Raw genomic sequence first — 56,227 nt, forward strand, 5'->3', positions numbered from 1 at the left:
AAATATACGCACCTTGCACAGGTGCGTCAACAGCTAAAACCGGGAAAAACGGCTAAAACCGGCCTGAAAAACATCAAGTATTTGTTTTTAAAGAAAACAAAATTCACTATCACACGCATAAACAAGCAGAGGGATAATAGAACCATCAGAACTGGAGACTATTTTGCCTGCACCCACCTGGATTTTTGACCTGGATAACACACTACACAATGCCGATTACGGCATCTTTCCGCAGATCAACCTGCTGATGACCCGCTATATCATGGAGCATCTAGCCGTGGATGAAGCGGAAGCCCACCGCTTACGCCAGCGCTACTGGCTGCAATACGGAGCCACGCTAAAAGGCCTGGTTCAACACCACGGCATCGATCCGCACCATTTCCTGCAACAGACCCACCCCTGCGAGCACTTTGCCAGCATGCTGCGGCATGAACCCTATCTTGAGTCCGTCCTAGCCAAACTACCCGGCCGCAAGATCCTGCTGTCAAACGGGCCGCAACACTATGTAGAAGACCTGCTATTACGCCTGGGCATCTCGCATCACTTTAGTGCGCACTATGGCGTGGAGCGACTGGACTTCACCCCCAAGCCCGACCCGGCGGCTTTTCGCAAGGTATTGACCAAGGAAGGCCTGAAAGCAACGCGCTGCATTATGGTGGAAGACAGCCTAGCCAATCTGAAAACGGCACGGGCGCTGGGCATGAAAACCGTCTGGCTGACTCGCGAGCCTCGCCGACCCTGCTATGTCGACGCCCGCATCACGTCACTACGCGCGCTATTGCGGCTCAAGCTTTTCCCGGCAAACCGGTTGCCATAACAAACCCAGCAACACCAGACAGGCGGCGTAAGGCCACAACTGCGCCAGAAAAGCGATCAGCGCATTCATATTGGCCAGATGGCCGTAATGCCAGCGGAACAGTGACAGCATATCGGCGTCGCTCCGCGCCAATGGCCAGAGAAAGACCATGACCTGCGTCCCCAATAATGCCAGCAGCGCCACAACCGCCTGAACCCGCTGACCAAAACGCGTCACCAGCCATACCAGCAAGAAGCCGGCAGACAAACCGGTCATCACGTACTGGTTGATCCACTCGAAAAAGGCCATGGGCTTAAGCAAGGTGCCGGCAGCCAGCACCTTGAGAAACCACGCCAGCACCAAGGCAAGCGTGATGGCACGGGCGACGTAACGGCGGGCAGCCAGAAATGTAGTAATAAACAGCAAGAAAGCGACCAGATTGAGCATGACCCCGCCGGCTTCGACCAGCAGCAGGAACAGCATCGGATTTTCCATCGGCGAAACAAAAGGCTGCGGCAAACCGATTGGCCGTACCACCACGCCAAATAGCGGCACCGATGGGTCAAGCTGGGTCACAAACCAGACCACGATCAGCACCACCGCGTAATCTGTCACATTTTCATGGCGGAAATAGCGCTGGCGCTTAAGCCATACCCGATGCCACAGACGGCGAAATAACGGACTGACCGCCAGCGTAGCACCGACGAAAGCACCAGCCATGTTGTACAGCATGTCCAGATTGGACGACACGCGCATGGGCAGGAATTGCTGGCCGAACTCCACACTGAAACTCACCAGCAATGAGAGTGCTAAAGCAAGCAGCCAGGACAGTATGCGGCTACGCGAACTAAGCGCCAGAGCAAAGCCTAGTGGCAGGTAGACGAGGAAATTAACCGCGTTGTCGAACAGGCGGAAATAATAGGGCAGCGGATAACCGAGGAATTCGAGCAGCGGACGGCCACTATAGGCCCAACCGGTAAACGGGTAGAAACTGGAAAAGACAATCACCACAAAGGTGATCAGGGCCGTGTACTGAGCCACATGGGAACGCTGGGCATTGGCCACGTCATGCAAAGCCTGATTGAGTTAATCAGGCAAGCATACCTAGGGCGGCATACTCACTTCAAGTCTGCGGCAGTAAAAAATCCTGCCGCAGACTCTCGCCATCGAATCAAATACCGATACGCCGATTATTTAAGCTTGATCTCGGCCCACAAACGGTTCAGTTCGCGACGCTGACGGCTATTGAGGTCCTGCAATTGCTGCAGACGCGGCATATCGGCCTTGGTCGGGAAAACTGCCGTCGACTTGGCAATTTCCTTGTTAACGAAAGCCATCGATGCCGCATTCGGGCTGCCGGTACCCATGCTATTGGTCAGCTCGGCACCATTCTTGCCATCCAGCATGAAGTTGATGAACTGATAGGCCAGATCCTTGCGCGGCGCATCCTTCAGTACGACGAAGTTATCGACCGACATGGTATTGCCCTCTTTCTGCAAACCAAAGCTGACTACAAACGGACGCTTGGCTTTTTTGGCATCTTCACGCGCCTGCACCATATCGTTGGAGTAACCCATCGCCACCAGCATATTGCCGACGGTCAGCTCCTTGATATAGCTCTGGTTGTTAAAGGTGGCCCAGTAAGGCTTGGCTTTCAGGATCACATCACGCGCAGCCTTCCAGTCTGCCGGATTGGTCGAGTTGGCCGGCTTGCCCAGATACATCAGCGCTGCAGCCACCAGCTCGCGCTGCGAATCAAGCACGATGACCTTGCCCTTGATCTTGGCCAGCACTGCCGGATCAAAAATCAGCGCCCAGCTATTGGCCTTATCGGCGATGCCGAGCTTTTTCAGTGCCGTCTCGTTGTACCCCAGGACGGTGGTGGTCAGCGCATACGGCAGCGAGTACTGGTTGCCCTTGTCGAAGAAGGCATTCAGATAAGCCGGATTCAGGTTTTTGGCATTGGCAATCTTGCTCTTGTCCAGCTTCTCCGCCTTGCCCTGCCCCATCAGCGCCTGCACGGCATAGCCGGTTGGCACCACAATATCGTAGCCCTTGGCACCGGCGGCCATCTTGGCCAGCATCTCTTCATTGTCGCCGTAATAATCCTGTACCAGTTTGCACTTGCACTGCGCCTCAAAACGCTTGGCGGCATCGGCGGACAGGTAATTGTTCCAGTTATACAGATGCAGGGTATCAGCAGCGAAGGCTGGAACTGAGGCCAGCAAGGCCAGCGACAACAGCAATTTTTTCATGAGATTTTCCTGCCGCAACGGCGGTAATGGAAGAAAGGAATAGATGGCCGGCAAACATGCACCGGCCTCTGATTACTCAGTTATCTGCGCGCAAAGAATTGGGCGAGACGCGCGAGGCGATCACGATCAGAACCAGCGTCAGCAGCATCAGCAAGGACGACACCGCATTGACTTCCGGCGTCACCGCAATCTTGATCATCGAATAAATCTCCAGCGGCAAGGTCGAAGCGCCGGCCCCGGCGGTAAAGAAGGTGATCACAAAGTCATCAATGGACAGCGTGAACGCCATCAGGGCGCCGGCGATAATGCCCGGACGGATCACCGGCAGCGTAACCAGGCGGAAGGCCTGAAATGGCGTCGCGCCCAGATCACGCGCCGCCTCGACCAGCGAGTCATCCATACCCTGCATGCGCGCCTTGACCACGATGGCGACAAAACCGATACAGAACGCCACATGCGACAACAAGATGGTAAACAGACCCAACTCGAGTATGCCCAGCACCTGATTCACCATCACGAAGAAGATCACCAGACTGACACCGGTCAGCAGTTCGGGAATCGCGATTGGCGTCAGCACCAGAAACGGCAGGATGCGCAGCTTGTACTTGTGCATTGCCACCCCGGCCAGCGTCCCGAAAAAGGTAGACAGCAAGCTGGCCGCAACCGCAATCATCAGCGAGTGACCGGCAGCAGTCAGCATCTTGTCATTGTGAAACAGTTGGTCATACCACTTGAAGGTAAAGCCCACCCATTCCGCGTTCAGCTTGGAATCATTGAACGAGAACACCACCACGATCACCAGCGGCAGGTAAAGAAACAGGTAAGTCGAGATGGCCGATACCCACAGCCAGACGGATTGCTTCTTAGCCACGCTTCACCCCTCCCCTTGCCACCAGCGAGCCCAAGGCCGCAATGCCCAAGACGCCTGCCGTCAACATGATCGACAGCACCGCACCAAACGGCCAGTCGCGCGTATCCAGAATCTGCTGCTTGATCAGGTTGCCAATCATGATCGAATCGGTACCGCCCAGAATGTCCGGAATCGCGAACATGCCCAGTGCCGGAATAAACACCAGCGCAGAGCCGGCAAAGATGCCGGGCAGGGACAACGGCCAGGTAATCTTCCAGAAGCGCTGCCAGGCATTGGCACCCAGATCCTGCGCCGCCGCCAGCAGCGACATATCATGTTTTTCCAGATTGGCGTACAACGGCAACACCATAAACGGCAGATGCACATAGACCATGCCGACAATCACGGCGAACGGGGTAAACAGCAACTGCAAAGGCTCGAAGCCCATACCCGTCCACACCCAGTTGACCGCCTTGGTAAATGCCGACTGCGGCCCGAGGATAATCATCCAGGCGTAGATACGGATCAGGAAGTTGGACCAGAACGGCAGGATCACCAGCAGCAGCATCAGGTCGCGGTGCTTTTTCTGCGAGCGTGCAATCAACCACGCCAACGGGTACGCCATCAGGATGCACACCAGCGTCGTCAGCCCGGCATAGCCTGCCGACTTGAGAAACAGCTCGAGGTAGATCGGCTCTTCCACGATGCGCTGGAAATTCTCCAGCGTCAGATCCCATACCACGCGGCCTTCTTCGATGTAATACATCGGCGCCAGCCCGCCGTAGTCGCCCGGAAAACGGAAGGCCGCGACAAACATGATGCAGGTCGGAATCAGGAAAAACAGCACCAGATAGACGAGCGGCGGCCAGGACAGCAAATACTTGCCCAATCGGTTTTGCAGCTTCATCGCCGGCCTCACTCGAACAGGAAGCGCCCGGCGTCAAAGCGCCAGGCGACTTCCACTTCGTCGTTATCGTCAAAGAACTTGGCCACGCCAGGGATATTGTTCGGCAGCATGGTCTCGATCAGCACGCCATCGGCGACCTCGACGATGTAGATGGTCACATCGCCCAGATACAGGCAGTCATGAATACGCCCTTTGAAATAAGCCTCGTCCGGCAGATCCGGCAGCTCTTTGTCCAGCTTGATCTTTTCCGGGCGCAGTGCCAGCCATCCGGGCTTGCCGACGGCGGCACCGGCAACAGCCAGCGTTTTGACCTCGCCACAGCCCTTGATATCCACCGTCATGGTGTCGCCATCGACCGCCTTGACCGTGCCTTCCAGCACATTGCACTGGCCGATGAAGTCGGCGACAAAACGGTTTTTCGGGTTACCGTAGATATTCTCCGGAATATCCAGCTGCTCGACCTGACCGTTGCTCATCACCGCGATGCGGTGCGACAGCGCCAGCGCCTCGCCCTGGTCGTGGGTGACATAGACAAAGGTGATGCCGACTTCTTTTTGCAAATTGATCAGCTCAAGCTGCATCTCTTCACGCAGCTTGGCATCCAGCGCAGACAGCGGCTCGTCCAGCAGCAACAGGCGCGGACGGTCGACCAGCGCGCGCGCAATCGCCACACGCTGGCGCTGGCCACCCGACATCTCATGCGGATAGCGCTTGCCGAACCGGGTCAGACGTACGTCCTCCAGCAGCTCGTCCACTTGCGCATCGATCTTGTCTTTAGCCCAGCCGGCCATTTTGAGCGGGAAAGCCACGTTCTCGCGCACCGTCATATGCGGGAATAAGGCGTAGTTCTGGAATACCGTATGCACCGGACGTTTTTCCGGCGGCACCTGCGACATATCCTTGCCATCGAGCAGAATCTGGCCCGAATCGGGCTGCTCGAAACCGGCCAACATGCGCAGCAAGGTTGTCTTGCCGCAACCGGAAGGACCCAGCAAGGTAAAGAACTCACCTGCCTCAACGGACAGGCTGACGTTGTTCACAGCGGTGAAGTCATCGAACTGCTTTACAACGTTGCGGATTTCAAGGAGAGCCATGGATCTTCCCCGCCCATAAAAAAGGGCGCAATTGTAGCAAAAATCCCCCCCGGGGGAACCCCAAATTGCCCTGAAAATTCAAGACCTCAGCGCATTTTCCTGATCAGGAACAAAAGCTGCCGGTCAAAGCCGGCCAAGTGGCTATTTTTGCTGAAAAAAATCGCACGTCCGCTAAATCAGCTTGATGCAAAAAATATCCGCGTCTTTGATCCATCACCCGTGTTCGCCACGACAAAAACCGCCTGCGTGCTGCTTTCATATAGCCCACCACACCCAACTCCACCCAGCCCTTGAGGCGAATCCGAACCGGCAAAAATGCAAAAAGGCACCCTAAAGGGTGCCTTGCAATACCACCAACAAGCAGAATTAGAACTTGGTACCGATACCTACACCGAACACCCATGGGTTGATCTTGAGGGTACCCAGGTTCAGATCACCGGCTGCATCAGCAGAAACATCCGTCTTAATCCAGATCTTCTTCACATCGAAGTTAACGAAATAGTTTTTGTCGATCGCGTAATCAGCGCCCAGTTGCAGCGCGCCACCCCAGCTATTCTTATCCACACTCAGATCAGACTGAACACCAAGTGCTTTAGCATTCAGCGTTGCATTGTAGAAGCGAGTGTAGTTGATACCGGCACCAACGTATGGACGGAAAGCAGCTTCAGGTGCGAAGTGGTACTGCACGGTAACAGTTGGAGGCAAAACACCAACCTTACCCAAAGACTTACCATTAGCCGTCACTTCATGACGTGCAGTGCCCAGAATCAGCTCAACACCGACATTGTTGGTCACCATGTAAGTGAAGTCCAACTCAGGCGCCCACTGATCCTTGACATTGGTATTCAGCTGACTCAAGCCCAGCTTTGCACCTGCAGCTGCACCATTAGTAGTAGAAACGTCTGGATTAATATTGATTACGCGAAAACGCGCCAGAATATCGCCTTGTGCGGCGAAAGCAGGGGCGGCCATGGCGGCGATCAGAGCGGCAAGTGCGAGCTTTTTCATCATTCTTCTCCTGTTACGAGTTTGCTTGTTTGAACTTAAAATTCGTGGGCGGCACCGGCTTGTGTCAGACTTTGTCTTTGCCATGCTGCAGTGCGTGCCTGTCAAGCAGGAAAATATCAAAGCCCAAGCAGTGAAACCTTGCGCCAGATCATGAAAAGAACATAAATATGAAAAAGCCATATCGAGATTTAAGGGAATTCATCGCGCAACTCGAGGCAGACGGCCAGCTCAAGCGCATCACCCGTCCGGTTTCGCCTTATCTGGAAATGACCGAGATTGCCGACCGCGTACTCAAGGCCGGCGGCCCTGCCCTGTTATTCGAAGCACCGACGCAGGATGGCAAGCGCTACGACTATCCGGTACTGGCCAACCTGTTCGGCACGCCCGAACGCGTGGCGCAAGGCATGGGGGCCGACGGCATCGCGGCCTTGCGCGAAATCGGCCAGACACTGGCCTACCTAAAAGAGCCGGAGCCGCCCAAGGGGCTACGCGACGCATGGGACAAGCTGCCGCTACTCAAGCAGGTGCTGTCCATGGCTCCGAAGCTAGTCAGCAAGGCCCCATGCCAGGAAATCGTATGGGAAGGCGAAGAAGTGGATCTGGCGCGCCTGCCTATCCAGCACTGCTGGCCGGGCGATGTCGCGCCCCTGATTACCTGGGGGCTGACCGTCACCCGTGGCCCGAACAAGAAGCGACAGAACCTCGGCATCTATCGCCAGCAGGTCATCGGCAAAAACCGCGTCATTATGCGCTGGCTGGCACACCGAGGCGGTGCGCTCGACTATCGCGAATTCTGCCAACAAAATCCGGGCCAACCCTATCCGGTGGCAGTGGTACTGGGCTGCGACCCGGCAACCATACTCGGCGCGGTGACACCGGTGCCGGACACCCTGTCCGAATACCAGTTCGCCGGACTGCTACGCGGCAGCCGCACCGAACTGGTTAGATGCATGGGTTCCGACCTGCAAGTCCCGGCACGTGCCGAAATTATTCTGGAAGGCCATATCCATCCCGACGACACCGCGCTGGAAGGCCCGTATGGCGACCATACCGGCTATTACAACGAGCAGGACCGTTTCCCGGTGCTGACCATAGACCGCATCACCATGCGCGAGAATCCGGTCTACCACAGCACCTATACCGGCAAGCCACCGGATGAACCGGCCATTCTCGGCGTGGCGCTGAACGAAGTGTTCGTCCCCATCCTGCAAAAGCAGTTTCCGGAAATCACCGATTTCTACCTGCCGCCCGAAGGCTGCAGCTACCGCATGGCGGTGGTCAGCATCAAGAAGCAATACCCCGGCCACGCCAAGCGCGTGATGATGGGGGTGTGGTCATTTCTGCGGCAGTTCATGTACACCAAATTCATCGTGGTGGTGGACGACGACGTAAACACCCGTGACTGGAAAGAAGTGATCTGGGCCATCACCACGCGCATGGACCCGGTACGCGACACGGTCCTGATCGAGAACACCCCGATCGACTATCTGGACTTCGCCAGCCCGGTGTCGGGCTTAGGCGGCAAGATGGGGCTGGACGCGACCAATAAATGGCCGGGCGAAACCACACGCGAATGGGGTACGCCCATCGTGATGGACGATGCCATCAAGGCGCGGGTGGATGCAATGTGGAGTGAATTGGGACTCTAAATGGCAAGCAGGCCGGCCTCATCTGCCGGCCAGCTTTTTTCAATTAATAAATCACAACATGCAGCTTGCTGCCCGGCGCGACCTTCACCTTGCCACTCCCTCCCACCATGGCATTCACGTTCAAGGCGTAACGTGGCGCGACACCAGCAGCCAGCGGATTGGTGAACTCTCCAGTTTGAAAATTGAAATAACGCCCCGGGCTGACCGCGCCCAGCACTAGCTGCGTACCATCAACCATTTGCCAGCTTTTAGTCGGGAACCCCAGCCGCTTACCCGCATCGGCTTTTTCCATACGCGTAGAAATGCCCCAACTCCTGACCACATCCAGATAGCGAGTACCTGGCGCGACGCTTGCCAGACCCTTTTCGATGGCGCCAATACCGTTTTCTGGGCTTTGAATCCAGTCTTTCAAGATGCCCGGACCATAGTTGTGCAACATATACATGGCAAGGCTCAATGCCTGTGAATAGTGCCCCTCTGCCGTACAAGCATCACCCGGCTCACCCCAACGATCCATCTGGCAGCCCGAGTAGCCCAAGGACTGCTGAAATTCACCTTCGAAACCACCACCAGCAGTAGCGGCACGCAAATGGGGATCTTTCGCTACATCGGGGAACATCTGCCGGCCAATCACATAGGCCAATGCCTGTGCTGCCGTCTCGTTCTGGAAAGTATCCCCAGCAGATTGGGGATTCCCATGACGCACCTGCTTCTGATAAAACTGGATCATGTGCTGGAATTCATGCGCCAGCGTCGTCATGCCGATTGCAGGGTATAAACCATCTGGACGCCAGATACCATACTGCTGATTATTCGTATCGGTATAGATATTGAGCTTGCCAAAGGTCGCTGCATCCATATAGAAAACCAGCGCCTCATTACTGTACGACTTGACCCCACTACGAAAATTGTTGGCAGACCAGAAATAGCCTATGGTACCAAGCTCTTTTCCGTCGGGCGTGATATCCAGCAGTACGATATGAATATCCTTCGTCCCTACATCCAGAAGCCAAGGCTGTAAAGATGATGGCACACTCCCCCATGGCGCCCCAACTAACTCAGTTGCTGCTGCGTAAACCTTGGTGGCAAACATATCAGCCATAGCCTGAGCTTGCGATGGTGCAATTTTCATATCCCGCTGGGCAATTTCATCACCCGGAACCGATTGCCCCCAGTCAAAATTCGTCTCCTGCCGGCTTTTATTCTCAACCCAAACCTTTACCTGCCCACCTCCAGGCAAAGCGGCAGATCCACCCAAGAAAGTCTGCGCTTGAACCAGATTGTCATTAATGATTGAGTTCCACACTCCAGTCGCCGCAGCGCCGCCGGAAAGAGATAAACCACGCGGAGCCGGGCTATTCATTTGCGAATGCAACAGACCGGCCGCTTCGGCATTGTCTTTTTCTACCAGACTCGGCATGCGGTTGCTCATCAGGGTATTGCGGTTAAGCACCAAGCCCCCGCTTCCCGACTGACTGGCTGACGTATTAGGCGTCCCATCATTCGACATCAACACCGTACTGACCTGATGGATTCCATTACCCGTCAACACCAGATCCTTGGCAACCAAACTATTATTTTCAAATGTCAGCACCGTACTGCCATCTTTAGCCAGATTGCTATCGACCTTCACTCCGGGCGCGCACTCGCTTCCTTCGGCCATATCGAGACAGCGCCCCACACTCACCGGCACTTCATCAAAAGAACCGGACAGCGTGGTTGGGCCACCACTGCCGCCCCCGCCGCAGGCCGTCATCAATAGCGAGGTCAATACCACCAGACTTGTATGTTTCATCACAAACCTCTCGATGCGCTCACCAAGCAGCACCTCTGGAAAATGGATAATATTTTCATGGCATTATCCTTTATTCATAAATAGAGGCAAGCAAACTCAAGCAGGCACGCGGCTACTTGTGGCGTAAAGGGATACACTGCATCATCACGCCTTTGTAAACATCACCAAGGAACACTTTATGCTGCACAACCCGAACTCCAATGCCCGCCTGAAACGCCTGAAGCCACGCCAGCGCAAGAAACTGCGCGTCGGCGAGTTCACCGAACTGGGCTTTTCGCTGATCGTGACCCTGAAAAAAGATACCGACCTGGGCGCGCAGGATGCGCTGCTGGACGCATGGCTGGAAGCGGTGGACGCACAGGGCGTCAGCTTTGGCGGCCATTTTGCCGGCTCGGAAACCTTGCAGTTTGAGGGTATCGTGTTCCCGGTTGGCCGTGGCAGCGTCAGCGCTGAAACCCGCACCGCACTGGTGGCCTGGCTGTCGGCCCGCGCCGAAGTCGAGTCGGTGGATGCCGACGAGTTGGCTGACCTGTGGAATATCGAGTGGTAAGCAAGACAGACTGACTGACGGGGCCTGCCCCGCTCAAGGCTAAGGGCCCGGTTTCTTCCGGGCCCTTGTTTTATCCGGCGTCAGCTTAGGCCACGGATTTGTGCACGCATGGCGACGACCATCGCCGCTTGCCAGCGCCCGTATAAGCACGCCAGCGTCTGCTGCATCTCGCGTTCCCAGCGCTCGTCGCCATTTCCTGATACGGCCAGCAATTGTCTGGCCAGTTCGCCATGCAGCCCGACGCCATCGTGCAGCACGAACAAGCAATCGGCACACTGGCGCGCCAGCAGGCGATGCGACTTGTCGGCCACCGGTGCAGGACTCGCCAGGGTACGGGCCGTAAACAAGGATTGGGAACGCCAGAACACCTGATACAGGTGCAACAGGCTCAGGGAAAAATGCAGCACAGCGGGTTGCATGCGCAAGGCGATCAGTGGCTCAGACATAAAAAAGCTCCATGGTGCAATGCACAATGGAGCTTATAGCCAACAAATATTACAAATGCAAGATCAGAGGCTAACCCAGCGCGGACGGGTCAGCTCTGCCGGCTGCAATACTTCATCCAGTTGCTCGCGGGTCATCAGACCGCGCGCCAGCACGATGTCCGATACGCTGCCACCGCTATGGAAGGCTTCACCCGCTACTTCGGTGGCTGCGGCATAGCCGATGATAGGGAACAGCGCCGTCACCAGACCGATGGAGTTTTCCACCTGCTGCTTGAGGAAGTCGCGGTTGGCGGTGATGTCCTTGACGCAGTTTTCTCCCAGCGTGTCGCAAGCCGCGATCAGGTGCGACACGCTGCGGAACAGGCTGTAGGCAATCACCGGTTCGAAGGCGTTGAGCTGCAACTGACCGCCTTCGGCCGCCATGGTCACGGTCATATCATTACCGATCACCTCGAACGCGACCTGGTTGACCACCTCCGGAATCACCGGATTGACCTTGCCCGGCATAATGGACGAGCCGGCCTGACGGGCGGGCAGATTGATGTCGCCAAAACCGGCACGCGGGCCGGACGACAGCAGGCGCAAGTCATTGCAAATTTTGGACAGTTTGACCGCGATGCGCTTGAGTACGCCAGACACCTGCACAAAGGCACCGCAGTCCTGCGTCGCTTCGATCAGGTTGGGCGCGGTCACGAGCGCAAAGCCGGAGAGCTTGGCCAGATGTTTGCACACCAGCGGCGCGTAATCAGGATGGGCGCAAATGCCGGTGCCGATGGCAGTGGCACCCATATTGATTTCCAGCATCAGTTGCGAGGCTTCCAGCAGGCGCTGCTGGTCTTCTCCCAACATCACCGCGTAGGTCTGGAACTCCTGCCCCAGCGTCATCGGCACCGCATCCTGCAACTGGGTACGCCCCATTTTCAGCACATCATTGAATTCTTCGGCCTTGGCGGCAAAGTGCAGCTTGAGACGTTCCAGCGCCGCACCCAGTTGCAGCAAGCCCATATAGGTCGCCAGACGCAACGAGGTCGGATAGGCATCGTTGGTGCTCTGGCACATATTCACGTGCTCGTTCGGATGCAGATACTGGTATTCGCCCTTTTGCTTGCCCATCAGTTCGAGGGCGCGGTTGGCAATCACCTCGTTGGCATTCATATTGGTCGAAGTACCGGCGCCCCCCTGGATGGAGTCGACCACAAATTCCTGATGCAATTTGCCGGCGCGGATTTCCTCGCATGCCCCAACTATCGCCTGCGCCTTGACATCATCCAGCAAACCGATCTCGTGGTTGGCCTGTGCCGCAGCCTGCTTGATCAGCGCCAGCGACAGAATCAGCTCGCGATAATGCGAAATGGGCACACCGGTAATCGGAAAGTTTTCTACCGCGCGCAAGGTATGCACGCCCCAGTAAGCCTGAGCGGGAATATCACGGTTGCCGATCAGATCATGTTCGATGCGGGTAGTCATGCGAGGTCTCATTCTTGGGGTGAGCCGCGAGCGGCTGGAATGAGAAAGACTCTAGACCTGATAAGTGCGACTGACCAATTCCGAATATCGCTGGCATCATGCAAAATTTGCATCAAATGGGCCGGGCAGCAAGATAGGCAACAATAAATTCAATTGACATTGAATTTATTGCCCGTTCAAATGCATTTGAATAATATGGTGTTTTATTTAGCGACGAGTCGTCACCATGAAGCCGAATGCCCTGCTGCTATCCCTGACCCTGATCGCCGGCGTTGCCAGCGCCGCCCCACAACTGGCTGACGAGTATATCGGCTTTGCTGGTGCTATCGCACAGCATAAGGTCGATTATTCGGTACTGGGTGGAAACGGTAGCAACCAGGAAAATACCCGCGCCGGTTATGTACTTAATGCAGGCTATTACTTCATGCCGCAGCTGTCGGTCGAGCTGGCGTTTGCCGATCTGGGCGAGAGCAAGCGCAACTATGGTGCAAGCAAACTAAGTACCAATTTTCGCTCGATTTCTTTCAGCGCCCTAGGTCACTTGCCCATCAACGAGCAAATCGGTGTGTATGGCCGTTTGGGAGCAGGCCAGGTACGTGCACGAGGCACCTTCGAGGGTGAGAGCTTCACCGACCATAGCTACCAGCCTATAGTTGGAGTAGGCATGGAGGGCACGCTTAGCAGCGAATGGCGTCTGTTTGCCGAGCTGACCCACTACGGCAAAGTGTCTATCGAGAATGATTTCGGCAGTGAGGTTGCCAGCGTCAAAGCCATGGCCTTGCAGGCCGGTGCCAGCTACCACTTCTAAGCGAGAACACCCAACGGGAAGCCATGCTTCCCGTTTTTACACACGGGCGTAACACCCGGACAAATAGCGCCATAGCGCATCCAGCGCCGGGCGCTGCCGCCGTATATCGCGATAAAGCCGCACTTCCATATCAATCTGCCAGCCCTCACCGGCAGCCAGCGCCAGTTCGCCACGTCTGATCTCGTCCTGCACCGCACTATCCGGCAAGAAGGCAACGCCATGCCCCTGCAACACCATATGCTTCAACCCTTCGGCCATATCGGTCTCGTAGCGCAAGCTCAAATGCGCAGGCTCAGGCGCCTGCCCCAGCAAGAGCTCACTCATGCGATGAAAATAGGCACCGGGCGAATAGCCTAAAAACGACAATGGTTGCTCCGCCGTCCCCGGCAAGCGTAAGCAAGGCTGGCCATCGCCATCTGCGTGGGCATAAGGGCGCAGATGCTCCAGCCCCAGCTTCAGCCCGCTATAGTGGGCATCGCTCAGGCTGACCGGCTGGCGTGCATGGTGATAGCACATCAACAGATCGCTGCCGCCTTCGACAAAAGCCAGCAAGGCATCGTGCACATTGCTGGCCTGCAAGCGGCACGACAGCGCACCAAAATCCTCAACTACGCCGGACAGCCAATGGGGAAAGAAGGAAAACGACAAGGTGTGCGGCACGGAAAACTCCAGCGTATCCGCCGGCATCGCCCGCATACCCGCCAGGCGCGAGCGCGCTGCGCGCATCTGTCCCAACACCGCCGCTGCCTCCTGGCGAAAAGCCAGACCTGCCGCCGTCAGTTGCGTCGGGTAGCAGGTGCGGTCTATCAGCTCGGTACCGGCCCAGCCCTCCAGCGACTTGATACGGCGTGAAAATGCCGGCTGCGTCAAATGACGGATCTCGGCCGAGCGGGTAAAGCTGCCGGTCTCGGCCAGCACCAGAAAATCCTCCAGCCAGCGTGTTTCCATGGCCAGGCTCCCTATGAAATACAAATAACACCCAAAGAAAGCAACAAGGCATTAAGACATGTTAATATCATGCAAAATATTGATTGCAATACAAAACGGCAATACACCGATCTCGAGGTGCGGTCCTAAGCACGCGCCTCTGCCTTAATTTTTGGCGCTCACATGTACAAAATTTCGCATTTTCTCTGGTTACGCTTGTCCGGCTTGCTGCCAGGCGAGCTGATGCCCGACCAGAGCAGCTGGTTATTCAGCCCACACCAGCATATGCCGCTTATGGCGCATCGCCGCGCATGCATGATCATCAATCGGGTGCGGCTGTTTGCCTTTCTGTTTGCCGTGCTCACCCCGCTGTGGATAGTAGTGGATATCCTCACCCTGCCCGATACACTATGGCCACAGCTTATGGCGCTACGCCTGCTGGCTAGCGCCGCCTTTACCGGCCTGGTCTGCTACAAGCGGCAAGCCGGCATGCTCAACGCCTACCGGGCAATGGCGACGCTATTTGCCATCCCCACTGTGTTCTATGTGATATCCCATCTATTACTGACCCGCTATTCGCTACAGGGCCTTTCCGCCGCCATCAGTGCCGGCTATGCCTTTCTGCCATTTGTCCTGCTGGCCGGCTTCGCCATTTTTCCGCTGACCCTGCTCGAGAGCGCGGCCTTTGCCACCCCGGTGCTGGTGGCCTACGGCCTGGCGGGACTGGAACACTGGGTCAGCGGCAGTTGGCCGGCCTTTAGCGCCGAATATTGGCTGCTTATCCTGATTACCGGCGTCTCGACCTTGGCTAGCATCAGCCAGCTGGTGCTGATGATGGCCCTGGTCGGCCAGGCAATACGCGACCCGCTGACCGGCTGCTATTCACGGCGTAGCGGCGAAGAAATCCTCGCCTTGCAGTTTGAGCAATCGGTCCGCACCGGCACCCCCTTATCGCTCGCCTTTATTGATCTGGACCATTTCAAGCAAATCAATGACCGCTACGGCCATGAAGCTGGCGATCAGGTACTTAAATCGCTGGTCAAAGCCATATCGGCCAGACTGCGCCGCGGCGACATCCTGACGCGCTGGGGAGGGGAGGAGTTCCTATTGATCCTGCCCAATACCGATTGCCAGCAAAGCCTTCAGGCCTTGGCCCGCCTATACCAGCAAGGGCTGGGCACGCGGCCGGACGGTAATCCGCAAACGGCCAGCACCGGTACCGCCGAGCGCATCAATGATGACTGCAATAACTGGCAAGATCTCGTCGCCCGCGCAGACAGTCGCATGTATCAGGCCAAATCAAGCGGCAGGGACACCATCAACTGCCACGCCTCCGCCCATGCACGGCCAGCCTGCGCAATATGCTGCAATTACAATCAAAGCATCTGCAGCACAGAAAAAGCCCCCGAACAGCGCGCCGAGTCCGTGGCGCTTGGATGAGCGTAGTCTTAGCGCGTGATGATTTTCAGCAACGTGGCCATGATGATCTGCAAATCCTCAAGCAGGCTATGGCTTTGTGCATAACGCACGCAGTAATCCAGCTTCTGCGGCAGTATCTCCTCGATATACGCCCGCTCCGGGTTGTCTGCCCCGCCCAGGATTTCGTTCTCGTCAATCATGCGGATCGACGCCCAGTCGGTAATACCGGGGCGCACCGATAACACCAGCGCCTTCACCTCGTCCGGATAATGCGCGACATATTTGGGCACCTCGGGGCGCGGGCCGACTACGCTCATGTCCCCCAGCAAGACATCGATCAGCTGCGGCAATTCATCCAGCTTGGTCTTGCGTAGCAGACGCCCGGCACCGGTCACGCGCGCGTCAGCCCCCACCGTCAGCTGGCCGCGGCCTTCGGCCCCAACCTGCATGGTGCGAAACTTGTGGATGCGGAACAACACCCCGCCGCGCCCGACCCGCAGCTGGCGGAAAAACACCGGCCCGGGCGAATCGGCCTTGACCCACAACGCCACCGCGATCAACAAGGGCGCAAGCAATAGCAGCCCCAGCGACGACGCCACGATATCAAAGACGCGCTTGAGCGCGCGCGAACCATGACCGGCCGGCGCGCAGCAAGGCAAAACAGGACGGGAATCCGGCAAACTCATGCGCCCAATACCTCGCGCACCGCGGCAATCACCCGCGCCTGATCTTCGGCGCTCATACGCGTATACAGCGGCAAGGTCACTTCGGCTTCAAACGCCGCCTGCGCCGCCGGATAGTCGGCTTGCGTCAGGCCGTAGCCGTCGCGCCACACCGGATGCAGGTGCAGCGGGATAAAGTGCACCGAGCAGCCGATGCCGCGCTCGGCCATCTGCACGATGAATTCGTCGCGCTTGATGCCGGCTTCGGGCTTGAGGCGCACCGGATACAGATGCCAGGCATGGCTGCTGGCTGCATGCGCCGGGCGCGCGGGCAGGATCAGCGGCAGATCGCACAACTCGGCATCGAAACGTGTCGCCATCTCCTCGCGCTGGGCGTGGAAGCGACGGATTTTTTTCAGCTGATGGATACCGAGCGCGGCGGCGATGTCCGGCATGTTGTACTTGAAGCCGGGCGCGATCACTTCGTAGTACCACGCCGGCGTCTTCGACTGGTAGCGGTCGAAGGCGTCGCGGCTGATGCCGTGCAGGCGCATCACCTTGCAGCGAGCGATCAGGTCCTTGTCTTTCGACACCACCATGCCGCCCTCGCCGGTGGTCATGGTCTTGTTGGCGTAGAAGCTGAATACGGTCACGTCCGAATCCAGCGCGCCAACCAGCTTGCCCTGATACAGCGTCGGCAATGCATGCGCAGCGTCTTCCACCACCTTGATGCCGTGTTCGTGCGCCACTGCAATAATGTTGTCCATATCGCAGGCAAGACCCGCAAAGTGCACCGGCATCACCGCCTTGGTCTTAGGCGTAATCGCAGCACGGAAACCCTCGGCCGTCATGTTCAGCGTCACCGGATCGACATCGATAAATACCGGGTCGGCCCCCAGGTAGCGCACCACCTCGGCAGTGGCGGTAAAGGTGTAGGTCGGCACGATCACCTCGTCGCCCGGACCAACGCCAATCGCCTCCAGCGCCAGATGCAGGCCGGCGGTGGCGGAGTTGACCGCAATCGCCTCCACCCCGTCGCCGATAAATTCGGCAAAATCGGCTTCGAACTGGCGCGTCTTGGGCCCGGTCGTCACCCAGCCGGAACGCAATGCGTCGACGACTTCGGCAATCTCTTCCTCCCCGATATCGGGCAGGGCAAACGGCAGGAATTTTTGTTCGCTCATATCAATCTTCCACTGCTAATACTTGCAAGTCTGAATTCGAGTGCGCTTCTTGCCGCACCATCGTATCCGGGGAAAAGGGTTGCCGCTGACACACCAAACCGGTCGCATCGCAACAGTAGCTCTCCTGCCAATTCAATCGGCAATGTAACTTTAGAGAGTACTTCGTTTAGTCCAGCAGCAACGACCAAAGAATCAATTGAATCCTGGCTGTATTCATCATGGCTAGGAGCAGGAGTGTCCCGCCCCTGCCCGTACTGAGATCTGACAACCACAAAGCATCCCTGCTGTGCAGCCATATTCACACTCACGGCGCCTGGCAAACGAACTTGTTCCACCTGAGGAAGCTGATATAGCTGCTCCGCTCGCAAAGCCCACACCGCCAGTCTTTGTACACCCTGTTCGTTGGACTTCAACGCCGACTCAGCGGCGAAATAGGCTGCAACATAGGAACGATATGTCCAGTCGAGCAGTCTGGTTGGAATTGCATGGTGCTGAGCCAAGGCGAGTAGAGGGACAAACTCAATATCAGGCCAAGCACGAGCATCGAGATGATAGCGATCTGCTAGGACAGAAAAGTCCAGTTCCTTCCTAAAGGCAATAGAGTCACCACTAATCGGCAAGCCGCTAACATCACATGCAAAAACAAAAGACCGCAGAAGCCCCAACTCGTATGCGATAACACTGTCTGAAGCGGAATTTTTCGCAAGATACCCGCGGTAGCGCTCCAAATTGTCCTTTCTCAGTGCACTCGGCAACAAAGACCAACTTGCATTACGTTGCCCGCGGAAAATATAGCCGCGAGAAAGACTACCGATAGGGGACAGGACATCCCAAAACTCATCCAGTGAATCGCAATGGATTTCCTCAATTGGATAGCCTGCCTGCCCTTGCTTCATTTCCGCACTCACAATCCACTTCTCGCTTGCACAGTGCACGCCTGTAAAAACCGCCGCGCCAACACCTTGTAATCATGGTTGGCCAATACATACTGCCGCCCCGCCGCGCCCATGCGTCCGCGCGCGTTCGGCGTCGCGGCCATCATGGCTCGTACCGCGCCGGCAATCGCGTCGGCGTCTTCACTCGTCACACTGATGCCGCAACCGGCGGATGCGACGATGTCGTTGCCGGCGTCGACCGAGTGGATCACCGGCTTGCCGGCCATCATGTAGTCGAACAGCTTGTTCGGGTTGATGCCGAAGCGGTAGATCGGCAGTTTGCGCCAGCCGATATAGAGCGCGTCCATTTCGGCGAGGAAGGCCGGTACCGCGCGCTTGGCGATAGCCGGCAGGAACACGACATTATCCAACTCCAGCGCTTTAGCCTCGGCCTGCAGCGCCGCCTTGTCCGGGCCGTCACCAACCAGCACAAAAGTCACTGGCGCGTCTTTCAGCCGGCTCGCCGCCTGCAGCAAAAAGTCGAGCGCGTTGGCCAGACCATGGCCGCCAGCGTAGCCAAGCAGAAAACGCTTGTCGGCCTTGAGCCGGGCGATGGCCGCCTGATGCTCTGCCGGCAACGCCTCGGTCTCGCCCTGCCATTCGGCCACGTCTACGCCATTGGGCACCACCGCGTACTTGGCCGGATCCATGCCGTGCGCCACCATATAGTCGTGCGCACATGGCAACATCGACACCACGGTGTCGGCCTTTTTGTAGCCGAAGTCTTCGGCCCACTGCAACAGGCGGATAAACGGGTGTTTGGGGCTCATGCCGCCGACTTCCACCGGCGTCAGCGGCCACAAATCGTGCACCTCGTACGCCAGGCGCGCGCCGGTCTTGCCGGCGATAAAGGCTGCGGGAATGGTATCCAGCGGGTAGGTGCTGGAGGCGATCACCAAGTCCGGCTTCCAGTCGCGGATAAAACGTCCGGACAGGCCCATCAGCCGACGCAGGAAGGCAAAAATATTCACCACCCGCTTCGCGCCGTTGCCGTCGTAATGCGGCGTGCGGCACCAGGTATAGCGGATGCCGTCTATGCTCTGGTCGGCGTAGGCCTTGGAGATTTCGGGGTTGTGCTGGCGCAGGTGCGAGTAGTCCGCCGCCACGATGTTCACTTCATGCCCGGCCTTGACCCATTCGCGCGCCAGGTAATAGGGGCGGAATTCCATGCCGTGCATGGGCGAGCCGGCGTAGTGGTTGATATACAGGATTTTCATCTGGAGCTTATCGTCGTTTACGGTGAATGGGGCATGCTGGCAGATGATGTCCGCCCTAGCATGCCTCCAGCGTCCGGTACAAGGCGACCAGCTTTTCACCCTCGGCCGCCCAGCTGTATTTGGCCAGCACCGCCGCGCGCCCGGCCTCGCCCATGGCTTGGGCGCGTGCTTCATCGGCCATCAGTTCGCGTATTGCGGCGGCAATCGCCTGCGGGTCCTCAGGGTCAACCAGGAGGCCGCAGCCGGCGTCATCGACAATGGCGCGCCACACCGGAAAATCGCTGGCAATCACCGGCATGCCGGCCGCCATATATTCGAACAGCTTGATCGGCAGCGCATCGACATAGTTGGGCGTGGGAAACAGCGTCACCAGACCGATCTTGCTGCGGGCAAGCACTTCGCCTACCCCGCTACGGTCTAGCACGCCCAGATCATTGACCCGTGCCCAGCCCGCTTCGCGCTGCATCTCTTCATACAGCCCGGCCTCGCTCCACAAGCCGGCCAGATTCAGCCGCACGCCGGTGTCGGGCAAGGCGGCGATAATCGGCGCGATGCCGCGTATGCGCGAGATACTCCCCAGATAACACACCTCATTGCGCCGCGCTTCCCACGGCGTATCACGCACCAGCTCGGCCAGAATGGGGAAGTTGCAGATGGCCACGCTGCGGCTGTTGCGTGACAAAAAGCGGTCACGGATATGCGGGGTCGAGGTAACAATGGCGTCGAAACGCTGCACTGCCCAGTCTTCCACCCGCTCGACGCTGCCCGCGACCAGCGGACGCAAGGCACCGGGTATCCAGTGCTTGCCCAGAATCTGGCGCGGCATGTCCTCATGCACGTCGTAAATCACCTTGATACCGGCCTGCTTCAGGCGCAGCGCGGCAGGCACCAGTTCAGGGTCGTGAAAGTGCACCACATCGGGCTGCAGCGCCAGCGCGGCATCGAATACGCGCTTGACGGTCGCCGTCATGCGCCGCATGCGCCCGCCGCTTTTGGCACCCACATCATGGATGCGCACCCCCTGCCTGATTTCTTCGCCCAAACCATCGGCGACAATCAGGCTGACATCAAAGCCGGCGTTGGCCAGCGTGACGCACTCTTTGACGAAAATACGGATATCGTGGCGCGGGTGGGCGCTGGTCAGGTGGACAATTTTCATCAGGATTTCAGGCGTTTTCAGGTAAGTGCAGCAGCTCGCCATACAAGGCGGCAAACTGCGCCATATTGTCGCGGTGCAAGGCTTTCTTGCTAATCAGCGTGCGGTTGAGCGTCGCGATCTCGTCGAGCTTTTCATCATCCGTGGCGGCATCCATCGCCTGCATCAGCGCCGCATCCAGCCGACCCAGGTCTTCGGCAATCTGGCCATTCAGACCATCTATCACCCACTCAAGGTTGGCCGGCAGATTGGATAGCAGCGGCAGGCAGCCGTGGCCCATGGCTTCCAGCAAGCTGATGCTGGTCGCGTCACTCTTGGGCACGCTGACAAAAACGCGGCTGTCGCGATAGAGCGCAGAGAGCTCGGCCGCCGGCACAAAGCCGGTAAAGTCGACGCGCTCAAGCTTGAGCGTTGCCGCCAGCGCCTGCAGCGCCCCGCTCTCCTCGCCACTGGCGGCAACCGTCAGGCGCCAGTCCGGGTAACGCCCCGAGGCCTCGACCCCGGCCCAGGCACGCAAAATGGTGTCGATACGGTACAGCTTTTTGTGCAGACGGCACGACAGCACGCGCCTGGATTTAGTCGCAGAAGGCGCAGCCTCGGGCAGCGCATCCATGCCGTAATTGAGAATGGCGATGCGCTTGCCGTTGCCCGCCAGCTCGCGGATCCTGGCCGCCATATAAAGCGAATCCGAGGTAATCAGATCGGCACTGGTCAGGTTGGATTTCACCATCTGCGCCATCAGCGGATTACCCTCCGGCAGCAGCAGCACATCCGAACCCCAGGTCGTCAGCATCAGCGGGATATCCAGGCCGCGCGCGGCGCGCGTCGCATGCCAGGCTACGCTATTGGCCTGATGGATATGCACGACATCCGGCTTGACCGATTTCATCCAGCCACGCAGCTTGCCTACCGCCGAAAACGAGGAGAAGCGGAAATCGACACGCAGCACGCCGGCGAGATTGGCCGGACGGCGCCCTTCGGGCACCTCGGCATTGGTCGCCAGCCAGATTTCACCCACATGCGGGGCGATGCCCTCGAGATAGCGCCAGGTATGCACCGAGGCCGAGCCGACCAGCAGTAAGCGTTTAATTTTCATCGGCCCAGGCCTTGTACAAAGGTTGCAGTTCGGGATGGGAAGCCAAAAATACGGCATCACGTTTACGGGTGTCGCCCACGATCTGCGCCGGGTTGCCGGCGAGAATGGCAAAGTCGGGATACTCCCCGGCATCCACCCGCGAATAGGCCGACACCAGCGTGCCCTTGCCCAGACGCACCCCCGGCATCAGCAGCGTATGCGGGCCGATAAAACTATAGTCGCCAATCACCGACGGCTTTTTCAGATAGCCGACATGGTTCTGGTGGTCGAGATAGGCCGCGCCATACAGGCGCACGGTATCGTGGCTGGAATGGGTCAGCAGCGAAACATAGTTGGTGATCTGGCAGCCCTCGCCGATATACAGCCCGCCGGAGGCATCAATCATATTGAAATGGCCGATAAAGACATTGTCTTCCAGCTGCAGCTTATGGGCATGCTCGATGCGGGTCATGTTGGAGATGCGCACCCGGCGCAAGCGCACGCCGTCGCTGCGCGTCAGGCCCAGCACCATGCGCGGGCCGATCAGGCCGGACAGGCGAAAACGCAGGCTATCCCATAGTCTCATGGCCGCACCGCCCGCCATAACCAGACAAAGTAACAGGAGAAATAGAGTGTCATGACTACCGAGACTAACGCAAAAGCGGCGCTCACGTCCTGCCAGAAAACAAAACCGCCCCATAGCGCGCTCAGGAATAAGGCGCTGCCGGCGACGGTAAAGGCAAAAGCGGTACGCTGACGGTTAATCACCAGCGGCACCATGCCCAAGGGCGAGGCGACAAAGTGAAACAGGATATAGGGCGACAGGGCGCGCGCGTAGTTGCCGGCCATGCGCCAGTCTTCGCCGAACACCCAGGCAAACAGGCTGTCGCCCCACAACATGATGACGAAAAACGGCGGCAGCGCCAGCGCCGATAAAATGGCCAGCGTCTTGTTAAGATAGGGCAATAGCGATTCGCCACGGTTCTTTGCCGCAGCCATATCGCGATAGGCAACTTGCGCCACCGCCTGCCCCACCAGCGCCGCCGGCATCTTCAGCACCCGCATCATCAGCCCGTATAAGCCGACCGTGACCGAGCCTGATAATAGCGTCAGCAAGGTCACCGCCAGGGTGTCCTGCAAGGCGCCGATAAAGGCATGCGGCGCATTGATGCGCGGAAACTCGCTGTACACGCGGGCCACCTCGCGCATGCCCGGCCGACTGACGTCCTGACGCCAGCCAAAACGGTGGCGGATATCGTGCCACGCTTGTACCACGAGTGATGCGCCCTGCCCGACCAGTTGTCCCAGCACCAGACCTAGCGCGCCCAGACCGGCAAAACCGGCGCCCAGCTGGGTCGCAGTCATACCCAGTGCCAGCGCCATGCGCCCGCCAGCATTGGCGCGGTAACGCTGATGGCGGTTATTCCAGCTATTCCATGCCTGCATGCCCCCAGCCAAGAGCAAGGACAGCGGCAGCCACAATAGTAAATCGGACAAGGCCGGTGCCTGCGCCAGCGCTGACAGCTCGTGATGTCCGGCCAACACCGCCAGCAACACCAGCAGCGACAAGGCCAGCGACAGCCACAAAGACAGCCCCATCAGATTGGCGGCCCGCTGCTCGTCGTCCGGCAACACAATGGCCATATCGTAGCGCCCGGTCATCAACACCGCGAGATTGGACAACCAGGCCACATAAATGGCCAGTACGCCGAACTCGGCCGGCGTATACAGACGCGTCAACAGGGGGGATGCGGCCAGCGGCAAAAACTGCGCAATAGCAGCACCGCCGGCCAGCGTCATCACATTGCGCGCAAAGTCGCCCGCCGTCAGCGCCTTCAGACGCACTCGCAACACGGCTTAGCCCAGCGCCCGCTTGACGGCCGCAACCACCGTGTCCTGCGTTGCCTCATCCATAAACGGATGCATGGGCAGGCTCATCACCCGCTTGCCCGCCGCTTCGGCCAGCGGAAAGCTGCCCGCCCCCTGCCCCAGATAGGCAAAGGCCGGCTGCAGGTGCAGCGGAATCGGATAGTGCACGGCAGTAGGCACACCGGCTTCTTTCAAGCTGGCCTGCACAGCCTCGCGCTGGTCGACTTCGATGGTGTACTGCGCATAGACATGAGTATTGCCTGCACCTATCACCGGTACGCGCGCGACATCCTGCAGCAGTTCACTGTAGCGGGCACCGATGCGGGCCCGCGCCTCGACTTCGTCTGGGAAGCTGGGCAGCTTGGCCAGCAGCACCGCCGCCTGAATGGTATCGAGGCGGCCATTGATGCCGATCACAGGATGGTGATAGCGCCTGTCCTGCCCGTGAATGCGGATTTCGCGCATTTTCTTGGCAAGCAGCTCGTCGTTGGTAAAGCACGCCCCACCATCGCCGTAGCAGCCCAAAGGCTTGGACGGAAAGAAACTGGTGCAGCCTATGGTCGATAAATTGCCCGAGCGCTTGCCGTGCTGGGTGGCGCCAAAGCTCTGCGCACCGTCCTCGATCACCGCGATGCCATGTTTTTCGGCAATGGCGTTGATGGCGCCAAAGTCGGCACACTGGCCATACAGGCTGACCGGCATGATGGCGCGGGTACGCGGCGTGATTGCCGCCTCGATCAAGGCAGGGTCGAGGTTGTAGCTGACGGGGTCGATATCGACGAATACCGGCTTGGCGCCCATCAGTGCGATCATTTCGCCGGTGGCGATAAAGGTGAACGGGGTGGTAATCACCTCGTCGCCCGGCTGTATGCCCAGCGCCATCAGCGCAATTTGCAGTGCAGCCGTGCCGTCGCATACGCCGATGGCGTGCTTGGCGCCGACGTAAGTTGCCAGCCCCGCTTCGAGCTCGGCTACTTCCGGCCCCATGATGTACTGACCGTGATCAAGCACCCCATGGATGCGCGCATCGATGTCGCTCTTGAGATGCTGGTACTGCGCTTTGAGGTCGATAAACTGGATGGACATACACTCACTTATATTTGGCAGCGCATGGCAGCAGAAAGATGGCCGCCACGCAAAAATCAACTAAACGGGCGTGCAGCTATTGCCGCTGATCTGGTAGCGCGAGCCACAGGCCGCGCACAACTGCTCGCCCAGCGAGCTGCTGATGCGCTCGCCGCACTGGCAGACCCAGCCCAGGCGCTGTGCCGGCGTGCCAACCATCAAGGCATAGGGCGGCACATCTTTAGTCACCACGGCACCTGCACCGATAAAGGCGTACTCGCCTATGGTATGGCCACACACCACGGTGGCATTGGCGCCTATGGTCGCGCCCTTTTTCACCACGGTGCGGCGGTATTCATGCTTGCGGCTGACATGGCTGCGCGGATTGTTCACATTGGTGAACACCATGGACGGGCCGCAGAACACATCGTCTTCCAGCGTGACCGCATCGTAGATGGACACATTGTTCTGTACCTTGACGTTGTCGCCGATCAGCACATCGCCCGCGACAAATACGTTTTGTCCGAACGAACAGCGCGCCCCGATGCGGGCACCAGCCGAGATATGCACCCAGTGCCAGACGCGGGTGCCGTCACCGAGCTGCGCACCGTCGTCGACGATGGCGGTGGAATGGATAGTGGCAGTCATAACAACCTTATTTATGAAGAGCGAGCGCCTAACGCTCGCTTAAAGCCAGACGCAGTGCCAGCGTGGCAAACACCGAACCCAGCAAATACTGCGGCCAGCGACGGCCGCTGGACGCGGCAAAGCGCTGGCGCAAGCGCCCGGCCAATAAAATCACCATGCCGTTCACCACCAGCCCCACGCCATTGAGCAGGCTGGTCAGCAGCAAGGCCTGCCCTACCACATAGCCATCCGAGAAAGACAGGAACTGCGGCAGCAAGGCCAGCATGAACAGCGCCATCTTGGGGTTGAGCAAATTGGTCAGCAAGCCCTGCGCAAACAGGCGCGGCAAGCCGTAACGCACCGCTTCGTAGCCACCGCCGACTGCATCTGCCGGTGCGCGTATCGCCTTGTAAGCCAGAAACAGCAAATAAGCTGCGCCGGAGAACTTCACCACTTCAAACGCCAGCGGCACGGCCAGCACCAGTTGCGACAAGCCCAGCGCCACCGCCAGCGCATGGCAATAAGTGCCCAGCTGGATGCCCAGCAGGGTGACAAAGCCGGCGGCCGGCCCCTGACTCAAGCTGCGGGAGCTGATCAGCAGCATATCCGGCCCCGGCGTCGCCGCCAGCACCACGCAAGCGAGCAGGAACAAGCCTAGTGTTGCGCCGTCCATCACCGCTTAATAATCCAGCGGCAGGCTGACACGGCGGCCGTCGCGCGCCGACAGATACATGGCAATCAACAGTTCCAGCGACTTCAGGCCTTCACGGCCATCGGTTTCCGGCTCGGCTTCGCCACGCATGACCTTGATCACGTTGTCGTAGTAAAGCGGGTGGCCGAAGCCATAGACGCTGGTAGTGGCGTAGCTGACGTCGCCAATCTCGCTATCCATCGCATGCGGCGTGTCGAATTCCCAGTGCTGGATTTCATTGACCGCCAGACCACCCACGCGCACCGAGCCTTTCTCGCCCAGAATGGTGATCGAGCCTTCCAAATTTTTCGGATAGGTGAGCATGGTGACGTTCATGCTGCCCAAGGCGCCCGAACGCCACTTGACGCTGACCGTACCGGTGTCTTCCACCTCGATATTGCGCGCCAGCGTAGCGGTATAGGCCTGCACACTTTCGACCGGGCCGATCAGCCAGTCCAGCAGATCGACGTAATGGCTGGCCTGGTTCATAAAGGCGCCACCGTCGAACTCCCAGGTGCCGCGCCAGGCGGCGGAGTCGTAGTAGTCCTGCGGACGGGTCCAGAACACATTGACGTTGACCATGTAGATACGGCCGAAACGCTTTTCCTGCATCGCGCGCTTCAAGAGCTGCAAGGTGGCATTGCGGCGGTTCTGCTTGACCACGAACATGCGCTTGCCGGCCTTGTCGGCGGCTTTCACCATCTCGAGGCCGTCTTCCCAGCGCGTGGCCATCGGCTTTTCGGTCATCACGTGAAAACCGGCTTCCGAGCAGTCTATGCTCTGCGCCGGATGCAGGCCGGACGGCGTGGTCAGGATGACGATGTCGGCATTGCTGCTGGAAAGCAGGCTTTTCAAATCGGCATGACCGCGCGCGCCGGTGCGCGTCACGGCTGCTTGCAGTGCCTCGGGGCGGATATCGCACACATCGACGATCTCGGCCCTGTCGGCGTGCTGTTCCAGCGAAGCAAAATGGTTTTGCGCAATGCGACCGCAGCCCACCAGGGCAAAACGGATCTTGCGATCGGTAATGGTTTCGTATGCGTGCATGATCAGGCCTTGACGATATGGTCGGCGGGGTCGAGGAACTTGCCGCGACTGTCGATAATCAGCTGGGCGTGTTCCTTGAGCATGGCGTAGTCGAAACGGTCATGATCGGTCGCCAGCAGCACGCAGTCGTAGCCGGCAACAACTTCCGGTGTCAGCGTTACGCTGGAGAGCTCGAAGTGATGCTCGCGCATCTTGGGGAAGACCGGCACATGCGGGTCGCTGTAGCTGATCTCGGCGCCCAGATCGCGCAGTTTTTCCATCAGGAACACCGATGGGCTTTCGCGCATATCGTCGACGTTTTTCTTGTAGGCAATGCCCAGCACCAGCACGCGGCTGCCGTTGATCGCCTTCTTGCGGCTATTGAGCGCGGAGGCCACCTTGGCGACCACCCAGTCCGGCATGCCGGAGTTCACTTCGCCAGCCAGTTCGATAAAGCGGGTATTGACGCCATACTCGCGCGCCTTCCAGGTCAGATAGAAGGGATCGATCGGAATGCAGTGCCCGCCCAGACCCGGGCCCGGATAGTAGGGTACGAAGCCAAACGGCTTGGTCGCGGCGGCGCGGATCACTTCATGGATGTCGATGTCCATCTTGTCGGCGACGATCTTCATTTCGTTCACCAGACCGATGTTCACCGCACGGTGGATGTTTTCCAGCAACTTGGTCATTTCAGCCGCACGGGTGCTGGACACCGGCACCACGGTGTCGATTACCGCACCATACAGCGCCACGCCGATTTCCTGACAGGCCGGAGTCACGCCGCCACAGACCTTGGGAATGGTGCGGGTGGTGAAGTCCGGATTACCCGGATCTTCACGTTCGGGCGAAAACACCAGGAAGGCATCTTCGCCAACGGTGAAGCCGCGCGACTCGATACGCGGCAGCAATTCTTCGTCGGTGGTGCCCGGATACGTGGTCGACTCCAGCGACACCAGCTGCCCGGCGCGCAAATAAGGCACCAGCGAGTCGATGGTATTGATCACGAAGGAAAGGTCAGGCTCGCGGTATTTATTCAGCGGGGTCGGCACGCACAGGATCAGCGCATCGGCCTCGGAGGCACGGACAAAATCGGAGGTGGCCTCGAAACCATCCAGCAGCGCCCCCTGAATGCTGGTCGCCGGGATATGTTCGATATAGCTTTGGCCGTTCATCAGGGCGTCAACCTTGCCCTGATCGATGTCGTAACCGATGACTTTATAGCCGACTTCGGCAAAACGCAGCATCAAAGGCAGGCCGACATAGCCCAGCCCCACGATACCGATAACCGCCGACTTGTCGGCGATGCGCGAGAGAAACTGTTGTTTGTGCACGAGAAACCCCGGAAAGACGTAAACCAGCCCGCAGGCAGCGGATAGCCTCGCTAGGCTGCCTGCTTTAAAACGCGAGATTATACGCGCTTATTGCGCACGGCATCAGATACACAAAGCCCCGCGACGAGTGCGCGGGGCTGGAAACAACAAGGCTGGCGGCGTCTTATATCAGCAAGCGCCCGGCAGAATGCAGATTGCTTTCCTTGATACGGCGCACGAAATCACCGAATTCGATGCCGTAGCGGCACTCGAGCTGGTCGGCGCGAAACTCCAGCGCATCCCAGCTCACCGGATGCGGGCTCTGACGGAAAGCCATCACCGCCACATTGCCATGACTGGCCGACGGCAGCTCGATCACCCGCCCTTCGAACACCTCCAGCAGGCGCTCGAGAAAAGCCTGATAGCGCTTGTCGCCACTCCACCAGTTGGCGACGAACACGCCATGCGGCGACAATGCCCGCCGGCAATCCATAAAGAAGTCTTCGGTCGTCAGCGCGTCGACAATCTGCACGCCGTCAAAACCGTCGACCAGAATGGCGTCGGTCGACTCGCGGAAAATCTTCACATAGTCGGCGCCATCGGCCTCGATGATCTCGAAATACTCGCCCTCTTCCGGCATCTGGAAGAAGGCACGCGCCACCGCGATCACCTGCGGGTTGATCTCGACCACCAGCGAGCGGGCATTGGGCAGATACTCGTCGATAAAGCGGGTAATCGAACCGCCGCCCAGGCCGATCTGCAGGATGTGCTGCGGCTCTTCGCCAAACAGCAGAAAACCCATCATCGCGCGGGTATAGCTCAGCACCAGATCCGCCGGTTCGTCCAGATTCATCGAACTTTGCACCGTCTCCGACCCCAGATGCAGCGAGCGGATATTGCCTGACTCGGAAATTTCCACTTCCGGCATCTCGTCGATGGCCGCACGCACGCGGCGGCGGAAGGGATGGCATGCCTTACCCGCCACAAGCATTCTCCTTGGCCCGCGAATCGAGAATGCTGAAAGCCCGGCGCGGCTTGCCGTCTTCGTCCAGCGGACGCGGATCGGTAAACTCTTCCTTGTCAAAAGCGGTATCGCCCTCGGCCAGCGCGTCCCCCACTTTCAGGCCGGCAAAGTCGAACAGTTTGGCATCCGCCAGATGCGAAGGCACCACATTTTGCATGGCGGTAAACATGGTCTCGACCCGGCCCGGAAAGCGCTTGTCCCAGTCGTTGACCATTTCCTTGACCACCTGGCGCTGCAGGTTAGGCTGCGAGCCGCACAGATTGCACGGAATGATGGGGAAGGCGCGCAGCTCGGCATAGCGCTCCAGATCCTTTTCGCGGCAATAGGCCAGCGGACGGATCACCATATGCTTGCCGTTGTCCGATACCAGCTTGGGCGGCATGGACTTGAGCTTGCCGCCATAGAACATATTGAGGAACAGGGTGTGCAGCATATCGTCACGGTGGTGACCCAACGCAATCTTGGTCGCGCCCAGCTCTTCGGCCACACGGTACAGCACGCCACGGCGCAGGCGCGAACACAGGCTGCACGTGGTCTTGCCCTCCGGAATCACCCGTTTCACGATGGAATAGGTGTCTTCCTCGACGATGCGGTACTCGACACCGATAGACTCGAGATAGGCCGGCAGCACATGTTCGGGAAAGCCCGGCTGCTTCTGGTCGAGATTGACCGCGACAATGGAAAAATCAATGGGAGCCGATTTTTGCAAGCCCAGCAGGATGTCGAGCAGGGCAAAACTGTCCTTGCCGCCGGACAGGCAGACCATCACCCGGTCGCCCGCCTCTATCATATTGAAATCGTTGATCGCGTCACCCACATGGTGGCGCAAACGCTTGGTGAGCTTGTTGCCCTCGTAGGCGGCCTTTTCGGCTTTCTTGTCGGCAACGGCGATATGTTCGGGCATGAGGGTAGGGCTAAGGGACTGAAAAGCCGGCGATTTTACCGCCAAACGCCCCCCTCACGCCACCTCTGTACACCAAGATGGGCGCAGGCAGAAACGCCGGCGCCCCCTGCCCGCTTACAGCACGATGCTGCGCCCGCCATCAACCGCCAGAATCTGGCCTGTGACATAGCTTGCGTCAAACAGCAAAAAACCCACGGCCCGCGCGATATCATCCGGCACACCGGTGCGCGCCAAGGGAATGCGGCTTTCAATCTCGCGGCGCTCGGCACTATCAAACGACAGATCGCTCTCCGGCCACAGATTAACCCCCGGCGACACACCGTTCACCCGCACATGCGGCGCCAGCTCCAGCGCCAGCGAGCGGATCAGCTGCGCATGGCCGGCCTTGGCCAGGCTATACACCACATGACGCGGCATCGGGCGTTCGGCATGAATATCGACAATGCCGACAATGGCGCCCGAGCTCTGGCGCAGATAAGGCAGCGCGGCCTGAGCCAGAAACAGCGGTGCCTTAAGGTTGGAGCCCATCAGACTGTCCCAGTCAGCCTCCTCGATGGCACCAACCGCCGTCGGGTAAAAACCGGATGCATTATTCACCAGCCCATCCAGATGACCGAAAGCCGAGATAGCGGCTTCAACCAGCGCCGGCAAGCGGGCGGTATCCTGCAAATCGGCCTGCGCCAACTGCACCGAACCCGGACGCTTGGCATTGAGCTCTCCCGCCAAACGCCAGGCATCAGCTTCCGAGTGGTGATAATGCAGCAGCAAAGAGGCGCCGCGCGCATGCAGGTGACGGGCAATCCCCGCCCCCACCCGCCGCGCCGCGCCGGTAATCAGTACAACCTTGGTATCCATTCCTGCGCCCCTTGATTCATGGCCACACCCTTCTCATGCACGCGGGATTGACCGACAATCCCGCTATATTGAACAGGATTGCCCATTATGACCAGCCTTCCCCAAGCCAGCGCCGAAGCCCTTGCCACCAGTCAGGCACTGTCACAACACATTGCCGCCGAAATAGCCGCCGCCGACGGCTGGATTCCATTCTCGCGCTATATGGAACTGGCCCTGTACGCGCCCGGCCTCGGCTACTACGCGGCCGGCAGTGCCAAACTGGGCGCCGCCGGCGACTTCACCACCGCACCGGAAATGAGCACGCTATTCGGCGCGACACTGGCGCGGCAAATCGCCGAACTCCTGCCGCAAACCGCCGGCGTCATCTACGAATTCGGTGCGGGCACCGGCAAGCTTGCCGCCGACATCCTGCAAAAGCTGGAGCAGCTGGATGCCCTGCCTGCGCGCTATGTCATCATCGATTTGTCGGCCGACCTGATAGAGCGGCAACAAACCCTGCTACGCGAGCGCCTGCCACATTTGCTGGACAAGGTGACGTGGTTAAGCACACTGCCGGACACGCTGGATGGCATCGTAATCGGCAACGAGGTGCTGGATGCCATGCCGTGCGAGATGCTGCTGCACGATGGCCGGCACATCAGCCAGCGCGGTGTCAGCCTGGAAGACGGCCGGTTCGTACTCACCGAGCGCGCGCTGCAGGATACGACCCTGACCGAGCTTGCACAGAGCCTGATTCCCGCCATCGCAGGCTACGGCAGTGAAATCAGCCTGACCAACCGTGCCTTTATCCGCACCCTGGCCGAACGCCTGACACGCGGCGCCTTGCTGTTTATCGACTACGGCTTCCCGGCACATGAGTACTACCATCCGCAGCGCCATATGGGCACCCTGATCGGCCACTACCGCCACCATACCCTGACTGATCCTTTCTACTTGCCCGGCCTGATGGATCTGACCTGCCATGTCGACTTCACCGCCATCGCCGAAACCGGGCTGGCTGCCGGGCTGGATCTGATCGGCTATACCAGCCAGGCCCAGTTCCTGCTCAACGCAGGCATCACCGACGAACTGGCCTTGCTCGACCCGGAAGACGTACGCCACTACGTACCGCAGTCTGCCGCCGTGCAAAAACTGTGCTCACCGGCAGAAATGGGCGAACTATTCAAGGTCATCGGTTTCGGCCGCGGCATCAGCATAGACTGGATCGGCCTGATACAGGGCGATCGCTGCCACACGCTATAAACCACCCAAGACTTTGAATTTATGGCAATTTATCGCCACGCAAATCACGACAGAAGGCGGATGCGCAGCATGAATTGCATTTTTCTTCGCAAAAGGTGTTGACAGGAAAAAGGGTGGCCGGTATAGTTCGCCCCACTTCGACGCGACACAGAAACACAGCAGCGAAGTGACCGCGTGGCGAATTAGCTCAGTTGGTTAGAGCGACGGAATCATAATCCGCAGGTCCGGGGTTCGAGTCCCTGATTCGCCACCACCCATTCAGAAAAAAGCCGCTTCCTTCGGGATAGCGGCTTTTTTCATTCCCGTCTCAGCCAACGCTCCCATCCAAAAGAACCAAGCCCGCTGCGACCTGTCTTAATAGCTGGCATCTGCCAGCCCATGGGCTGACAGACGCCATTCGCCAACGGTAGACAAGGAGAACCCACATGAGACACCTCCCCTCCCTGCTACTCGCCGCAACACTGGCCATCACCGGCAGTCAAGTTTTTGCAGACGACAGCAGCAGCCATCACACATCCTCCCACCACGAACGTAACGGAGGAGGAGCAGATAACTTCCACGCACACCACAACCAGGGGCTTTATCAAGCCCCGGCACTAAGCAATGCCGAACGCGCCGCACAGAATACGGCAGCAGGCGAGATCATCAATGCCAATCCGCAGGACTATCAAAGCAACTAAAGCGGACACAGCATCACGCGCACTATTCGCGTGGATTTCAAGACCATAGCCAAACCCCCGACCTGTCGGGGGTTTGGCCTTTATGCCTGAAGCCATTAGACCTGGCTAGATCGACCATTTACCCGCCATCACAAGCCAAGCCCCGGTCGAAGCAGAAAAAACAGAAAGTCGCCTTCTTAAGGAACAGGCGCAAGCATGGCCCTACACATGCCCCATCTTGACGAAGCCATGCTGCATCGCGACAATCCGGCACTGACTGTATACAAAATATCAAGTACGGCACTGACCGTGCTACCCATACCATGCCAAGCCAGACTCAAACCGCCCGCACATCCGGCGGACTCATGCTGCGCGCGATGCGCGCGACCGATATCGATGCGGTTCTCGCAGTCCAAGCACAATGCTACCGCGACGACCTGATCGAAAGCCGCGCGGCCCTGGCTTCGCGCCAGCGCCTCTCTCCCGATACCTGCTGGGTGGCCGAAGAAGACGGCCACGTACATGGCTACCTGTTTGCCCATCCATGGCAAGGAGAGCAACCGCCTGCACTGGATACGCCACTGCCGGCACTGCCCGAGCACTGCGATACTTTATTCCTGCACGATATGGCGCTAAGCAAGACGGCACGCGGCCAGGGCCTCGCTCCGCGCCTGATGGAAAAGGTTCTGCAATATGCCCGGCGCAGCGGTCTTAACTGCGCCCGACTGGTTGCGGTGCAGGGGGCGGACCACTACTGGAAGCGCCAAGGCTTTTTGCCCTACCCCTTACGCCCGGGCAAACTGGCCTGCTACGGCCAAGGCGCACAAGGCATGCTGCGCGCACTGCGCTAAACCATTTCGGCCGCAGACAAATAAAAACGCCACGCTTTTTGCGTGGCGTTTTTTGTAGACCGGGCTTTAAGCCGATCCGCTACAAAGCAAGCACTCAGGCTGCCTTCTTGACCCAAACGACAGGCACCTCACCTGCAGTAATCTGCAAGGCCAGACCGCCGCACGAGGTTTCGCGGTACTTGGCGTCCATATCCTTGCCGGTGGCGTACATCGCGGCAATGACCTTGTCCAGCGACACCTTGGGGCTGCTGGTACGGTGCATAGCCATGCGTGCAGCGTTGATCGCCTTGACAGCGGCAATAGCATTGCGCTCGATGCAAGGAATCTGCACCTGACCGGCGACCGGGTCGCACGTCAGGCCCAGATTGTGCTCCATGGCAATTTCTGCCGCCATGCATACCTGATCCGGGCTCGCACCCATCAGTTCGGCCAGACCTGCTGCCGCCATGGCGCAAGCAACGCCGATTTCACCCTGACAGCCCACTTCGGCACCGGAGATCGAAGCATTCAGCTTGAACAGGCAACCAATGGCACCGGAGGACAGGAAGAAACGCAGGCAGCTATCGTCGTCCAGCGGCTGGATGAAGTGGTTGTAGTAAGCCATCACTGCCGGCACCACACCGCAGGCACCGTTAGTTGGCGCGGTCACCACGCGGCCACCGGCCGCGTTTTCTTCCGACATCGCCATTGCATACATATTGACCCAGTCCAGCACGCTCATCGGATCCTGCGACACCTGCATCATGCCAGTCAGCTTGCGATGCAAGGCTGGTGCACGACGTGGAATGCGCATAGGGCCCGGCAAATTGCCTTCGGTGCGCATGCCGCGCTCCATGCTGCTCTTCATCACGTCCCAGACGCGGGCAAAGTGAGCGCGCACCTCGTGCTCGTCATGGAAAGCCAGTTCGTTTTCCATCACCAGACTGGAGATAGGCAGGCCGTTTTCTTCGCACATCCCGACCAGATCGGCAGCACTCAGAAAGTGGTGCGGCACCGGCGTGTCGCTGCACGAGTTCTGCTCGAAATGCTCGTCGTCCACGATGAAGCCGCCACCGATGGAGTAATAGGTTTTGGACAGCGCCAGCTCGTCACCGATATAGGCATGAATCTGCATGCCGTTCTCGTGGCGCGGCAGATTGTCGCTATGAAATTCCAGCGCAAAAGCCACACTCTGATGGGTTCGCCCCAGCGTGATGCGGCCGTGCGTTTCGACTTCGGCAATGATGGCCGGAGCTGCGTCCAGATCCACGGTTTCCGGCTGGTTGCCGGCCAGACCCAGAATAATGGCGTGGTCGGTGCAATGCCCCTTGCCGGTCAGTGCCAGCGAGCCGAAACAATCAACCTTGATGCGAGTTGTCTGATTGAAGTGCCCGGTTTCTTTCAGCGTACCCAGAAACATATGACCGGCCTTCATCGGGCCGATGGTGTGCGAACTGGAAGGGCCTACGCCGATTTTGTAGATATCCGCCATGCTGAACATAATGAGTCCTTTTTCCTTGACCGGGCAGCCCCCGGAAAACAGAGCGCGACGACGGCAGGGCTACGCCCCGGGCCGGATCGATCGTGTCTGGTTTGAGTAATAGAATTGCGCAATCCCCGACCCGGGTTTCCAACACGAATCGGGGATTAAAAGTAAGACTGAAGCCAGGCACAGGCGCGAAGCCCATGCCCAAAGTGCTATCAGAACACCAGCGAGTAGAAAATGGCCGAGATGGCGATCAGGCCGATGGCAACCACAAAGATGTTGCTGGCAACGCCGGCATACTTCTTCATCGCAGGGACTTTGTAGATCGCGTACATAGGCATCAGGAACAGCAGCACGGCGATTACCGGACCACCCAGGTTTTCAATCATGCCCAGGATGTTCGGGTTAAGCGTGGCAACAATCCAGGTGGTCACGATCATGAATACAGCGGTAAAGCGGTCCAGCTTGGCGGTATCGATGGTCTTGCCGCGCTGACGCAGCTCTTTAATCACCAGACCATTGAAGCCTTCTTTGGCACCCAGATAGTGGCCGAAGAACGACTTGGAAATCGCTACGATGGCAATCAGCGGCGCAACCCAGGCAATGATCGGGTTCTGGAAGTGGTTAGCCAGATAGGACAGGATGGACAGGTTCTGTGCCTTGGCTTCGGCCAGATCAGCCGGCGACAGGCTCAGCACGCAACTGAACACGAAGAAGAAGACCGAAGCGACCATCATGATGTGTGCGCGGCTCAGCGTACGGTTGGACGCAGCATCTTCGCAGCCTGGGTGCAGCTTCTTCTGGTCAACGGCAAACGACGAAATGATAGGCGAATGGTTGAACGAGAACACCATCACCGGAATCGCCAGCCACAGAGTCTTCCAGAACGCACCGCTGCTGACAGCAGCACTAAAGGTGCCAGCCTGGTCGATCATCGAGCTATTCCAGTGCGGCACCAGATACAGCGCCAGCAGCATCAGTGCAGCCACGAACGGGAATACCAGCACGCTCATCGCCTTCACGATGAATTCGCCGCCCAGACGGACAACCGACATCAGTGCCAGAATCAGGCCCAGGGCAAAAATGCCACGGGTGACGATATCGTTACCCAGCTGGATACCGAACTGGTTGGTCAGAAAAGACATCACCGTATTGGTGATCGCCACGCTATACACCAGCAAAATCGGATAGATGGCAAAGAAGTACAGCAGGGTAATCAGTTTACCCGCGGTCAGACCAAAATGTTCTTCTACTACTTCGGTAATGTCACCGTCGCGGGTCGAACCGGACAGCACGAAGCGATTCAGGCCACGGTGGGCAAAGTAGGTCAGCGGCCAGGCCAGCACCAGCATTACCAGCAATGGCCAGAAGCCACCGATACCGGCGTTGATCGGCAGGAACAGCGTACCGGCACCGACGGCTGTACCGTACAGACCCAGCATCCAGGTCGTATCCTGACGCGTCCAGGCCGACTTGCCTGCGGCAGCCTGCCCAGCCTGAACGGATGCTTCAGGGGTATAAACATTGGATTGAGACATTCTTGTCTTCCTTGCTTTCAAGTCAAATGGCAAATTGGGTAGCCACAAATGTGGCCGCTAAATAATTCAGGCAGTTGCCGAGCTGTCGCCGTGGGTGGCTTCTTTCAGATAGCGATACAGCGTGGGCTCGGAAATCAGCAGCAAGTGAGCGGTTTTGGCAATAAAGCCCTTCACCAGAAAAATCCCCTTGTGCTCCAGCTCGCTGACAATGGCTCTTTTCTGCTGGCTGCCCAGTTCGGCAGGCGGCGGATAAGCGGCCATCACCTTGCCGATAATGTCGTCACCCAGGCTTTCCACCGAGTGGGCAGCAGACTCTTCGCTGTGCATATCCTGGTCACGACGGAAGTGCACCTGCAAAAGCTCGACCGCTCGCTGTAATTCGTGATCGTTACTATTCAGGCAAACCATAGCGCGGGCTTTGTCCTTCTCGTCGCAGATCAACAGGCTGGAAGAGCGCATACGCTGCCCATCCACCAGCTTGCCCGGATAATTAGTCCGGAACGACGGTCCATCCCCGCGCTGAAATTCATTCAGCAGACGCAAAGCCATATCGGTGGCCGGCGCACCGACCTCCCGACCGGAAATAGGATTCCGGATGATGCACAACGACTGATCAAGATCGCTCATGTCGTGTACTGCCACTTCAGTACGCTGCCCCAGCACTTGGGACAGAAAATCCGCCAGAACAGCCAAATCAACCGTAACGCGCATGATAGAAACTTCTTCCGCTAATAAATTTGCGGCAATTCTACTTTCGTTTGCGAACTTTGCAAGCACATATCCGTACATCACCTGATTCTAATCAATCTTTTGCTAATATTTTGTCGCTTTTAGAGAAACTAGCCCTTACTAGCTATTGATTTTCATCGTGAAAACCGGCCACGCGCCCGAATCCAGCAACGCGCTGTGCAAAGAATTTTTCCTTGCCCAGGCACTCGAAGGCAACAGAACGCCAGCAAAAAAAGATCAAAAAACAACATAAGCACATAAAAACAAACAGATCACGATGAAATAGACATTAAGCTCCTTTGCTACCTCAGCGTCAGCCTACAGCCGGCACCGGCCCCGAGCGCGGCCGGTGCCGGCTGTGGTACACTCGCGCGCAACATCTTCATTTGCCAGCCCAAACCGTCCGCCCACCCCCGCTCGGGCCACGAGTCCGCGCTGGCATTTCATATTTCCAAGCGTGCACACCATGAAAAAGGTTTACATCAAGACGTTCGGCTGCCAGATGAACGAATACGACTCCAACAAGATGGTGGACGTACTCGCCGGCAACGAGGCCACCATCAAGACCGACCGGCCCGAAGACGCGGACATCATCCTGTTCAATACCTGCAGCGTGCGGGAAAAGGCACAGGAAAAAGTGTTTTCCGACCTGGGGCGCGTGCGCGAACTCAAGCTGGAAAAACCGGGGCTGATCATAGGCGTGGGAGGGTGTGTAGCGAGCCAGGAAGGTGCGACCATCGTCAAGCGCGCGCCCTATGTAGATGTGGTGTTCGGCCCGCAAACGCTGCACCGCCTGCCGGAGCTGATCAAGAACCGGCAAGAAAGCGGCACGTCGCAAGTGGACATTTCCTTCCCCGAGATCGAAAAGTTCGACCATATCCCGCCGGCCAAGGTCGACGGCCATGCGGCGGCAGTGTCCATCATGGAGGGCTGCTCCAAGTACTGCTCGTTCTGCGTGGTGCCTTATACCCGTGGCGAGGAAGTCTCGCGCCCGTTCGAAGACGTGCTGACCGAAATCGCCGGGCTGGCACTGCAAGGGGTGAAGGAAATCACCCTGCTGGGACAGAACGTCAACGCCTACCGCGGCCTGATGGCCGATGGCGAAATCGCCGACTTTGCCCTGCTGCTGGAGTTCGTGCACGAGATACCGGGCGTCGAGCGCATCCGCTTTACCACCAGCCATCCGCGCGAATTCACCGAACGCATCATCGACTGCTTTGCGCGCCTGCCCAAGCTGGTTTCCCATCTGCACCTGCCGGTGCAAAGCGGTTCCGACCGTATTTTGATGGCGATGAAGCGCGGCTATACCGCGCTTGAGTACAAGTCCATCATCCGCAAGCTGCGTGCCGTGCGTCCGGATCTCAGCCTGTCCTCCGACTTTATCGTCGGCTTCCCCGGCGAAACCGATGCCGACTTCGAGGCGACGCTTAAGCTGGTCAAGGATCTGGCCTTCGACTTCAGCTTTGTCTTTATCTACAGCCCGCGACCGGGAACGCCCGCCGCCAACCTGAGCGACGACACGCCTTATGAGGTGAAACAGCGCCGCCTGGCGGCACTGAACCGTGAAATCGAAGCTACCGGCTTTGCCATCAACCAGGCCATGCAGGGCACTCTCCAGCAGGTACTGGTCGAATCGGTTTCGCGCCGCGACGCCAGCATGCTGGCGGCCCGCACCGGCAACAACCGGGTGGTCAATTTTGTCGGGGAGCCGCATCTGCTGGGACAGATGGTCGAGGTACGCATCACCGAGGCCCACCCGCATTCACTGGTGGGCGAGGTAGTCAGCACCCAAATGGTGTAATACCATCAGAAGCATGATGATGGTCCGGCCTGTTCACACCGATATGGCCGGACACCAGACCCGAGACCCGACCGCCCCATGCCCCACGCCGAACAGCTCAGTTTCAACCCGATCGACAATGCCCGCCTGGCGCGCCTGACCGGTCCGCTGGACAGCAACCTCAAACAGATAGAAATCGCACTGGATGTCAGTATCGCCCGCCGTGGCGAGCAGCTGCGCATTCAGGGCGAGCGTGCGCGAGAAGCCGCCAGCGCGCTCACCCAGCTCTATCTGCTGGCCGAGGCGCGGGAACTGGAACTGGAAGACGTGCAACTGTGTCTGGTCGAACTCAGGCAAAATCCGGCCGTCGCCAGCAGCGAGACCGACAGCTCGCCCGCCTTGCGCACCCGCCGTGGCGATCTGCGCGGGCGCACTCCGCGCCAGGTCGGCTATATCCGCGCCATGCTGGAGCACACCATCAGTTTCGGCATCGGCCCTGCCGGCACCGGCAAGACCTATCTGGCTGTCGCCTGCGCCGTCGATGCCTTCGAGCGCGACGCGGTCAAGCGTATCGTGCTGGTGCGCCCGGCGGTCGAAGCCGGCGAGAAGCTGGGTTTTCTGCCCGGCGATCTGGCGCAAAAGGTTGACCCGTATTTGCGCCCGCTATACGACGCGCTCTATGACCTGATAGGCAGCGAACGGGTCGAGCGCATGCTGGAAAAAGGCCAGATCGAGATTGCGCCACTCGCCTATATGCGCGGGCGCACGCTCAACAACGCCTTTATCATCCTGGACGAAGCGCAGAACACCACGCCCGAACAGATGAAGATGTTCCTCACCCGCATCGGCTTCGGTTCGCGCGCGGTGATTACCGGCGACATCACCCAGATCGATCTGGCCCGCCACCAGAAAAGCGGACTGGTCGAAGTGGAACAGATTCTGGGCCATGTGCGCGGCCTGCATTTCCACCATTTCAACAGCGACGACGTTGTGCGCCATCCGCTGGTGCAGAAAATCGTCGATGCCTACGAGCATTACCAACAGAAAAACGATGAAAAAAGCCAAGCGTAACCCCCTGCTCGCCCGCCTTGCCGCGCGATTGCAACTGACTCTGGACGTGCGCAGCACAGCCTCCACCCTGCCCTCGGCCAAAGCACTAGGCCGCTGGGCGCGTGCCGCCCTGCAATCCGGCGTTAAAGCCGCCGAGGTCAGCGTGTTGATCGTCGACGCCGATGAAGGCCGCGCGCTCAACCACGACTACCGTGGCAAAGACTACGCCACCAATGTCCTGTCCTTCGCCCTGAATGAAGGCGAAGCCGTGGCCGGCATGCCGCTGTTTGGCGATCTGGTGCTGTGCGCGCCGGTCGTCGAAAAAGAAGCGGCCGAGCAAGGCATAGACCTGTTGGCGCATTACGCCCATCTGACCGTACATGGCATGCTGCACCTGCAAGGCTTCGACCATGAAGACGACGCCGAGGCGGATGCGATGGAAACCCTGGAAACCCTGATCCTGGCCAAGCTGGGATACCCCGACCCTTATCTTGAGGAAAAATCCGTCTGATGGACGACTCTGGCAAACCGTCACCTAGCTGGTTCGAACGACTCCTGAACCGTTTTACCCATGAGCCTGAAGACCGCGAAGAACTGATCGCCCAACTACATGCCGCATTCGAACGCAACCTGATGGATGCGGACGCGCTGGCCATGATAGAAGGCGTACTCAATGTCTCGGAACAAACGGTGCGCGACGTGATGGTGCCGCGCAGCCAGATGGATGTCGTACGCGTCGATGATCCGGTCGAGCAGTTCCTGCCCTTCGTCATGGACACCGCCCACTCGCGTTTCCCGGTGATTGATGACGACAAGGACGATATTGTCGGCATCCTGCTGGCCAAGGATTTGCTGCGCTACTTCCACAACCCCAAGCTGTTCGATCTGCGCGACACCCTGCGCCAGGCCGTGTTTGTCCCGGAATCCAAGCCGCTCAATGTATTGCTCAAAGATTTCAAAAGCACGCGCAACCATATGGCCATCGTGGTGGATGAATACGGCAGCGTCTCCGGCCTCGTGACCATCGAAGACGTTATCGAACAGATCGTCGGCGACATTGAAGACGAATACGATTTCGATGAAGCCGAAGACAATATCGTCCCCATTCGCGGCCGGCGCTACCGGGTCAAGGCGCAAACCGAAATCGAAGATATCAACGCCTTCTTCGGCACCGACTTTTCCGACGATGATGCCGATACCCTGGGAGGCTTGGTGCTGACCGCGATGGCGCATATGCCCAAGCGCGGCGAGAAAGTCGCTTTGGGCCCGCTGGACATTACCATTTTGCGCGCCGACAGCCGCCGCCTGCATACGCTGGTGGTTGCGCCACGCCGCGACAAAGGCGATGACGACAGCAGCGAGCAGGACGCCTGATGCCGAAGAAGTTTTTCTATCTGGCCGCCTGCCTGCTGGCCGGCGCCGCCACACTGTTTGCCTTCGCGCCCTACCGTCTGTTCTGGCTGATGCCGCTGCTACTGGCCATACTGGCCGAGCTTGCCGAACGCCATCCGCGCCATGCGTTTGCCTTGGGCTATGGCTGGGCATTGGCGGCCTATACCGCCAACTTCAACTGGATCTACAACAGCCTGCATGATGTAGCCCAGCTGCCGGCCTTGCCGGCGGCACTGGCAACACTGCTGCTGCCCGCTTATCTCGCGCTATACCCGGCACTGGCCATGCTGTTTGCCGTCAGGCTGAGTGAGAGGCCGTGGCTACGCTGGCTGCTTGCCTTTCCCGCCTTGTGGACGCTGGGTGAATGGCTGCGCAGCTGGATGTTTACCGGCTTTCCGTGGGGCGCGATTGGTTACAGCCAGATTGCGGAAAGTCCGCTGGCCGGCCTTGCTGCCATCAGCGGCATCCACGGTGTGACCTTTGCCGTGGCCTTGAGCGCAGGCGCACTGGTGGTATTGCCGCGTCTGGCCAAGGGCGGGCGCCTGGCGCTGATCGCCTTGTTAATCAGTCTGTGGGGCGGCGCGCAACTATTGAAGTCGGTAAGCTGGACGCAAAATACCGGCCAGCCAGTCAGCGTGGCACTGGCGCAAGGCAATATTCCGCAGTCGCTCAAATGGAGCCCGGAAGTACTGCAACTGACGATAGAGCGCTACTACCAGATGATTGGCAGCCAGCGCGCCGATCTGATGATTCTGCCGGAAACCGCTTTCCCGCTGTTCTTGGAAGACCTGCCGCCGGGGCTGATCAGCATGATTCAGCGCGAAGCCAAAGCCAAGCAGATGGATATCGCCATCGGCATTCCACGCCGCACCGACGACGGCCAGGGCTATCTCAATGCGGTAGTCGCCTTCAGCCAGCCCGGCCTGCCCTACTACGCCAAGAATCATCTGGTGCCATTTGGCGAGTTTATTCCGCTGCCGCAGTTCATTGGCTGGATCTACCAGTATATGAATATGCCGCTATCCGGCTTCTCGCGCGGCGGGCCGGCACAGGCACCATTGACGCTGGCCGGCCAAAAGGTCGCATTCAATGTCTGTTACGAGGACAGCTTTGGCGAGGAGTTGATAGGTCCGGCGCGCGATGCCACCTTGCTGGCCAATGTCAGCAACCTTGCCTGGTTCGGCAAAAGCTCGGCCATGGACCAGCACTTGCAGCTGTCGCAAGCGCGCTCACTGGAAACCGGCCGCCCCATGCTGCGATCGACCAATACCGGCATGACAGCACTGATCAACCCGGACGGCAGCATTCAGAGTCTGGCGGCACCGGACACCGAACAGGTGCTCAAGGTCGAGGTACAGGGGCGGCGCGGCCTGACGCCCTATATGCGTAGCGGCAACTTGCCGGTGATTGTAGGCTGTGCCGTCCTGTTGCTAAGCGTGATGGTGTTCGAGTGGTGGCAGCGCCGCCGCATGACCAAAACCGGTTAAGCACAAGGCAGAAGAAACAAAAGAGCCGGCATGATGCCGGCTCTTTTCCCTGCGGTCGCACCTTACTTCATGGTCGGCATGACAAACTCGGCGGTGAGCTTCTCCGGCCAGCGACTGGTGATGGTCTTGATGCGGGTATAAAAGCGCACGCCTTCCGGGCCGTGCATGGAATGGTCGCCAAACAGCGAAGCCTTCCAGCCGCCAAAGCTGTGGAATGCCATAGGCACCGGAATCGGCACATTGACGCCGACCATCCCGACCTGGATCCGATGGCCAAACTCGCGCGCAGCCGCGCCCGAGCGGGTAAAGATGGCGGTGCCGTTGGCGTAAGGATGGGCATTGATCAGCTGCACGGCACTTTCAAAGTCAGGCACGCGCACCACCGCCAGCACCGGCCCGAAAATCTCCTCCTGATAGATGGTCATCTCGGGGGAAACATGATCAAACAGACAAGGGCCGATAAAAAAACCATTCTCATAACCGGGATGGCGGTAAGCGCGACCATCGACTACCAGCTTTGCCCCTTGCGCGACACCGGCGTCGACATAGCCGGCCACCTTGTCGCGATGAGTGCGCGTTACCAGCGGCCCCATCTCCGCCTCCGCCTCGCTGCCTACGCCTATTTTCAGGCTGCGGGCACGTTCAGCCAGCTTCGCCACTAAGGCATCGGCCACATCGCCCACGGCTACAGCCACTGAAATCGCCATGCAACGCTCGCCGGCCGAGCCGTAAGCCGCACCGATCAGCGCCTCGACCGTACCGTCCAGATCAGCATCCGGCATCACCACCAGATGGTTCTTGGCACCGCCCAAAGCCTGTACCCGCTTGCCGTGATGGGCACCGGTTTCATAAATGTAGCGGGCAATCGGCGTCGAGCCGACAAAGCTCAAGGCCGCCACATCCGGATGGGTCAATAGTGCGTCCACCGCGACCTTGTCGCCATGCACCACATTGAACACTCCGTCCGGCAGGCCCGCCTGCTTGAGCAAATCGGCCAGCAAAAGCGCCGTCGACGGATCGCGCTCGGATGGCTTGAGAATAAACGTATTGCCACAAGCGATGGCGACCGGAAACATCCACATCGGCACCATGGCAGGGAAGTTGAATGGCGTAATACCGGCGACCACACCCAAGGGCTGACGCATGGAGTGGCTATCTATGCCGCCCCCCACCTGCTCGGTAAATTCGCCCTTGAGCAGTTGCGGAATCCCGCAGGCAAACTCCACCACCTCCAGACCGCGCGTCACCTCACCCATGGCATCCGAGACGACCTTGCCGTGCTCGCGGGAAATCAGCTCGGCAATTTTTTGCTGGTTTTCTTCCAGCAAAGCTTTGAATTTGAACATGACCCGTGCGCGCTTGAGCGGCGGCGTCTCGGCCCAGGCCGGAAAGGCACGGCGCGCGCAGGCAACGGCGGCATTGACTTCGTCGGTTGTAGCCAGTGGCACATGGGCAATCACTTCTCCCAATGCAGGATTGAAAACTTCGCTATGTCTGTCACTCTGGCCGGCGTGATGCTCGCCGCCGATAAAATGGGCAATGCTCTGCATGATGGTTTTCCTTCTTATTCGGTTTCGTGAATGGCTTCGCCAATCACACTAAACAGGGTATCGATTTCCTGTTCGCTGATAATCAAAGGCGGTGAGCAGGCGATAATGTCGCCGGTAAAGCGCACCAGCACGCCCTTCTCCCAGCACTTGAGGAAGACATCCATACCGCGCGCGCCCGGCGCGCCCGGGCGGCTCTCCAGCTCGATGCCGGCAACCAGTCCAAGATTACGGATGTCCTTGATATGGCGCTCGCCACGCAGCGCATGCACCTTGTCTTCAAAACGTGGCGCCAATGTTGCGGCACGCCCGAACAAGCCCTCCTGACGGTAGACATCCAGCGTCGCAATTGCCGCAGCGCAGGCCAGCGGATGGGCCGAGTAGGTATAGCCATGCGGGAACTCGATAGCCCGATCCGCAGCAGCAGCCATAAAGGCATCATGAATCTCGGGCTTGATCAGCAAGGCCCCCATGGGTACGACGCCATTGGTCAGGCCCTTGGCACAGGTAATGATGTCGGGCAGGACATCAAAGCGGTTGGCAGCCCAGTCGGCACCCAGACGACCGAAGCCGGTGATGACCTCATCAAAAATGAGCAGGATGCCGTATTTGTCGCAGATTTCACGCAGCCGCTTCAGATAACCCTTGGGTGGAATCAGCACCCCGGTCGAGCCGGCCATAGGCTCGACAATGACGGCAGCGATAGTGGAGGGATCGTGCAAGGTGGTAATGCGCGCCTCCAGCTCGTCCGCAAGCTCGGCACCAAACTCGGGCTCGCCGCGGCTGAAGGCATTGCGTGCCAGATCATGCGTGCTCTTGATATGGTCGACTGCCGGCAGGCTGACCGGGAACAGCTTGCGGTTACCCGCGATGCCGCCTACCGAAATACCGCCAAAGTTGACGCCGTGGTAACCGCGCTCGCGTCCTACCAGTTTGACCCGTGCAGCGTCGCCACGCACACGGTGGTAGGCAATTGCCATTTTTAGCGCAGTATCCGCTGCCTCGGAACCGGAGTTGACGAAGAACACCTTGGACAAACCGGCCGGTGCCATCGCCGCCAGCTGTTCAGCCGCCTCAAATGCCTTGGGGTGGCCGATCTGGAAAGGGGGGGCATAATCCAGTGTGGCCGCCTGCTTTTGTATGGCCTCAACAATGGGCTGGCGATTGTGGCCTGCGTTCACGCACCACAAACCGGCACAACCATCCAGAATCTGCCGATCCAAATCGTCGCGATAATACATGCCGTCAGCGGAAACCAGCATGCGCGGTGCGCTCTTGAAATGGCGATTGGATGTAAAAGGCATCCAGTAAGCCTGCATCTGATCCTGGGTCATGATTTCTCTCCTCATTGCACACTCGTGCCATGCACAGCAATGTAGACAGGAGCAAGGTGGCATAACAGAGGCAGTTAGCTCGAAAAGCAGCAAGCCGTACAGAAATAAGAACAGTACAGTTCCAGCAAAATAGCAGCAGAGACTGTAGCTAGCCAAAATAAGCAGTTATGCTAAGGGTATTGAAGGCAGCAAAGACGAAACCTATGGGCAAAGCCACCAACGCCACACTGGCCGAGCAGATCGTGATGCGCCTGTGCGACAGCATAGATCAGGGCATATTACCGCCAGGCAGCCGCCTGCCTTCCGTGCGCCAATATGCCCAAGAACACCAGATCAGTACCTTTACAGTCAGCGAAGCCTATCAACGCCTTGTCAGCAGAGGCTATACAGTTTCCCGCAAAGGCTCTGGCTACTTTGTTGCAGCACAAGGCCGTCAGTCAGCCCACCCCTCCCCTGCGCTGAACACTTTGCCGGTGGACGATGACTGGCTGCTTAGCCGCATTTACCAGCGTGATAGCAAGCTATTGATGGCAGGCTGCGGCTGGCTGCCGGAGCACTGGTACGACCGTGAAGCCAATGCGCGGGCCATGCGAGCGATCGCTCGCCGCAACGAGCCTTTCCACCCTTATGGCGACCCTAAGGGCTATGCACCCTTACGCGCCGAGATCGCACGTCAGCTAGCGAGGGAACATCTGGATGTTTCGCCCGAACACATCATACTGACGCAAGGTGCGAGCAAGGCATTGGATATGGTGGCATGCACGCTGGCCAGGCCAGGCGACACGCTGTTTATCGATGAGCCCGGCTATTGCAACCTGATTTCCTGCCTGCGTTTCAGGGGCTTTAATCTGGTAGGTGTACCCTGGACGGCACAAGGGCCGGATCTGGCACAACTAGAGGCACTATTGGCCAGGCACAAACCGAAACTGTTTTTTACCAACCCGCTGCTGCACAACCCGACCGGTGCCAGCTATACACTGGCAACAGCCCATGCGGTGATGAAGCTGATGGATGTGCACGACTGCATCGTGGTGGAAGACAATGTCGCCCAGCCCTTCCACCCCAAGCCACAGCCTCCTTTGTGCTCGCTGGCCGCACCCGGCAAAAGCCTGTATATCGGGAGCTTTTCCAAGTCTCTGGCACCCGGCTTGCGGGTAGGCTATGTCGCCAGCCACAGCGGGCATAGCGAACTGCTGCTGCGTTACAAAATGATATCCGGGCTCACTACGCCGGTATTGAATGAAATGCTGGTGATGGAGCTGAACGGTGCGCCAGGCAGCCGCCGCCAGCTGGATGATGCGCGCGATGCGCTGAGCCAGGCACAATATCTGTGCCAACAACGCTTTCACGCTGCCGGCTGGAGCTTGTTTGCCCAGCCTGAACACGGCCTGTTTCTGCTGGCCAAACCACCGACCACCTGCGATGCCGCCAATCTGACCGAGCGTGCGCGCAAGCAGGGCATTATGCTGGCACCGGGCAAGCTGTTTTCCAGCAGCGACGGCTACCAGGATTGGTGGCGCTTCAATGTCGCCTATAGCCGCAACAGCCTGCTGTGGGATTTTTTGGACGGTAAATAACAAAAAGGCCATCCCGCAGGATGGCCTTTTTTAAACTGCGTCGGCTTATTCAGCGTCGTCAACAACGACTGCTTCACCTTCCGGACGGTCTACCAGCTCTACCAGAGCCATAGGAGCGTTGTCGCCCTTACGGAAACCGTACTTCAGGATGCGAACATAGCCGCCGTTACGGGTAGCGTAACGCTCGCCCAGAACGTCGAACAGTTTACCCACGATCTCGCGATCACGGGTGCGGTCAAACGCCAGACGGCGGTTGGCCAGGCACGGCTTTTTACCAAGCGTGATAAGCGGCTCGGCAACACGACGCAGCTCCTTGGCTTTAGGCAGCGTAGTCACGATAACTTCGTGACGCAGCAGCGATACCGCCATATTACGGAGCATGGCCAGACGATGGCTGGTCGTGCGATTCAGTTTACGATTGCTATAACGATGACGCATTCTATTGTCCTTTTATCCCAAACCTTACGGTTTTTCGAGCCCTGCCGGCGGCCAGTTCTCGAGCTTCATGCCCAGAGTCAGACCTTTAGAGGCAAGAACTTCCTTAATCTCGTTCAGAGACTTACGGCCGAGGTTCGGAGTTTTCAGAAGCTCGGTTTCGGTGCGCTGGATCAGATCACCGATGTAATAGATGTTCTCAGCCTTAAGGCAGTTGGCCGAACGTACCGTCAGTTCGAGATCGTCGACGGGGCGCAGCAAGATCGGATCGATCGGAGGCTGCTTTTCTTCGATGACTTCTACCGTCGTGCCCTGGAGATCGGCGAAAATGGACAACTGGTCAATCAGGATGCGGGCAGCCTCGCGGACAGCCTCTTCCGGCTCGATGACACCATTGGTCTCGATGTCCATGACCAGACGGTCAAGGTCGGTACGCTGTTCTACACGTGCGCTTTCAACGGCAAAGCTGACACGGTTGAGCGGCGAAAACGACGAATCGAGTTGAATGGTACCAATCGAACGGTTTTCATCATTGTTGACGCGCGTGGAAACCGGCTGGTAGCCACGGCCCTTTTCAACCTTGATCTCCATTTCGATCTTACCGCCTGCCGAAAGATGGCAGATGACGTGGTCAGGATTAATCACTTCCACATCGTGCGGCAAATCGATATCGCTAGCCAGGACAGGACCCTGTCCCTCTTTTTTGAGGGTCAGAACGACACTGTCACGACCATGCAGCTTAAGCACCACGCCCTTGAGGTTCAGGAGGATATCTACAACATCCTCCCGAACGCCATCAAGTGCGGAATACTCATGCAAAACGCCAGCGATGGTCACTTCGGTCGGAGCAAAGCCCGGCATCGACGACAGCAGGATGCGACGCAGAGCGTTACCCAAGGTATGTGCGTAGCCACGCTCGAACGGTTCCATGGAAACGCGGGCATGAGTAGCACTTACCGGCTGAACATCGATCAGACGGGGTTTAAGAAATTCCGAAGCGTTGTTTTGCATAGACATTCCCTAGAGCTAGCGATTACTTGGAGTAGAATTCCACAACAAGCTGTTCATTGATATCGCTAGACAGTTCGGAACGCTCCGGAACAGTCTTGAAGACACCTTCCATCTTCTTGGTGTCAACTGCGACCCAAGACGGGAAACCGATCTGCTCTGCGAGCGCCAGGGCTTCCTGGATACGAACCTGCTTCTTGCTCTTTTCGCGAACGGAAATCACGTCACCGGCCTTAACCTGGTAGGACGGGATATTCACGGTTTGACCGTTAACAGTCACAGCCTTGTGGCTGACGAGCTGACGTGCTTCTGCACGAGTCGAACCGATACCTACGCGATACACTACGTTGTCCAGACGGGACTCGAGGATCTGCAACAGGTTTTCGCCAGTCGAACCCTTGCGGCGTACGGCTTCAGCGAAGTAGTTGCGGAACTGACGTTCCAGGACGCCGTAGATACGACGAATTTTTTGCTTCTCACGCAGCTGAACACCGTACTCGGACAGACGGGTCTTACGAGCACCGTGCTGGCCAGGTGGGGTGTCGAGCTTGCACTTGGAATCAAGTGCACGACGCGCGCTTTTCAGGAACAGATCCGTGCCTTCGCGACGCGCGAGTTTACATTTTGGGCCGATATAACGTGCCATGTTCTCACACTCTCCGAATTAGATACGACGTTTTTTGGGCGGACGGCAGCCGTTGTGCGGCACCGGCGTCACGTCGGAGATGCTGGTAATTTTGAAGCCAAGCGAGTTGAGAGCACGAACTGCAGATTCGCGACCTGGGCCTGGGCCCTTGATGCGAACTTCCAGATTCTTTACACCATATTCTTGGGCAACTTTACCAGCATGTTCTGCAGCTACCTGAGCTGCAAACGGTGTACTTTTGCGCGAACCTTTAAAACCAGCACCGCCGGAGGTAGCCCAAGACAAAGCATTCCCTTGACGGTCAGTGATGGTGATGATGGTGTTATTAAAGGAAGCATGAACGTGGACGATGCCCTCGCTTACGCTTTTGCGCACTTTTTTGCGTACACGACCTGCTGTGTTTGCTTTAGCCATTTCAGAGATCCTTTAAATTACTTCTTGCCAGCGATCGCTTTGCGCGGTCCCTTGCGGGTACGAGCATTAGTGCGGGTACGCTGACCGCGGCACGGCAGGCCACGGCGATGGCGAAGGCCACGATAGGAGCCCATGTCCATCAATCGCTTGATGCTCATGGTAACTTCGCGACGCAGATCACCTTCTACGGTGAACTTGGCAACAGCCTCACGCAGCGATTCCATCTCCACATCGGTCAGATCTTTGACCTTAGAGGCAGGATTTACGCCAACGGTTGCACAGATCTGCTTAGCGCGGGTCTGGCCGATGCCGTAGATTGCTTGCAGGCCGATAACGGCGTGCGCATGATTGGGGATGTTTACCCCTGCAATACGGGCCATAGTCTATCCTTAAGACCTAGAAAAGCTTGCGATTGTACCACGCAAGCTTCCGGCTAACAAATGTTAGCCTTGTTTCTGTTTGTGACGGGGATCAGTGCAAATCACGCGAACCACACGGTTGCGGCGAATGATCTTGCAATTACGGCAAATTTTCTTTACCGAAGGTTGTACTCGCATATCAGTTCCTTATCGAACACGAAAGAGCTAGCGTTACTTCGCCTGGAGCACGATGACCACCCGAAAAGCGGAAGATCAGCATCCATCGCTGACATTTCCTTACCTATCTCAAGCCTCGACCCGAAGGCCATGACCAAAAACAAGCATCATCCGGTGACTACATACCCAGATTCAGTTTGACCATGAAGTCCGTAGCGGGCGGAGCCATAACAACTCCGCCCTGCATCTGGATCGTATCTTCCTAGCCAAATAACCCAGCGAACTCGGTATATCAACGGGTAAGGCCATTACCCTTGAAGTTTGCCTTCTTCAGCAAGCTTTCATACTGGTGAGACAGCACATAGGACTGAACCTGCGCCATCAGATCCATTGTCACCACTACGATAATCAGCAGCGAAGTCCCGCCAAAGTAGAATGGAACATTCCACTTCAGGATCAGGAACTCAGGCAGCAGACATACCAGAGTAATGTAAACGGCACCAATCAATGTCAGCCGCAGAATGATCTTCTCGATATAACGGGAAGTCTGCTCGCCTGGACGGATACCGGGAATAAAAGCCCCACTTTTCTTCAAGTTATCTGCCGTTTCCTTGGGATTGAATACCAAGGCGGTATAGAAATAACAGAAGAAAATAATCGCTGCTGCATACAGCAGGACATACAGCGGCTGACCTGGATGCAGTTTATCTGCAATCGACTTCAACCAACCGACACCCTCTCCGCTACCGAACCACCCGAGAGCAGTCGCCGGAAACAAAATGATGCTGGATGCAAAAATCGGCGGAATCACCCCGGCCATATTGAGCTTCAACGGCAGGTGCGTGCTTTGTCCCTGCTGCACACGATTACCAACCTGACGCTTGGCGTAATTAACCAGAACCTTGCGCTGACCGCGTTCAACGAACACAACCAGATAGGTTACGGCAATCACCCCGACAAACAGGAGGATCGCAAACAACACGGGCAAAGAACCCTGACCGGTAAGCGTCAAAGTCTTGCCGATGGCAGCAGGCACACCCGATGCGATACCGGCACAGATAATCAGAGAAATACCGTTACCGATACCTCGCTCCGTAATCTGTTCGCCCAACCACATCAGGAACATCGTACCTGTCACCAGGGTTACTACGGTCGAGAGATAAAACTCCCACTGACCGACAACCACCAGATTAGGCTGCTTGTGGAGCATCACCGCAATGCCGAAACTTTGAAAAGTCGCAAGCAAAACGGTCGCATAACGCGTGTACTGGGTTATCTTACGACGCCCCGCATCGCCCTCCTTCTTCAGCTGCTTGAGCTGAGGTACAACCTCAGAGCCTAGCTGCAGAATAATGGAGGCCGAGATATACGGCATGATACCGATGGCAAAAACCGTAAATCTCGACAAGGCTCCGCCGGAAAACATGTTGAACATGTCCAGCAGACCCGTTTGCGACGACTGGAACAACTTCGCTAGCTCGGCAGGGTTGATCCCGGGTACCGGAATATGCGCACCAATACGGTATACGATCAGGGCGCCGATCAAAAACCAGATGCGACGCTTGAGATCACCAAATTTATTGGTGTTTGCCACTAGAGAAGTATTCGCCACGTACTTACGCCTTATTCAACGATAACGCCACCCGCAGCTTCGATAGCAGCACGGGCACCAGCAGTCACAGCCACACCACGCAGCTTAACAGCGCGATCGATGGTGCCGGACAGGATGACCTTAGCAGCCAAAGCCTGCGTAGTTGCCAGACCAGCCTGCTTCAAAGCCAACAGATCGATCTCGTCAACTGGCAGCGAAGCCAGATCGGACAGACGTACTTCAGAAGTCTTGCCAGCGGACAACGACTTGAAGCCACGCTTAGGCAGACGACGCTGCAGTGGCATCTGACCGCCTTCAAAACCGACCTTGTGGAAACCACCGGCACGGCTCTTCTGACCTTTGTGACCACGACCAGCAGTCTTACCCAGACCACTACCCATGCCACGACCTACACGGCGCTTGGCGTGCTTGGAGCCAACGCCAGGCTTAACGGTATTCAGTTCCATGTTAGCCCTCGCATTTCAGCAGATAGTTGATCTTCGTGATCATGCCACGATTCTCAGGGGTATCCAGCACTTCAACAGTCTGGCGGATCTTTTTCAGACCCAGGCCACGCGCACAAGCTTTGTGCGACTCAAGGCGACCGATCAGGCTCTTAACCAGGGTCACTTTGACAGTCTTAGCATTAGTCATGATGCGCCCCCAGAATTTCTTCTACGGTCAGACCACGCTTGGCAGCGATCTGAGCAGGCGTCTGGATCTTCAACAGACCGTCAATCGTAGCGCGAACTACGTTGTACGGGTTGGTCGAACCATGAACCTTGGCAGAAACGTTACGCACACCCATAGCGTCGAAAATCGCGCGCATCGGGCCGCCAGCCTTCACACCGGTACCTTCTTTGGCCGGCTGCATGAAGACGGTGGTAGCACCGTGCTTGCCAAAAACAGCGTGATGCAGCGTGCCGTTCTTGAGCGGGATTTTCACCAGGGTGCGACGGGCTTGCTCCATCGCTTTTTGCACGGCAACAGGCACTTCCTTGGACTTGCCCTTACCCATGCCGATGCCGCCGTCGCTATCACCTACAACGGTGAGAGCGGAGAAAGCCATGATGCGACCGCCCTTCACCACTTTGGTGACGCGGTTGACGCCGATCATCTTTTCGATCAGACCGTCGCCACGATCTTCAATCTCGTGCTTAGCCATTCTTCACTCCGAATTAGAATTGCAGGCCGTGTTCGCGAGCTGCATCAGCCAGGGCCTTGATACGGCCGTGGTAGTTGAAGCCCGAACGGTCGAAGGCAACCTGCAGAACGCCTGCAGCCTTAGCTTTTTCGGCAATACGCTTGCCGACTGCAACAGCTGCATCTACGTTGCCACCATTGGTAATGGTTGCGCGCACTTCGGCTTCCAGGCTGGAAGCACTGGCAAGCACAACACTACCGGTCGCATCAATGATTTGAGCGTAAATGTGGCAGTTGGTGCGGTGTACAGACAGACGCACCACCTTGAGCTCCGCAATGCGCGCACGAGTTTTGCGTGCGCGGCGGAGTCGAGTTTGTTTCTTATCCATGTCAGTGCCTCAATTACTTCTTCTTGGTTTCTTTCAGCGTCACAACCTCGCCAACATAGCGAACACCCTTGCCCTTATAAGGCTCTGGCGAACGATATGCGCGGATTTCCGCTGCTACCTGGCCGACTTGTTGCTTATCTGCGCCCTTGATCAGGATCTCGGTCTGAGACGGGGTCTCAACCGAAACACCTGCCGGCATCTTGTGGACGACCGGATGGGAGAAACCGAGAGAAAGGTTTACAGCATCACCTTGAGCCTGGGCACGATAGCCCACGCCCACCAGCTGGAGCCTGCGCTCGAAGCCTTTGGTAACACCAATAACCATGTTATTCAGCAGAGCACGCAGCGTACCGGACATGGAACGTGCAAACTTGCTGTCATTTTGGGCTGCGAAAGTCAGCTCATTGTTATCCAGCTTAACGGCAACGTCTGCGCACAAAGCAGTGCTCAGGCTACCGATCGGGCCTTTAACAACGATTTCTTCTGCGGTGAATTTAACTTCAACGCCGGCTGGAATCGCAACGGGATTTTTAGCTACGCGAGACATTAAACCCTCCCCTTACGCCACGATGCAAAGGAGTTCACCACCGACGCCGGCAACACGTGCCTTGCGATCGGTCATCACACCTTTGGAGGTCGAAAGGATGGTCACGCCCAGGCCGTTCAGGACCTTCTGGACTTCGTTCGAACCCTTGTATACGCGCAAACCAGGGCGCGATACACGGTCGATACGTTCGATGACCGGACGACCAGCGTAGTACTTCAACTGGATATCAAGAGAAGGCTTCTTTTCTTCACCGGCAACGGCGAAGTCTTCGATATAACCTTCTTCTTTCAGAACCTGAGCGATAGCGACCTTGAGCTTGGAAGACGGCATAGAAACCGAAACCTTCGAAGCACGCTGAGCGTTACGAACGCGGGTCAACATATCGGAAATAGGATCATGCATGCTCATTCGTTTTCTCCTATTACCAGCTGGCCTTTGTAACGCCAGGAATCTCACCCTTCATGGCGATCTCACGCAATTTGCTACGGCCAAGACCGAATTTGCGGAAAACGCCACGTGGACGACCAGTGATAGCGCAACGGCGACGCTGGCGAACCGGGCTAGCGTCACGCGGCAGCTGTTGCAGCTTCAGACGAGCAGCAAAGCGCTCATCGTCAGACAGACTTTGGTTGTTGATAATGCCGATGAGTGCTTCGCGCTTTGCTGCAAATTTTGCAACAGTTTTGGTACGCTTCTCTTCACGGTTAATCAGTGCAAGTGTTGCCATGTGCTTAACCCTTGAACGGGAACTTGAAAGCAGCCAGCAGTGCGCGGGCCTCTTCGTCAGTCTTCGCCGTGGTGGTGATGGTGATGTTCATACCACGCAGAGCATCGATCTTGTCGTACTCGATTTCCGGGAAGATGATCTGCTCTTTAACGCCCATGTTGTAGTTGCCACGGCCGTCAAAAGACTTGCCGGACACACCACGGAAGTCGCGTACACGTGGCAGCGAAATCGTAACCAGGCGGTCCAGGAATTCGTACATACGCTCGCGGCGCAGCGTCACCTTGCAGCCAACCGGGTAGTGATCACGAATCTTGAAGCCGGCGATCGACTTACGAGCGGTGGTCACAACTGGCTTCTGGCCGGCGATCTTCTGCAGATCACCCACGGCGAATTCCATGACTTTTTTGTCCGCAACAGCTTCGCCTACACCCATGTTCAGGGTGATCTTCTCGATGCGCGGTACTTCCATGATCGATTTGTAACCAAACTGTTTTACCAGATCAGCAACAACCGTTTCTTTGTAAAAATCGTAAAGACGTGCCATGTTGACTCCTTAAGCCCCGACGACT

General features: G+C 57.8%; 62 protein-coding genes and 1 tRNA gene (1 of these 63 cut by a window edge). 16 read left to right on the plus strand and 47 right to left on the minus strand.

All coding sequences use genetic code 11. The features are described 5' to 3' along the window. Positions 1-189: hypothetical protein (locus GQF02_RS15865; protein WP_220789492.1), on the plus strand; the 189-nt coding region annotated here is incomplete at its 5' end. After that, positions 164-817 (plus strand): pyrimidine 5'-nucleotidase, encoded by a 654-nt coding sequence (locus GQF02_RS13865; RefSeq protein ID WP_160797952.1) that lies wholly within the window; start codon positions 164-166, stop codon positions 815-817. The genes GQF02_RS15865 and GQF02_RS13865, both read left to right, overlap by 26 nt. Here GQF02_RS13865 and GQF02_RS13870 read toward each other — a convergent pair. The 6 genes from GQF02_RS13870 to GQF02_RS13895 all read right to left on the minus strand — a co-directional run bounded on the left by GQF02_RS13870 (position 776) and on the right by GQF02_RS13895 (position 6,910). Beyond that, positions 776-1,861, minus strand: coding sequence for a VanZ family protein (locus tag GQF02_RS13870; RefSeq protein ID WP_328698629.1), 1,086 nt, complete (start codon positions 1,859-1,861; stop codon positions 776-778). The genes GQF02_RS13865 and GQF02_RS13870 overlap by 42 nt on opposite strands. A gap of 125 nt (positions 1,862-1,986) precedes the next feature. After that, the gene (locus GQF02_RS13875) at positions 1,987-3,051 is read right to left on the minus strand and encodes an ABC transporter substrate-binding protein (protein WP_160797956.1); all 1,065 of its coding nucleotides are present in this window, start codon (positions 3,049-3,051) and stop codon (positions 1,987-1,989) included. A 76-nt stretch (positions 3,052-3,127) separates the two neighbouring features. Further along, on the minus strand, positions 3,128-3,922 hold the full coding sequence (locus GQF02_RS13880) for an ABC transporter permease (RefSeq protein WP_328698630.1): 795 nt from the start codon (positions 3,920-3,922) through the stop codon (positions 3,128-3,130). Beyond that, positions 3,915-4,808: an ABC transporter permease gene (locus GQF02_RS13885; protein ID WP_124735719.1), complete on the minus strand. Its 894-nt coding sequence runs from the start codon at positions 4,806-4,808 to the stop codon at positions 3,915-3,917. Before GQF02_RS13885 ends, GQF02_RS13880 begins: the two co-directional genes overlap by 8 nt. Before the next feature lie 8 nt (positions 4,809-4,816). Continuing rightward, complete coding sequence (locus GQF02_RS13890) at positions 4,817-5,902, minus strand: ABC transporter ATP-binding protein (protein ID WP_160797958.1); 1,086 nt, start codon at positions 5,900-5,902, stop codon at positions 4,817-4,819. 366 nt (positions 5,903-6,268) lie between these two features. Then, positions 6,269-6,910: an OmpW/AlkL family protein gene (locus tag GQF02_RS13895; protein ID WP_160797960.1), complete on the minus strand. Its 642-nt coding sequence runs from the start codon at positions 6,908-6,910 to the stop codon at positions 6,269-6,271. 167 nt (positions 6,911-7,077) lie between these two features. Between GQF02_RS13895 and ubiD the strand changes: the two genes are divergently transcribed. Next, positions 7,078-8,559 carry a 4-hydroxy-3-polyprenylbenzoate decarboxylase gene (gene ubiD, locus GQF02_RS13900; RefSeq protein WP_160797962.1) on the plus strand — a complete coding sequence of 494 codons (1,482 nt, stop codon included), beginning with the start codon at positions 7,078-7,080 and terminating at the stop codon, positions 8,557-8,559. A 43-nt stretch (positions 8,560-8,602) separates the two neighbouring features. Here the strand turns inward: ubiD and GQF02_RS13905 are convergent, their stop codons facing one another. Continuing rightward, the gene (locus tag GQF02_RS13905) at positions 8,603-10,354 is read right to left on the minus strand and encodes a M30 family zinc metallopeptidase (RefSeq protein WP_160797964.1); all 1,752 of its coding nucleotides are present in this window, start codon (positions 10,352-10,354) and stop codon (positions 8,603-8,605) included. A 178-nt stretch (positions 10,355-10,532) separates the two neighbouring features. On the opposite strand from GQF02_RS13905, the gene GQF02_RS13910 reads away from it, so the two are divergent. Next, a complete protein-coding gene (locus GQF02_RS13910; RefSeq protein WP_124735724.1) occupies positions 10,533-10,904 on the plus strand; it encodes a YggL 50S ribosome-binding family protein in 372 nt (123 codons plus the stop codon). Positions 10,905-10,984: 80 nt separating this feature from the next. Here the strand turns inward: GQF02_RS13910 and GQF02_RS13915 are convergent, their stop codons facing one another. After that, on the minus strand, positions 10,985-11,350 hold the full coding sequence (locus GQF02_RS13915; RefSeq protein WP_160797966.1) for a hypothetical protein: 366 nt from the start codon (positions 11,348-11,350) through the stop codon (positions 10,985-10,987). A gap of 63 nt (positions 11,351-11,413) precedes the next feature. Next, complete coding sequence (aspA, locus tag GQF02_RS13920; protein ID WP_160797968.1) at positions 11,414-12,817, minus strand: aspartate ammonia-lyase; 1,404 nt, start codon at positions 12,815-12,817, stop codon at positions 11,414-11,416. Between the two features lie 226 nt (positions 12,818-13,043). Between aspA and GQF02_RS13925 the strand changes: the two genes are divergently transcribed. Beyond that, complete coding sequence (locus GQF02_RS13925; protein ID WP_160797970.1) at positions 13,044-13,625, plus strand: porin family protein; 582 nt, start codon at positions 13,044-13,046, stop codon at positions 13,623-13,625. Positions 13,626-13,661: 36 nt separating this feature from the next. Here the strand turns inward: GQF02_RS13925 and GQF02_RS13930 are convergent, their stop codons facing one another. Beyond that, positions 13,662-14,573, minus strand: a complete 912-nt coding sequence (locus tag GQF02_RS13930; RefSeq protein ID WP_160797972.1) for a LysR substrate-binding domain-containing protein — start codon at positions 14,571-14,573, stop codon at positions 13,662-13,664. 162 nt (positions 14,574-14,735) lie between these two features. Here GQF02_RS13930 and GQF02_RS13935 point away from each other — a divergent pair, with 162 nt between their 5' ends. Continuing rightward, on the plus strand, positions 14,736-15,992 hold the full coding sequence (locus GQF02_RS13935; protein WP_160797974.1) for a GGDEF domain-containing protein: 1,257 nt from the start codon (positions 14,736-14,738) through the stop codon (positions 15,990-15,992). Positions 15,993-16,000: 8 nt separating this feature from the next. Here GQF02_RS13935 and GQF02_RS13940 read toward each other — a convergent pair whose 3' ends face one another. From GQF02_RS13940 to GQF02_RS14015, 16 genes are all read right to left on the minus strand, one after another. After that, positions 16,001-16,657 carry a sugar transferase gene (locus GQF02_RS13940; RefSeq protein WP_160797976.1) on the minus strand — a complete coding sequence of 219 codons (657 nt, stop codon included), beginning with the start codon at positions 16,655-16,657 and terminating at the stop codon, positions 16,001-16,003. Continuing rightward, complete coding sequence (locus tag GQF02_RS13945) at positions 16,654-17,817, minus strand: DegT/DnrJ/EryC1/StrS family aminotransferase (RefSeq protein ID WP_160797978.1); 1,164 nt, start codon at positions 17,815-17,817, stop codon at positions 16,654-16,656. Before GQF02_RS13945 ends, GQF02_RS13940 begins: the two co-directional genes overlap by 4 nt. Then, positions 17,814-18,725 carry an FRG domain-containing protein gene (locus GQF02_RS13950; RefSeq protein ID WP_160797980.1) on the minus strand — a complete coding sequence of 304 codons (912 nt, stop codon included), beginning with the start codon at positions 18,723-18,725 and terminating at the stop codon, positions 17,814-17,816. The genes GQF02_RS13945 and GQF02_RS13950 overlap by 4 nt, the downstream gene beginning before the upstream one ends. Beyond that, positions 18,722-19,969: a glycosyltransferase family 4 protein gene (locus GQF02_RS13955; RefSeq protein WP_160797982.1), complete on the minus strand. Its 1,248-nt coding sequence runs from the start codon at positions 19,967-19,969 to the stop codon at positions 18,722-18,724. Before GQF02_RS13955 ends, GQF02_RS13950 begins: the two co-directional genes overlap by 4 nt. 55 nt (positions 19,970-20,024) lie before the next feature. Then, positions 20,025-21,128, minus strand: coding sequence for a glycosyltransferase family 4 protein (locus tag GQF02_RS13960; RefSeq protein WP_160797984.1), 1,104 nt, complete (start codon positions 21,126-21,128; stop codon positions 20,025-20,027). 7 nt (positions 21,129-21,135) lie between these two features. Beyond that, positions 21,136-22,221, minus strand: a complete 1,086-nt coding sequence (locus tag GQF02_RS13965; RefSeq protein ID WP_160797986.1) for a glycosyltransferase family 4 protein — start codon at positions 22,219-22,221, stop codon at positions 21,136-21,138. Next, positions 22,211-22,786 (minus strand): acyltransferase, encoded by a 576-nt coding sequence (locus GQF02_RS13970; protein WP_124735736.1) that lies wholly within the window; start codon positions 22,784-22,786, stop codon positions 22,211-22,213. The genes GQF02_RS13965 and GQF02_RS13970 overlap by 11 nt, the downstream gene beginning before the upstream one ends. Beyond that, positions 22,783-24,054: a lipopolysaccharide biosynthesis protein gene (locus GQF02_RS13975; protein ID WP_160797987.1), complete on the minus strand. Its 1,272-nt coding sequence runs from the start codon at positions 24,052-24,054 to the stop codon at positions 22,783-22,785. Before GQF02_RS13975 ends, GQF02_RS13970 begins: the two co-directional genes overlap by 4 nt. A 3-nt stretch (positions 24,055-24,057) precedes the next feature. Then, positions 24,058-25,155 carry a DegT/DnrJ/EryC1/StrS family aminotransferase gene (locus GQF02_RS13980; protein WP_160797988.1) on the minus strand — a complete coding sequence of 366 codons (1,098 nt, stop codon included), beginning with the start codon at positions 25,153-25,155 and terminating at the stop codon, positions 24,058-24,060. Between the two features lie 60 nt (positions 25,156-25,215). Then, a complete protein-coding gene (locus tag GQF02_RS13985; protein ID WP_160797989.1) occupies positions 25,216-25,782 on the minus strand; it encodes an acyltransferase in 567 nt (188 codons plus the stop codon). Between the two features lie 28 nt (positions 25,783-25,810). Then, positions 25,811-26,434: a LysE family translocator gene (locus GQF02_RS13990; RefSeq protein WP_220789495.1), complete on the minus strand. Its 624-nt coding sequence runs from the start codon at positions 26,432-26,434 to the stop codon at positions 25,811-25,813. A 6-nt stretch (positions 26,435-26,440) separates the two neighbouring features. Further along, positions 26,441-27,499: a Gfo/Idh/MocA family protein gene (locus tag GQF02_RS13995; protein ID WP_160797991.1), complete on the minus strand. Its 1,059-nt coding sequence runs from the start codon at positions 27,497-27,499 to the stop codon at positions 26,441-26,443. 2 nt (positions 27,500-27,501) lie between these two features. Then, positions 27,502-28,809, minus strand: coding sequence for a nucleotide sugar dehydrogenase (locus GQF02_RS14000; RefSeq protein WP_160797992.1), 1,308 nt, complete (start codon positions 28,807-28,809; stop codon positions 27,502-27,504). A 163-nt stretch (positions 28,810-28,972) separates the two neighbouring features. Further along, positions 28,973-29,773 (minus strand): polyamine aminopropyltransferase, encoded by an 801-nt coding sequence (locus tag GQF02_RS14005; protein ID WP_328698631.1) that lies wholly within the window; start codon positions 29,771-29,773, stop codon positions 28,973-28,975. Beyond that, complete coding sequence (gene ttcA, locus GQF02_RS14010; RefSeq protein WP_124735744.1) at positions 29,763-30,716, minus strand: tRNA 2-thiocytidine(32) synthetase TtcA; 954 nt, start codon at positions 30,714-30,716, stop codon at positions 29,763-29,765. The genes GQF02_RS14005 and ttcA overlap by 11 nt, the downstream gene beginning before the upstream one ends. Before the next feature lie 114 nt (positions 30,717-30,830). Next, a complete protein-coding gene (locus tag GQF02_RS14015; protein WP_160797993.1) occupies positions 30,831-31,571 on the minus strand; it encodes a pteridine reductase in 741 nt (246 codons plus the stop codon). A gap of 87 nt (positions 31,572-31,658) precedes the next feature. On the opposite strand from GQF02_RS14015, the gene GQF02_RS14020 reads away from it, so the two are divergent. The 4 genes from GQF02_RS14020 (at position 31,659) to GQF02_RS14035 (ending at position 34,323) form a co-directional block, all read left to right on the plus strand. Further along, positions 31,659-32,813, plus strand: a complete 1,155-nt coding sequence (locus GQF02_RS14020) for a class I SAM-dependent methyltransferase (protein ID WP_160797994.1) — start codon at positions 31,659-31,661, stop codon at positions 32,811-32,813. Positions 32,814-32,989: 176 nt separating this feature from the next. Further along, positions 32,990-33,066 (plus strand) — tRNA-Met (locus GQF02_RS14025). A gap of 172 nt (positions 33,067-33,238) precedes the next feature. Then, on the plus strand, positions 33,239-33,493 hold the full coding sequence (locus tag GQF02_RS14030; RefSeq protein ID WP_160797995.1) for a hypothetical protein: 255 nt from the start codon (positions 33,239-33,241) through the stop codon (positions 33,491-33,493). 344 nt (positions 33,494-33,837) lie between these two features. Next, entirely contained in the window at positions 33,838-34,323 is a 486-nt protein-coding gene (locus tag GQF02_RS14035) for a GNAT family N-acetyltransferase (RefSeq protein ID WP_160797997.1), read from the plus strand. Between the two features lie 94 nt (positions 34,324-34,417). On the opposite strand, the gene GQF02_RS14040 is transcribed toward GQF02_RS14035, so the two are convergent. From GQF02_RS14040 to GQF02_RS14050, 3 genes are all read right to left on the minus strand, one after another. Continuing rightward, positions 34,418-35,803, minus strand: a complete 1,386-nt coding sequence (locus tag GQF02_RS14040; RefSeq protein ID WP_160797999.1) for an L-serine ammonia-lyase — start codon at positions 35,801-35,803, stop codon at positions 34,418-34,420. A 200-nt stretch (positions 35,804-36,003) separates the two neighbouring features. Continuing rightward, positions 36,004-37,326: an HAAAP family serine/threonine permease gene (locus GQF02_RS14045; protein WP_160798001.1), complete on the minus strand. Its 1,323-nt coding sequence runs from the start codon at positions 37,324-37,326 to the stop codon at positions 36,004-36,006. A 66-nt stretch (positions 37,327-37,392) separates the two neighbouring features. Beyond that, positions 37,393-38,037, minus strand: a complete 645-nt coding sequence (locus GQF02_RS14050; protein ID WP_160798003.1) for a helix-turn-helix transcriptional regulator — start codon at positions 38,035-38,037, stop codon at positions 37,393-37,395. A gap of 484 nt (positions 38,038-38,521) precedes the next feature. On the opposite strand from GQF02_RS14050, the gene miaB reads away from it, so the two are divergent. From miaB to lnt, 5 genes are all read left to right on the plus strand, one after another. Then, complete coding sequence (gene miaB / locus GQF02_RS14055; protein WP_160798005.1) at positions 38,522-39,856, plus strand: tRNA (N6-isopentenyl adenosine(37)-C2)-methylthiotransferase MiaB; 1,335 nt, start codon at positions 38,522-38,524, stop codon at positions 39,854-39,856. Positions 39,857-39,934: 78 nt separating this feature from the next. After that, positions 39,935-40,906, plus strand: coding sequence for a PhoH family protein (locus GQF02_RS14060; protein WP_160798007.1), 972 nt, complete (start codon positions 39,935-39,937; stop codon positions 40,904-40,906). Beyond that, positions 40,887-41,396 (plus strand): rRNA maturation RNase YbeY, encoded by a 510-nt coding sequence (ybeY, locus tag GQF02_RS14065; RefSeq protein ID WP_160798009.1) that lies wholly within the window; start codon positions 40,887-40,889, stop codon positions 41,394-41,396. Before GQF02_RS14060 ends, ybeY begins: the two co-directional genes overlap by 20 nt. Then, the gene (locus GQF02_RS14070; RefSeq protein ID WP_160798011.1) at positions 41,396-42,259 is read left to right on the plus strand and encodes an HlyC/CorC family transporter; all 864 of its coding nucleotides are present in this window, start codon (positions 41,396-41,398) and stop codon (positions 42,257-42,259) included. Before ybeY ends, GQF02_RS14070 begins: the two co-directional genes overlap by 1 nt. Next, complete coding sequence (lnt, locus tag GQF02_RS14075; protein WP_160798013.1) at positions 42,259-43,764, plus strand: apolipoprotein N-acyltransferase; 1,506 nt, start codon at positions 42,259-42,261, stop codon at positions 43,762-43,764. Before GQF02_RS14070 ends, lnt begins: the two co-directional genes overlap by 1 nt. Before the next feature lie 62 nt (positions 43,765-43,826). Here lnt and GQF02_RS14080 read toward each other — a convergent pair whose 3' ends face one another. Continuing rightward, complete coding sequence (locus tag GQF02_RS14080) at positions 43,827-45,314, minus strand: CoA-acylating methylmalonate-semialdehyde dehydrogenase (RefSeq protein ID WP_160798015.1); 1,488 nt, start codon at positions 45,312-45,314, stop codon at positions 43,827-43,829. A gap of 14 nt (positions 45,315-45,328) precedes the next feature. Then, positions 45,329-46,645 (minus strand): aspartate aminotransferase family protein, encoded by a 1,317-nt coding sequence (locus GQF02_RS14085; protein ID WP_235930206.1) that lies wholly within the window; start codon positions 46,643-46,645, stop codon positions 45,329-45,331. A gap of 203 nt (positions 46,646-46,848) precedes the next feature. Here GQF02_RS14085 and GQF02_RS14090 point away from each other — a divergent pair, with 203 nt between their 5' ends. Then, entirely contained in the window at positions 46,849-48,222 is a 1,374-nt protein-coding gene (locus GQF02_RS14090; protein WP_160798017.1) for an aminotransferase-like domain-containing protein, read from the plus strand. Between the two features lie 45 nt (positions 48,223-48,267). Here GQF02_RS14090 and rplQ read toward each other — a convergent pair whose 3' ends face one another. The 16 genes from rplQ to rplX form a co-directional block, all read right to left on the minus strand. Next, complete coding sequence (gene rplQ / locus GQF02_RS14095; protein WP_124735759.1) at positions 48,268-48,660, minus strand: 50S ribosomal protein L17; 393 nt, start codon at positions 48,658-48,660, stop codon at positions 48,268-48,270. Between the two features lie 24 nt (positions 48,661-48,684). Beyond that, positions 48,685-49,668, minus strand: coding sequence for a DNA-directed RNA polymerase subunit alpha (locus tag GQF02_RS14100; RefSeq protein ID WP_124735760.1), 984 nt, complete (start codon positions 49,666-49,668; stop codon positions 48,685-48,687). Positions 49,669-49,690: 22 nt separating this feature from the next. Continuing rightward, positions 49,691-50,311: a 30S ribosomal protein S4 gene (gene rpsD, locus GQF02_RS14105; RefSeq protein ID WP_124735761.1), complete on the minus strand. Its 621-nt coding sequence runs from the start codon at positions 50,309-50,311 to the stop codon at positions 49,691-49,693. 18 nt (positions 50,312-50,329) lie between these two features. After that, positions 50,330-50,725 (minus strand): 30S ribosomal protein S11, encoded by a 396-nt coding sequence (gene rpsK, locus GQF02_RS14110; protein WP_124735762.1) that lies wholly within the window; start codon positions 50,723-50,725, stop codon positions 50,330-50,332. A gap of 17 nt (positions 50,726-50,742) precedes the next feature. Beyond that, positions 50,743-51,105, minus strand: coding sequence for a 30S ribosomal protein S13 (gene rpsM / locus GQF02_RS14115; RefSeq protein WP_124735763.1), 363 nt, complete (start codon positions 51,103-51,105; stop codon positions 50,743-50,745). Positions 51,106-51,168: 63 nt separating this feature from the next. After that, entirely contained in the window at positions 51,169-51,282 is a 114-nt protein-coding gene (rpmJ, locus tag GQF02_RS14120; RefSeq protein ID WP_011137711.1) for a 50S ribosomal protein L36, read from the minus strand. 271 nt (positions 51,283-51,553) lie between these two features. After that, a complete protein-coding gene (gene secY / locus GQF02_RS14125) occupies positions 51,554-52,873 on the minus strand; it encodes a preprotein translocase subunit SecY (RefSeq protein WP_124735764.1) in 1,320 nt (439 codons plus the stop codon). 11 nt (positions 52,874-52,884) lie between these two features. Continuing rightward, complete coding sequence (rplO, locus tag GQF02_RS14130; protein ID WP_124735765.1) at positions 52,885-53,319, minus strand: 50S ribosomal protein L15; 435 nt, start codon at positions 53,317-53,319, stop codon at positions 52,885-52,887. 1 nt (position 53,320) lies between these two features. Continuing rightward, positions 53,321-53,506 carry a 50S ribosomal protein L30 gene (gene rpmD, locus GQF02_RS14135; RefSeq protein ID WP_124735766.1) on the minus strand — a complete coding sequence of 62 codons (186 nt, stop codon included), beginning with the start codon at positions 53,504-53,506 and terminating at the stop codon, positions 53,321-53,323. Continuing rightward, positions 53,499-54,017 (minus strand): 30S ribosomal protein S5, encoded by a 519-nt coding sequence (gene rpsE / locus GQF02_RS14140; RefSeq protein ID WP_124735767.1) that lies wholly within the window; start codon positions 54,015-54,017, stop codon positions 53,499-53,501. Before rpsE ends, rpmD begins: the two co-directional genes overlap by 8 nt. Before the next feature lie 13 nt (positions 54,018-54,030). After that, on the minus strand, positions 54,031-54,384 hold the full coding sequence (rplR, locus tag GQF02_RS14145) for a 50S ribosomal protein L18 (RefSeq protein ID WP_124735768.1): 354 nt from the start codon (positions 54,382-54,384) through the stop codon (positions 54,031-54,033). Positions 54,385-54,397: 13 nt separating this feature from the next. Continuing rightward, positions 54,398-54,931, minus strand: a complete 534-nt coding sequence (rplF, locus tag GQF02_RS14150; protein ID WP_124735769.1) for a 50S ribosomal protein L6 — start codon at positions 54,929-54,931, stop codon at positions 54,398-54,400. Positions 54,932-54,943: 12 nt separating this feature from the next. Beyond that, positions 54,944-55,339 (minus strand): 30S ribosomal protein S8, encoded by a 396-nt coding sequence (gene rpsH / locus GQF02_RS14155; RefSeq protein ID WP_124735770.1) that lies wholly within the window; start codon positions 55,337-55,339, stop codon positions 54,944-54,946. A 13-nt stretch (positions 55,340-55,352) separates the two neighbouring features. Further along, a complete protein-coding gene (rpsN, locus tag GQF02_RS14160; RefSeq protein ID WP_124735771.1) occupies positions 55,353-55,658 on the minus strand; it encodes a 30S ribosomal protein S14 in 306 nt (101 codons plus the stop codon). A gap of 4 nt (positions 55,659-55,662) precedes the next feature. Next, the gene (gene rplE / locus GQF02_RS14165; RefSeq protein WP_124735772.1) at positions 55,663-56,202 is read right to left on the minus strand and encodes a 50S ribosomal protein L5; all 540 of its coding nucleotides are present in this window, start codon (positions 56,200-56,202) and stop codon (positions 55,663-55,665) included. Positions 56,203-56,211: 9 nt separating this feature from the next. Beyond that, a protein-coding gene (gene rplX / locus GQF02_RS14170; RefSeq protein ID WP_124735773.1) for a 50S ribosomal protein L24 crosses the window boundary here: on the minus strand, positions 56,212-56,227 show its 3' end. It continues 299 nt past the right edge of the window; 16 of the gene's 315 nt are visible here — the last part of the coding sequence; its start codon lies off the right edge, out of view — the gene reads right to left on this strand; it ends in the stop codon at positions 56,212-56,214.

Origin of the sequence: Craterilacuibacter sinensis (assembly GCF_009831765.1) — a bacterium.
Taxonomy (GTDB): domain Bacteria; phylum Pseudomonadota; class Gammaproteobacteria; order Burkholderiales; family Chromobacteriaceae; genus Craterilacuibacter; species Craterilacuibacter sinensis.

Coding starts and splice junctions, on each gene's coding strand:
- GQF02_RS13990 (WP_220789495.1), bottom strand. CDS start 26,434: ATGGACGGCGCAACACTAGGCTTGTTCCTGCTCGCTTGCGTGGTGCTG.
- GQF02_RS14060 (WP_160798007.1), top strand. CDS start 39,935: ATGCCCCACGCCGAACAGCTCAGTTTCAACCCGATCGACAATGCCCGC.
- GQF02_RS14085 (WP_235930206.1), bottom strand. CDS start 46,645: ATGACCCAGGATCAGATGCAGGCTTACTGGATGCCTTTTACATCCAAT.
- GQF02_RS13885 (WP_124735719.1), bottom strand. CDS start 4,808: ATGAAGCTGCAAAACCGATTGGGCAAGTATTTGCTGTCCTGGCCGCCG.
- rpsH (WP_124735770.1), bottom strand. CDS start 55,339: ATGAGCATGCATGATCCTATTTCCGATATGTTGACCCGCGTTCGTAAC.
- GQF02_RS13890 (WP_160797958.1), bottom strand. CDS start 5,902: ATGGCTCTCCTTGAAATCCGCAACGTTGTAAAGCAGTTCGATGACTTC.
- rpmD (WP_124735766.1), bottom strand. CDS start 53,506: ATGACTAATGCTAAGACTGTCAAAGTGACCCTGGTTAAGAGCCTGATC.
- GQF02_RS13935 (WP_160797974.1), top strand. CDS start 14,736: ATGTACAAAATTTCGCATTTTCTCTGGTTACGCTTGTCCGGCTTGCTG.
- ybeY (WP_160798009.1), top strand. CDS start 40,887: ATGAAAAAAGCCAAGCGTAACCCCCTGCTCGCCCGCCTTGCCGCGCGA.
- lnt (WP_160798013.1), top strand. CDS start 42,259: ATGCCGAAGAAGTTTTTCTATCTGGCCGCCTGCCTGCTGGCCGGCGCC.
- rpsD (WP_124735761.1), bottom strand. CDS start 50,311: ATGGCACGTTATATCGGCCCAAAATGTAAACTCGCGCGTCGCGAAGGC.
- GQF02_RS13875 (WP_160797956.1), bottom strand. CDS start 3,051: ATGAAAAAATTGCTGTTGTCGCTGGCCTTGCTGGCCTCAGTTCCAGCC.
- rpsK (WP_124735762.1), bottom strand. CDS start 50,725: ATGGCTAAAGCAAACACAGCAGGTCGTGTACGCAAAAAAGTGCGCAAA.
- ubiD (WP_160797962.1), top strand. CDS start 7,078: ATGAAAAAGCCATATCGAGATTTAAGGGAATTCATCGCGCAACTCGAG.
- GQF02_RS14020 (WP_160797994.1), top strand. CDS start 31,659: ATGACCAGCCTTCCCCAAGCCAGCGCCGAAGCCCTTGCCACCAGTCAG.
- aspA (WP_160797968.1), bottom strand. CDS start 12,817: ATGACTACCCGCATCGAACATGATCTGATCGGCAACCGTGATATTCCC.
- GQF02_RS13940 (WP_160797976.1), bottom strand. CDS start 16,657: ATGAGTTTGCCGGATTCCCGTCCTGTTTTGCCTTGCTGCGCGCCGGCC.
- GQF02_RS14070 (WP_160798011.1), top strand. CDS start 41,396: ATGGACGACTCTGGCAAACCGTCACCTAGCTGGTTCGAACGACTCCTG.
- GQF02_RS14015 (WP_160797993.1), bottom strand. CDS start 31,571: ATGGATACCAAGGTTGTACTGATTACCGGCGCGGCGCGGCGGGTGGGG.
- rplQ (WP_124735759.1), bottom strand. CDS start 48,660: ATGCGTCATCGTTATAGCAATCGTAAACTGAATCGCACGACCAGCCAT.
- rpmJ (WP_011137711.1), bottom strand. CDS start 51,282: ATGCGAGTACAACCTTCGGTAAAGAAAATTTGCCGTAATTGCAAGATC.
- GQF02_RS13965 (WP_160797986.1), bottom strand. CDS start 22,221: ATGAAAATTAAACGCTTACTGCTGGTCGGCTCGGCCTCGGTGCATACC.
- GQF02_RS13895 (WP_160797960.1), bottom strand. CDS start 6,910: ATGAAAAAGCTCGCACTTGCCGCTCTGATCGCCGCCATGGCCGCCCCT.
- GQF02_RS13995 (WP_160797991.1), bottom strand. CDS start 27,499: ATGCACGCATACGAAACCATTACCGATCGCAAGATCCGTTTTGCCCTG.
- rpsE (WP_124735767.1), bottom strand. CDS start 54,017: ATGGCTAAGCACGAGATTGAAGATCGTGGCGACGGTCTGATCGAAAAG.
- GQF02_RS14040 (WP_160797999.1), bottom strand. CDS start 35,803: ATGTTCAGCATGGCGGATATCTACAAAATCGGCGTAGGCCCTTCCAGT.
- miaB (WP_160798005.1), top strand. CDS start 38,522: ATGAAAAAGGTTTACATCAAGACGTTCGGCTGCCAGATGAACGAATAC.
- rpsM (WP_124735763.1), bottom strand. CDS start 51,105: ATGGCCCGTATTGCAGGGGTAAACATCCCCAATCATGCGCACGCCGTT.
- GQF02_RS13915 (WP_160797966.1), bottom strand. CDS start 11,350: ATGTCTGAGCCACTGATCGCCTTGCGCATGCAACCCGCTGTGCTGCAT.
- rplO (WP_124735765.1), bottom strand. CDS start 53,319: ATGGAACTGAATACCGTTAAGCCTGGCGTTGGCTCCAAGCACGCCAAG.
- GQF02_RS13945 (WP_160797978.1), bottom strand. CDS start 17,817: ATGAGCGAACAAAAATTCCTGCCGTTTGCCCTGCCCGATATCGGGGAG.
- rplF (WP_124735769.1), bottom strand. CDS start 54,931: ATGTCTCGCGTAGCTAAAAATCCCGTTGCGATTCCAGCCGGCGTTGAA.
- GQF02_RS13905 (WP_160797964.1), bottom strand. CDS start 10,354: ATGAAACATACAAGTCTGGTGGTATTGACCTCGCTATTGATGACGGCC.
- GQF02_RS13970 (WP_124735736.1), bottom strand. CDS start 22,786: ATGAGACTATGGGATAGCCTGCGTTTTCGCCTGTCCGGCCTGATCGGC.
- GQF02_RS14030 (WP_160797995.1), top strand. CDS start 33,239: ATGAGACACCTCCCCTCCCTGCTACTCGCCGCAACACTGGCCATCACC.
- GQF02_RS13955 (WP_160797982.1), bottom strand. CDS start 19,969: ATGAAAATCCTGTATATCAACCACTACGCCGGCTCGCCCATGCACGGC.
- GQF02_RS13960 (WP_160797984.1), bottom strand. CDS start 21,128: ATGAAAATTGTCCACCTGACCAGCGCCCACCCGCGCCACGATATCCGT.
- GQF02_RS13930 (WP_160797972.1), bottom strand. CDS start 14,573: ATGGAAACACGCTGGCTGGAGGATTTTCTGGTGCTGGCCGAGACCGGC.
- GQF02_RS13925 (WP_160797970.1), top strand. CDS start 13,044: ATGAAGCCGAATGCCCTGCTGCTATCCCTGACCCTGATCGCCGGCGTT.
- GQF02_RS14035 (WP_160797997.1), top strand. CDS start 33,838: ATGCTGCGCGCGATGCGCGCGACCGATATCGATGCGGTTCTCGCAGTC.
- GQF02_RS13980 (WP_160797988.1), bottom strand. CDS start 25,155: ATGTCCATCCAGTTTATCGACCTCAAAGCGCAGTACCAGCATCTCAAG.
- GQF02_RS14080 (WP_160798015.1), bottom strand. CDS start 45,314: ATGCAGAGCATTGCCCATTTTATCGGCGGCGAGCATCACGCCGGCCAG.
- GQF02_RS13910 (WP_124735724.1), top strand. CDS start 10,533: ATGCTGCACAACCCGAACTCCAATGCCCGCCTGAAACGCCTGAAGCCA.
- GQF02_RS14045 (WP_160798001.1), bottom strand. CDS start 37,326: ATGTCTCAATCCAATGTTTATACCCCTGAAGCATCCGTTCAGGCTGGG.
- GQF02_RS13985 (WP_160797989.1), bottom strand. CDS start 25,782: ATGACTGCCACTATCCATTCCACCGCCATCGTCGACGACGGTGCGCAG.
- rpsN (WP_124735771.1), bottom strand. CDS start 55,658: ATGGCAACACTTGCACTGATTAACCGTGAAGAGAAGCGTACCAAAACT.
- GQF02_RS14050 (WP_160798003.1), bottom strand. CDS start 38,037: ATGCGCGTTACGGTTGATTTGGCTGTTCTGGCGGATTTTCTGTCCCAA.
- GQF02_RS14100 (WP_124735760.1), bottom strand. CDS start 49,668: ATGCAAAACAACGCTTCGGAATTTCTTAAACCCCGTCTGATCGATGTT.
- rplR (WP_124735768.1), bottom strand. CDS start 54,384: ATGGATAAGAAACAAACTCGACTCCGCCGCGCACGCAAAACTCGTGCG.
- GQF02_RS14090 (WP_160798017.1), top strand. CDS start 46,849: ATGGGCAAAGCCACCAACGCCACACTGGCCGAGCAGATCGTGATGCGC.
- ttcA (WP_124735744.1), bottom strand. CDS start 30,716: ATGCCCGAACATATCGCCGTTGCCGACAAGAAAGCCGAAAAGGCCGCC.
- rplE (WP_124735772.1), bottom strand. CDS start 56,202: ATGGCACGTCTTTACGATTTTTACAAAGAAACGGTTGTTGCTGATCTG.